General features: G+C 47.2%; 59 protein-coding genes (1 of these 59 running past the window's edge). 39 read left to right on the top strand and 20 right to left on the bottom strand.

Annotated features, from left to right (window positions below; genetic code table 11):
- From flhC to DCH402_RS13075, 13 genes are all read left to right on the top strand, one after another.
- A protein-coding gene (gene flhC / locus DCH402_RS13135) for a flagellar transcriptional regulator FlhC (RefSeq protein ID WP_023640182.1) crosses the window boundary here: on the top strand, positions 1-200 show its end. It extends 379 nt beyond the left edge of the window; 200 of the gene's 579 nt are visible here — the last part of the coding sequence; its start codon lies off the left edge, out of view; the stop codon is at positions 198-200.
- Positions 201-333: 133 nt separating this feature from the next.
- Positions 334-1,221 (top strand): flagellar motor stator protein MotA, encoded by an 888-nt coding sequence (gene motA / locus DCH402_RS13130; RefSeq protein WP_012769264.1) that lies wholly within the window; start codon positions 334-336, stop codon positions 1,219-1,221.
- The gene (gene motB / locus DCH402_RS13125) at positions 1,218-2,348 is read left to right on the top strand and encodes a flagellar motor protein MotB (RefSeq protein ID WP_040001515.1); all 1,131 of its coding nucleotides are present in this window, start codon (positions 1,218-1,220) and stop codon (positions 2,346-2,348) included. The genes motA and motB overlap by 4 nt, the downstream gene beginning before the upstream one ends.
- Positions 2,349-2,359: 11 nt before the next feature.
- The gene (gene cheA / locus DCH402_RS13120; protein WP_040001512.1) at positions 2,360-4,399 is read left to right on the top strand and encodes a chemotaxis protein CheA; all 2,040 of its coding nucleotides are present in this window, start codon (positions 2,360-2,362) and stop codon (positions 4,397-4,399) included.
- A gap of 35 nt (positions 4,400-4,434) precedes the next feature.
- Positions 4,435-4,932, top strand: a complete 498-nt coding sequence (cheW, locus tag DCH402_RS13115; protein ID WP_012769267.1) for a chemotaxis protein CheW — start codon at positions 4,435-4,437, stop codon at positions 4,930-4,932.
- Between the two features lie 124 nt (positions 4,933-5,056).
- Entirely contained in the window at positions 5,057-6,751 is a 1,695-nt protein-coding gene (locus tag DCH402_RS13110) for a methyl-accepting chemotaxis protein (RefSeq protein WP_040001510.1), read from the top strand.
- 705 nt (positions 6,752-7,456) lie between these two features.
- Entirely contained in the window at positions 7,457-8,329 is an 873-nt protein-coding gene (gene cheR, locus DCH402_RS13105) for a protein-glutamate O-methyltransferase CheR (RefSeq protein WP_040001508.1), read from the top strand.
- Positions 8,329-9,381, top strand: a complete 1,053-nt coding sequence (locus tag DCH402_RS13100) for a protein-glutamate methylesterase/protein-glutamine glutaminase (RefSeq protein WP_012769270.1) — start codon at positions 8,329-8,331, stop codon at positions 9,379-9,381. The genes cheR and DCH402_RS13100 overlap by 1 nt, the downstream gene beginning before the upstream one ends.
- A gap of 35 nt (positions 9,382-9,416) precedes the next feature.
- On the top strand, positions 9,417-9,806 hold the full coding sequence (gene cheY / locus DCH402_RS13095; protein ID WP_012769271.1) for a chemotaxis response regulator CheY: 390 nt from the start codon (positions 9,417-9,419) through the stop codon (positions 9,804-9,806).
- 9 nt (positions 9,807-9,815) lie between these two features.
- Positions 9,816-10,460 (top strand): protein phosphatase CheZ, encoded by a 645-nt coding sequence (gene cheZ, locus DCH402_RS13090; RefSeq protein ID WP_040001506.1) that lies wholly within the window; start codon positions 9,816-9,818, stop codon positions 10,458-10,460.
- Positions 10,461-10,690: 230 nt separating this feature from the next.
- Positions 10,691-11,842, top strand: coding sequence for a flagellar biosynthesis protein FlhB (gene flhB / locus DCH402_RS13085; RefSeq protein WP_040001505.1), 1,152 nt, complete (start codon positions 10,691-10,693; stop codon positions 11,840-11,842).
- Positions 11,835-13,931, top strand: a complete 2,097-nt coding sequence (flhA, locus tag DCH402_RS13080) for a flagellar biosynthesis protein FlhA (RefSeq protein ID WP_040001501.1) — start codon at positions 11,835-11,837, stop codon at positions 13,929-13,931. Before flhB ends, flhA begins: the two co-directional genes overlap by 8 nt.
- Positions 13,928-14,350, top strand: coding sequence for a flagellar protein FlhE (locus DCH402_RS13075; RefSeq protein ID WP_040001499.1), 423 nt, complete (start codon positions 13,928-13,930; stop codon positions 14,348-14,350). The genes flhA and DCH402_RS13075 overlap by 4 nt, the downstream gene beginning before the upstream one ends.
- A 62-nt stretch (positions 14,351-14,412) precedes the next feature.
- Here DCH402_RS13075 and DCH402_RS13070 read toward each other — a convergent pair whose 3' ends face one another.
- The 3 genes from DCH402_RS13070 to flgA all read right to left on the bottom strand — a co-directional run bounded on the left by DCH402_RS13070 (position 14,413) and on the right by flgA (position 15,968).
- Positions 14,413-14,850 (bottom strand): flagella synthesis protein FlgN, encoded by a 438-nt coding sequence (locus DCH402_RS13070; RefSeq protein WP_040001498.1) that lies wholly within the window; start codon positions 14,848-14,850, stop codon positions 14,413-14,415.
- Positions 14,851-14,854: 4 nt separating this feature from the next.
- Positions 14,855-15,154, bottom strand: a complete 300-nt coding sequence (flgM, locus tag DCH402_RS13065) for a flagellar biosynthesis anti-sigma factor FlgM (protein ID WP_012769277.1) — start codon at positions 15,152-15,154, stop codon at positions 14,855-14,857.
- Positions 15,155-15,299: 145 nt separating this feature from the next.
- Positions 15,300-15,968, bottom strand: coding sequence for a flagellar basal body P-ring formation chaperone FlgA (flgA, locus tag DCH402_RS13060; RefSeq protein WP_040001496.1), 669 nt, complete (start codon positions 15,966-15,968; stop codon positions 15,300-15,302).
- Between the two features lie 166 nt (positions 15,969-16,134).
- Between flgA and flgB the strand changes: the two genes are divergently transcribed.
- From flgB to flgL, 11 genes are all read left to right on the top strand, one after another.
- Positions 16,135-16,554, top strand: coding sequence for a flagellar basal body rod protein FlgB (flgB, locus tag DCH402_RS13055; RefSeq protein ID WP_040001490.1), 420 nt, complete (start codon positions 16,135-16,137; stop codon positions 16,552-16,554).
- 33 nt (positions 16,555-16,587) lie between these two features.
- Complete coding sequence (flgC, locus tag DCH402_RS13050) at positions 16,588-16,992, top strand: flagellar basal body rod protein FlgC (RefSeq protein ID WP_012769280.1); 405 nt, start codon at positions 16,588-16,590, stop codon at positions 16,990-16,992.
- Positions 16,993-17,004: 12 nt separating this feature from the next.
- Complete coding sequence (flgD, locus tag DCH402_RS13045) at positions 17,005-17,676, top strand: flagellar hook assembly protein FlgD (protein WP_027711656.1); 672 nt, start codon at positions 17,005-17,007, stop codon at positions 17,674-17,676.
- Positions 17,677-17,742: 66 nt separating this feature from the next.
- The gene (gene flgE / locus DCH402_RS13040; protein WP_040001486.1) at positions 17,743-18,942 is read left to right on the top strand and encodes a flagellar hook protein FlgE; all 1,200 of its coding nucleotides are present in this window, start codon (positions 17,743-17,745) and stop codon (positions 18,940-18,942) included.
- A gap of 21 nt (positions 18,943-18,963) precedes the next feature.
- Positions 18,964-19,719, top strand: a complete 756-nt coding sequence (locus DCH402_RS13035; RefSeq protein WP_040001485.1) for a flagellar basal body rod protein FlgF — start codon at positions 18,964-18,966, stop codon at positions 19,717-19,719.
- A 26-nt stretch (positions 19,720-19,745) separates the two neighbouring features.
- Entirely contained in the window at positions 19,746-20,528 is a 783-nt protein-coding gene (flgG, locus tag DCH402_RS13030) for a flagellar basal-body rod protein FlgG (RefSeq protein ID WP_012769284.1), read from the top strand.
- 133 nt (positions 20,529-20,661) lie between these two features.
- Positions 20,662-21,378, top strand: coding sequence for a flagellar basal body L-ring protein FlgH (locus DCH402_RS13025; RefSeq protein ID WP_040003588.1), 717 nt, complete (start codon positions 20,662-20,664; stop codon positions 21,376-21,378).
- A 16-nt stretch (positions 21,379-21,394) separates the two neighbouring features.
- Positions 21,395-22,504 (top strand): flagellar basal body P-ring protein FlgI, encoded by a 1,110-nt coding sequence (locus DCH402_RS13020; RefSeq protein WP_040001483.1) that lies wholly within the window; start codon positions 21,395-21,397, stop codon positions 22,502-22,504.
- On the top strand, positions 22,504-23,457 hold the full coding sequence (gene flgJ, locus DCH402_RS13015; RefSeq protein ID WP_040001482.1) for a flagellar assembly peptidoglycan hydrolase FlgJ: 954 nt from the start codon (positions 22,504-22,506) through the stop codon (positions 23,455-23,457). The genes DCH402_RS13020 and flgJ overlap by 1 nt, the downstream gene beginning before the upstream one ends.
- Positions 23,458-23,583: 126 nt before the next feature.
- Positions 23,584-25,506, top strand: coding sequence for a flagellar hook-associated protein FlgK (gene flgK, locus DCH402_RS13010; protein ID WP_040001481.1), 1,923 nt, complete (start codon positions 23,584-23,586; stop codon positions 25,504-25,506).
- Between the two features lie 32 nt (positions 25,507-25,538).
- Positions 25,539-26,468, top strand: a complete 930-nt coding sequence (gene flgL, locus DCH402_RS13005; RefSeq protein WP_040001480.1) for a flagellar hook-associated protein FlgL — start codon at positions 25,539-25,541, stop codon at positions 26,466-26,468.
- Between the two features lie 131 nt (positions 26,469-26,599).
- On the opposite strand, the gene fliR is transcribed toward flgL, so the two are convergent.
- From fliR to fliF, 13 genes are all read right to left on the bottom strand, one after another.
- A complete protein-coding gene (gene fliR / locus DCH402_RS13000) occupies positions 26,600-27,382 on the bottom strand; it encodes a flagellar biosynthetic protein FliR (protein ID WP_012769290.1) in 783 nt (260 codons plus the stop codon).
- A gap of 2 nt (positions 27,383-27,384) precedes the next feature.
- Positions 27,385-27,654, bottom strand: coding sequence for a flagellar biosynthesis protein FliQ (gene fliQ / locus DCH402_RS12995; protein ID WP_012769291.1), 270 nt, complete (start codon positions 27,652-27,654; stop codon positions 27,385-27,387).
- A 40-nt stretch (positions 27,655-27,694) separates the two neighbouring features.
- Positions 27,695-28,402: a flagellar type III secretion system pore protein FliP gene (gene fliP / locus DCH402_RS12990; protein WP_040003586.1), complete on the bottom strand. Its 708-nt coding sequence runs from the start codon at positions 28,400-28,402 to the stop codon at positions 27,695-27,697.
- Positions 28,403-28,467: 65 nt separating this feature from the next.
- Entirely contained in the window at positions 28,468-28,884 is a 417-nt protein-coding gene (gene fliO, locus DCH402_RS12985) for a flagellar biosynthetic protein FliO (protein WP_040001478.1), read from the bottom strand.
- The gene (fliN, locus tag DCH402_RS12980; RefSeq protein ID WP_012769294.1) at positions 28,884-29,300 is read right to left on the bottom strand and encodes a flagellar motor switch protein FliN; all 417 of its coding nucleotides are present in this window, start codon (positions 29,298-29,300) and stop codon (positions 28,884-28,886) included. Before fliN ends, fliO begins: the two co-directional genes overlap by 1 nt.
- Complete coding sequence (gene fliM / locus DCH402_RS12975; protein ID WP_027711664.1) at positions 29,293-30,309, bottom strand: flagellar motor switch protein FliM; 1,017 nt, start codon at positions 30,307-30,309, stop codon at positions 29,293-29,295. The genes fliN and fliM overlap by 8 nt, the downstream gene beginning before the upstream one ends.
- Before the next feature lie 5 nt (positions 30,310-30,314).
- Complete coding sequence (gene fliL, locus DCH402_RS12970) at positions 30,315-30,803, bottom strand: flagellar basal body-associated protein FliL (RefSeq protein ID WP_012769296.1); 489 nt, start codon at positions 30,801-30,803, stop codon at positions 30,315-30,317.
- 133 nt (positions 30,804-30,936) lie between these two features.
- Complete coding sequence (locus DCH402_RS12965; RefSeq protein ID WP_040001477.1) at positions 30,937-32,268, bottom strand: flagellar hook-length control protein FliK; 1,332 nt, start codon at positions 32,266-32,268, stop codon at positions 30,937-30,939.
- A 2-nt stretch (positions 32,269-32,270) separates the two neighbouring features.
- Positions 32,271-32,711 (bottom strand): flagellar export protein FliJ, encoded by a 441-nt coding sequence (gene fliJ, locus DCH402_RS12960; protein ID WP_040001476.1) that lies wholly within the window; start codon positions 32,709-32,711, stop codon positions 32,271-32,273.
- An 8-nt stretch (positions 32,712-32,719) separates the two neighbouring features.
- Positions 32,720-34,090: a flagellar protein export ATPase FliI gene (fliI, locus tag DCH402_RS12955; protein ID WP_040001475.1), complete on the bottom strand. Its 1,371-nt coding sequence runs from the start codon at positions 34,088-34,090 to the stop codon at positions 32,720-32,722.
- Complete coding sequence (gene fliH, locus DCH402_RS12950) at positions 34,090-34,851, bottom strand: flagellar assembly protein FliH (RefSeq protein ID WP_411431449.1); 762 nt, start codon at positions 34,849-34,851, stop codon at positions 34,090-34,092. The genes fliI and fliH overlap by 1 nt, the downstream gene beginning before the upstream one ends.
- Positions 34,826-35,818 carry a flagellar motor switch protein FliG gene (gene fliG / locus DCH402_RS12945; protein ID WP_040001472.1) on the bottom strand — a complete coding sequence of 331 codons (993 nt, stop codon included), beginning with the start codon at positions 35,816-35,818 and terminating at the stop codon, positions 34,826-34,828. Before fliG ends, fliH begins: the two co-directional genes overlap by 26 nt.
- Entirely contained in the window at positions 35,815-37,521 is a 1,707-nt protein-coding gene (fliF, locus tag DCH402_RS12940; RefSeq protein ID WP_040001471.1) for a flagellar basal-body MS-ring/collar protein FliF, read from the bottom strand. Before fliF ends, fliG begins: the two co-directional genes overlap by 4 nt.
- Positions 37,522-37,852: 331 nt before the next feature.
- On the opposite strand from fliF, the gene fliE reads away from it, so the two are divergent.
- Positions 37,853-38,167 (top strand): flagellar hook-basal body complex protein FliE, encoded by a 315-nt coding sequence (fliE, locus tag DCH402_RS12935; protein WP_012769303.1) that lies wholly within the window; start codon positions 37,853-37,855, stop codon positions 38,165-38,167.
- A 190-nt stretch (positions 38,168-38,357) separates the two neighbouring features.
- Here fliE and fliT read toward each other — a convergent pair whose 3' ends face one another.
- The 3 genes from fliT to fliD all read right to left on the bottom strand — a co-directional run bounded on the left by fliT (position 38,358) and on the right by fliD (position 40,645).
- Entirely contained in the window at positions 38,358-38,720 is a 363-nt protein-coding gene (fliT, locus tag DCH402_RS12930; protein ID WP_012769304.1) for a flagellar protein FliT, read from the bottom strand.
- Entirely contained in the window at positions 38,720-39,130 is a 411-nt protein-coding gene (fliS, locus tag DCH402_RS12925) for a flagellar export chaperone FliS (RefSeq protein ID WP_040003584.1), read from the bottom strand. Before fliS ends, fliT begins: the two co-directional genes overlap by 1 nt.
- Positions 39,131-39,223: 93 nt before the next feature.
- A complete protein-coding gene (gene fliD, locus DCH402_RS12920; RefSeq protein WP_040001470.1) occupies positions 39,224-40,645 on the bottom strand; it encodes a flagellar filament capping protein FliD in 1,422 nt (473 codons plus the stop codon).
- 310 nt (positions 40,646-40,955) lie between these two features.
- Between fliD and DCH402_RS12915 the strand changes: the two genes are divergently transcribed.
- From DCH402_RS12915 to phoH, 14 genes are all read left to right on the top strand, one after another.
- Complete coding sequence (locus tag DCH402_RS12915) at positions 40,956-41,792, top strand: flagellin N-terminal helical domain-containing protein (RefSeq protein ID WP_040001469.1); 837 nt, start codon at positions 40,956-40,958, stop codon at positions 41,790-41,792.
- 231 nt (positions 41,793-42,023) lie between these two features.
- Positions 42,024-43,955: a methyltransferase regulatory domain-containing protein gene (locus DCH402_RS23120; RefSeq protein ID WP_233276368.1), complete on the top strand. Its 1,932-nt coding sequence runs from the start codon at positions 42,024-42,026 to the stop codon at positions 43,953-43,955.
- Positions 43,946-45,472 carry an O-linked N-acetylglucosamine transferase, SPINDLY family protein gene (locus DCH402_RS23115; protein WP_233276281.1) on the top strand — a complete coding sequence of 509 codons (1,527 nt, stop codon included), beginning with the start codon at positions 43,946-43,948 and terminating at the stop codon, positions 45,470-45,472. Before DCH402_RS23120 ends, DCH402_RS23115 begins: the two co-directional genes overlap by 10 nt.
- Before the next feature lie 106 nt (positions 45,473-45,578).
- Positions 45,579-46,691: a DegT/DnrJ/EryC1/StrS family aminotransferase gene (locus tag DCH402_RS12905; protein ID WP_040001468.1), complete on the top strand. Its 1,113-nt coding sequence runs from the start codon at positions 45,579-45,581 to the stop codon at positions 46,689-46,691.
- A gap of 95 nt (positions 46,692-46,786) precedes the next feature.
- Positions 46,787-47,983, top strand: a complete 1,197-nt coding sequence (locus DCH402_RS12900; protein WP_233276280.1) for a hypothetical protein — start codon at positions 46,787-46,789, stop codon at positions 47,981-47,983.
- Positions 47,984-48,268: 285 nt separating this feature from the next.
- Positions 48,269-48,991 carry a WbqC family protein gene (locus DCH402_RS12895; protein WP_200864854.1) on the top strand — a complete coding sequence of 241 codons (723 nt, stop codon included), beginning with the start codon at positions 48,269-48,271 and terminating at the stop codon, positions 48,989-48,991.
- 3 nt (positions 48,992-48,994) lie between these two features.
- Positions 48,995-49,957 carry a glycoside hydrolase family protein gene (locus DCH402_RS12890; protein ID WP_040001466.1) on the top strand — a complete coding sequence of 321 codons (963 nt, stop codon included), beginning with the start codon at positions 48,995-48,997 and terminating at the stop codon, positions 49,955-49,957.
- Between the two features lie 12 nt (positions 49,958-49,969).
- Complete coding sequence (locus DCH402_RS12885) at positions 49,970-50,932, top strand: glycoside hydrolase family protein (RefSeq protein ID WP_040001465.1); 963 nt, start codon at positions 49,970-49,972, stop codon at positions 50,930-50,932.
- Entirely contained in the window at positions 50,929-51,162 is a 234-nt protein-coding gene (locus DCH402_RS22390) for a hypothetical protein (protein WP_152486923.1), read from the top strand. Before DCH402_RS12885 ends, DCH402_RS22390 begins: the two co-directional genes overlap by 4 nt.
- Complete coding sequence (locus DCH402_RS23390; RefSeq protein ID WP_081642161.1) at positions 51,159-51,377, top strand: GNAT family N-acetyltransferase; 219 nt, start codon at positions 51,159-51,161, stop codon at positions 51,375-51,377. The genes DCH402_RS22390 and DCH402_RS23390 overlap by 4 nt, the downstream gene beginning before the upstream one ends.
- Before the next feature lie 3 nt (positions 51,378-51,380).
- Positions 51,381-52,127 (top strand): class I SAM-dependent methyltransferase, encoded by a 747-nt coding sequence (locus DCH402_RS12880; RefSeq protein ID WP_040001464.1) that lies wholly within the window; start codon positions 51,381-51,383, stop codon positions 52,125-52,127.
- 445 nt (positions 52,128-52,572) lie between these two features.
- On the top strand, positions 52,573-53,295 hold the full coding sequence (locus DCH402_RS12875; RefSeq protein WP_040001463.1) for an RNA polymerase sigma factor FliA: 723 nt from the start codon (positions 52,573-52,575) through the stop codon (positions 53,293-53,295).
- Positions 53,296-53,348: 53 nt separating this feature from the next.
- Positions 53,349-53,861, top strand: a complete 513-nt coding sequence (fliZ, locus tag DCH402_RS12870; RefSeq protein WP_040001461.1) for a flagella biosynthesis regulatory protein FliZ — start codon at positions 53,349-53,351, stop codon at positions 53,859-53,861.
- Positions 53,862-54,486: 625 nt separating this feature from the next.
- A complete protein-coding gene (phoH, locus tag DCH402_RS12865; RefSeq protein WP_040001460.1) occupies positions 54,487-55,275 on the top strand; it encodes a phosphate starvation-inducible protein PhoH in 789 nt (262 codons plus the stop codon).
- Positions 55,276-55,335: 60 nt separating this feature from the next.
- On the opposite strand, the gene DCH402_RS12860 is transcribed toward phoH, so the two are convergent.
- Positions 55,336-56,940 (bottom strand): methyl-accepting chemotaxis protein, encoded by a 1,605-nt coding sequence (locus DCH402_RS12860; protein ID WP_040001459.1) that lies wholly within the window; start codon positions 56,938-56,940, stop codon positions 55,336-55,338.
- Positions 56,941-57,671: the final 731 nt, after the last annotated feature.

The following is a 57,671-nucleotide window of genomic DNA, read 5'->3' as shown; positions in this document are numbered from 1 at the left end:
TTGATAGCGGCATGTTGCAGTTATCTTCATGCAATTGCTGCAAGGGGATGTTCATCACCCACGCACACCAGCCTAAAAACAGTTTTGTCTGCAGTTTATGCCAGCCACCTTCCAGAGCAGTAAAAAGACGTAAACTTTCGCCGAGTGTTGCCGATATGATACCTCAACTGCTGGACGAACAGGTTAAGCATGCAGTCTGAGCCTGGTGGCGATTTTGTGGTTCTGTCATCGCGCGTTCATTGCTCGATGGCAGTATTCCCTTCAAATAAGTCGTTGGTAAGACTGCATTTATAACCCTCTCCGCTACCCTTTTACTATCTATAAGGAATTCTTGTGCTGGTTATATTGGGTTATCTTGTCACTATAGGCTCCATACTTGGCGGTTATCTTATCGTTGGTGGCGAGTTGGGGGCGTTGTATCAGCCTTCGGAACTGCTGATTATCGGTGGTGCGGCGGTAGGGGCATTTATTGTTGGTAACAATGCTAAAGCGATTAAAGCGACGCTGAAAGCGTTACCCGTGTTATTTCAAGGCTCCAAATATACCAAAGCCGTGTATATGGACCTAATGGCCGTTTTATTCCGGTTGATGGCCAAATCTCGCCAGCAAGGTATGCTTTCTTTAGAGTTCGATATCGACAACCCGAAAGAGAGTGAGATTTTTTCCAATTATCCTCGCATTCTTTCTGATGATTATATCGTAGAGTTCGTTACGGATTATTTACGCCTGATGGTCAGCGGAAACATGAATGCGTTTGAAATTGAAACGCTGATGGATGAAGAGATCGAAACTGTTGAGCATGAGGTTGAAGTTCCGGCTACCAGTTTGAATCTGATGGGCGATGGTTTACCTGCATTCGGTATCGTTGCCGCGGTCATGGGGGTGGTACATTCACTGGCGTTTGTTGATCGCCCGGCCGCAGAGTTGGGAATGATGATTGCCCATGCAATGGTCGGGACGTTCCTCGGTATTCTGTTGGCTTATGGCTTCGTTTCGCCTTTGGCATCGTTGTTACGCCAGAAAAATTCAGAGAAAATCAAAGTCCTACAGTGCATTAAGGTAACGCTGTTATCCAGTTTGAATGGTTATGCACCTCAGATTGCTGTTGAATTCGGACGTAAAACGCTTTACTCAACCGTGCGTCCTTCGTTTACTGAAATGGAAGAGCATATTCGTAATGTGAAGGCTCCGGCACAGCAGGCATCGGAAAATGACGCATGAAACATCAGCATCCGATAATCCGCAAAAAACGTAAATCAGGGCATGCCGCGCATCATGGCGGTTCATGGAAGATTGCTTATGCCGACTTCATGACCGCTATGATGGCGCTTTTTCTGGTCATGTGGCTGATTGCCATTTCCTCTCCTTCCCAGTTGGCGCAGATTGCCGAATATTTCCGCACACCACTGAAAATTGCCATTACATCCGGCCCAAAAATGAGTGATGCCTCTAATCCTATTCCAGGCGGTGGTTCAGACCCCACTCAACAGGAAGGTGATGTGAAGCGGCAGATTGATACTATGGATGGGCGCCTTGAAGAAATTAAACTCAATAAATTACGTGAGCGGCTTGATCAATTGATTGAGGCTGACCCACGTCTTAGAGCGTTGCGGCCGCATCTGTTGATAGAAATGGTCGATGAAGGGCTGCGAATTCAGATTATCGATAGTAACAATCGCCCGATGTTTAAAACGGGGAGTGCTCAGGTAGAGCCTTACATGAGTGATATTTTGCGAGCTATCGCCCCGATTTTGAATGATATTCCCAATAAGATCAGTTTATCGGGCCATACTGATGATGCGCAGTATGCGATGGGAGAACGCGGCTATAGTAACTGGGAACTATCGGCGGATCGTGCTAACGCTTCCCGGCGTGAGCTGATTGCGGGCGGGTTGGCCGATGGTAAAGTTTTACGCGTTGTTGGCATGGCCGACACGATGAATCTGAAGCAGGCAAAAGGGGGCAGTGATGCAATTAACCGGCGTATCAGTCTGGTTGTCCTTAATAAGCAGGCGCAGGAGAATATCGAGCGTGAAAATGCTGAAAGCAGTGCAGTAAACATTGATAAAATAGAGAATTTGCAGAACATGGGGATGGATAAAGCCAAACCGGTTACCGTACCTGTCGATAGCGGTAACAGCTCGGCTGTATCACAACCTGAAACCAATGGGACGCCTGCATCTGGCTCACCTGTGGCTCCTGTTCAGGCACCCGCAACAGCGGCGCCAGCGTCGGGGGTGAATGGCTCATCGGCGACAAGCCGCAGGCAGCCTACAACAGCTTTGCCAGCAGCACCTGATAGTCAGGCGACACCTTCTTCAACAAGCCGCGATTCACAGCAGAGGTGACCCACGTGAGCATGGACATGAGTGCTTTTTATCAAACATTTTTTGATGAAGCAGATGAATTGTTGGCGGACATGGAGCAGCATTTATTGCAACTTGATCCGTTAGCACCCGATGCGGAACAGATGAATGCCATATTTCGCGCTGCTCACTCGATTAAAGGGGGCGCGGGAACGTTCGGTTTCACTGTATTACAGGAAACTACACACATACTGGAAAACCTGTTGGACGGTGCCAGACGCGGTGAAATGCGCCTGAACACCGATATTATCAACCTGTTTTTGGAAACCAAAGATATCATGCAGGATCAGTTGGATGCTTACAAAACCGCGCAGGAGCCCAACGCCGAAAGCTTTGAGTATATCTGTCAGGCTCTGCGCCAGCTTGCTCTGGAGTCCAAAGAAAATGGTACTGCCGGAGCATCCGCCCCTGCCAAGGTAGGGGCTGAAAAAACGGTTTCCGCTTCCTCAGCGTCGGCTTCTGCCGGCAATCACTCAGGCTTGCGTATCGCTCTTACCGGCCTGAAAGAAGCTGATATTCCTCAGTTACTTGAAGAACTGGGAAATCTGGGGACGGTAAAAGACACGGTCCAAACCAGCAACAGCGTCGAACTGACGTTGGATACATCAGCCAGTGAGGACGATATCAGCGCTGTGTTGTGCTTTGTGTTGGAGCCGGATCAAATTAGCTTCAAATCTACCTCTGGCGATGCGCCGATGGAAGCGGCCCCCCCTGCAGCGGAGGTTGTCGCCGAACCGGTTGAGCCCACGCCTGCCCCGGCACAGGTGCAGCCTGCAGCCGCTGCACCTGTGGCTAAACCTGCCGGAGGTAATAATAATGATGCGGCGAAAGGTAGGCAGAAAACAGGCGATACCAGTATCCGCGTAGCAGTAGAGAAGGTTGACCAGCTTATTAATCTGGTCGGTGAGCTGGTTATTACCCAATCTATGTTAGCGCAGCGTTCCAGCGCTCTTGACCCCGTTGCACATGGCGATCTGCTGAATAGCATGGGGCAACTGGAGAGAAACGCACGTGACCTGCAAGAATCCGTGATGTCCATCCGTATGATGCCGATGGAATATGTCTTTAGCCGTTTCCCACGTCTGGTTCGTGACCTGGCTGCTAAATTGGGTAAAGAGGTTGAGCTGACCCAATTGGGGAGTTCAACCGAGCTGGATAAGAGCCTTATCGAACGCATTATTGACCCGTTGACGCATCTTGTGCGTAACAGCCTCGATCATGGCATTGAGTCACCGGAAAAACGTATTGAAGCGGGCAAGTCGGCCGTAGGCAACCTGACGTTATCTGCAGAACATCAGGGCGGCAATATCTGTATCGAAGTGATTGACGACGGCGCCGGTCTGAATCGCGAACGTATCCTGGCCAAAGCCCTGTCTCAGGGGATGGCGGTAAGCGATAGCATGACTGATGAAGAAGTCGGCATGCTGATTTTTGCTCCCGGCTTTTCTACTGCTGAGAAAGTGACCGATGTGTCGGGTCGTGGCGTTGGCATGGATGTGGTGAAACGGAATATTCAGGAGATGGGTGGGCATGTTGAAATTCATTTCGTGAAAGGGAAAGGAACCACCATCCGCATTCTTCTGCCGTTGACGCTGGCGATCTTGGATGGGATGTCGGTCAAGGTCAATAATGAAGTATTTATCCTGCCGCTTAACGCGGTCATGGAGTCCTCGCAGCCGCAGGCCGAGGATTTGTATCCTCTGGCGGGTGGGGAGCGTGTGCTGCAGGTTCGTGGTGAATATCTGCCACTGGTTGAGCTGTATCAGGTATTCGATGTCGCCGGAGCAAAAACGGATGCCACTCAAGGTATCGTCGTTATTCTGCAGAGTGCTGGCCGTCGCTATGCTTTGCTGGTTGACCAGCTGATTGGTCAGCATCAGGTCGTTGTGAAAAACCTGGAAAGCAACTACCGCAAGGTGCCAGGCGTTTCAGCCGCAACTATTTTGGGTGATGGTAGCGTAGCGCTGATTGTGGATGTTTCTGCGCTGCAGGCGCTTTATCGGGAAAAGCGTGTGGTTGAGACCGCAGCTTAACAGCAAATTACAGCTATAGATTAAAGGTGAGAAACATGACTGGACTTGCAAATGTCACAAAACTAGCAGGCGAGACAGTAGGTCAGGAGTTTTTGATTTTCACGCTGGGTGATGAAGAGTACGGCGTGGATATTTTGAAGGTTCAGGAAATTCGTGGTTACGATCAGGTTACCCGTATTGCCAATACCCCTGGGTTTATTAAAGGTGTCACCAATCTGCGTGGTGTTATTGTACCGATCGTCGATCTGCGCATTAAATTTATGCAGCAGGAAGTCGACTATGATGATAATACGGTTGTTATCGTATTGAATCTTGGTCAGCGTGTGGTCGGCATTGTGGTAGACGGCGTGTCTGATGTGTTGTCTTTGACTGCCGATCAAATTCGTCCTGCACCGGAGTTTGCGGTTACCCTGTCAACTGAATATCTTACAGGACTGGGTTCTCTCGGTGAGCGCATGTTGATTCTGGTTGATATTGAGAAGCTACTCAGCAGCGAAGAAATGGCGCTAGTTGATAGCGTCATGAAGGTTTGATAACACAACCCTATTGGGCCACTTCGGTGGCCCATATCATTTCGTACCCTTATTCTCTGGAATTTAATAAGTTTAAGTTATAGAGATGCTAAAGCATCGGTGATCGTTGTAATTAAGGCTTAATATGCTGAATCGTGTAAAAGTTGTTACTGGACTCGTTATTATTCTTGGGCTATTCATTGCTCTTCAAGTTATTTCCGGCGGGCTATTTTTTAATGCACTAAAGTCAGATAGAGATATCTTCACGACGACAAGAATTATTAATCAGCAAAAATCGGAACTGGAATCGACCTGGTCTTATTTATTGCAAACGCGTAACACGTTGAACCGTGCGGGAACACGTTATGCGTTGGACGCATCCGGTGGCGTCACTGGGGGCGTATCTGCTAAGGACCTGATTGAGCTGGCGAAAAAGCAACTGGTTATTGCTAATACCCATTTTGCCAACTATGAAAAAATCCCATATACCGATCAGCAAGATCCAGCCATCGCTCAAGTGGTAAAAGATAATTATACAGCGTTGAACAGTGCGTTAAGTGAGCTGATTGTTTTTATCTCTACCGGTAAATTGAAAGAGTTTTTTGATCAGCCAACCCAAGGTTTCCAGGACAGATTTGAGAAGGCCTATTATTCTTACAAAGACTCCTACGACAAAGTTTATGCCAATGCTGTGGAAGAGAATAATTCAGCTTATTCGACGGCGTTATGGTTGCTGATATCGGTAGCTATATTGGTTGTGGTTATGGCGCTGGTCGTTTGGTTGGGTATTAATCGTTCCCTGGTTCAGCCATTGCATAATCTTATTGAACATATTCGTCATATGGCAAAAGGGGATTTGTCGACGCGAATTGATTTTCATGGCACCAACGAAATGGGGATTCTGGCCGATAGCTTGCGGCATATGCAGACCGAATTTGTTACGACGGTCAGTGCGGTGAGACAGAGTTCTGAGGCCATTTATACCGGAGCGTCGGAAATCAGCGCAGGCAATAGTGACTTGTCATCACGAACTGAGCAGCAGGCTGCGGCGCTTGAAGAAACTGCGGCCAGCATGGAACAACTGACATCGACAGTGAAGCAGAACGCCGAAAATGCCCGGCAGGCTAGCCAGCTGGCGCTGAGCGCTTCCGAAACTGCACAAAAAGGCGGCAAAGTAGTCGATAACGTGGTGAAAACCATGCATAACATTGCCGGAAGTTCGCAGAAAATTGCGGATATCACCAGTGTGATTGACGGTATTGCGTTCCAGACAAATATTCTGGCGCTAAATGCTGCCGTTGAAGCCGCCAGGGCAGGTGAGCAGGGACGAGGTTTTGCTGTTGTCGCGGGAGAGGTGCGTAATCTGGCTCAGCGTAGTGCGCAGGCGGCGAAAGAAATCAAATCCTTGATTGAGGATTCTGTAAATCGAGTTCAAGAGGGTTCGGTGCTGGTTGAGAGTGCCGGTGAAACTATGGGTGAAATCGTGGGTGCTGTGACACGTGTTACCGACATCATGGGAGAAATCGCCTCAGCATCCGAGGAGCAAAGTCGAGGCATCGATCAGGTCGGTCAGGCCGTCACCGAGATGGATCGCGTTACTCAGCAAAACTCTGCGCTGGTTGAAGAATCAGCGTCTGCAGCGAATGCGCTTGAAGAACAAGTCCGTGTATTGAATCAGGCAGTAGCCGTATTTCGTTTATCAGAGAGCGCAATGATCTCGCGTCCTGTCGCTGCGCCGGTACGTACAGCAAAGCCAGCGTTGCTTGCAACTTCGGTTGCTATCGATAAAGAGAAAAAGGCCAGAACCAGCAAAACCACGGATAACTGGGAAACCTTTTAATCGCTGAATCGGATGGGTCAGATCATCGACCCATCCGATTGATATTAAATAACAATGAAAATTTATCCTGAGCAACAATGTTGAGTATAAATTTTCGCCTGGTGGATTTTTCGTCTTGCATTCGTGTTTCTAATAAAAATCCTGTCACATAACGGAAAAAACAGCAGAGAAGATCTATATTTAATGTTGTTTACTTAAGATATATTTAATTGATTATGTGCATTAATAGTATCGGAGAGGTATCAAGGATGTGGCTGTTTTGAGACAAAGGTTGCAGTTTTAATTTTTGTTACCGTTATAGCGCCTCTTCAGTTAAAGAAAGGTTTAATGCGGCCGATTTATATAACTAATGCCAATTGCATAGGCGTCTTTTCACGATCCTCTGAGGATGATTGTCACAATCAACCGGTTTTGCTGGTAACGATGGTAATGCTCAAGGGGATGTGGTGATGAGGAGTGGATTATTTTTTTGTGAACAATCCTCATTGTGAACGATGCTGAATGCACCAATTTAAACCATCGCGTGATTACCGCCATTGATCCGTTGGAGAACGGCTGATAAGGGCATGTTTCCCAGTGGTATGTTGTGGGGGTACCGGTTCATGTGATAGAGCCGGAGATAAAGGCATGAGACCTGTAATAGTCATAATGGGAAGTCTGATTGAAAAACAATAAAATCATCTATCCATTTTCGGGCGGTCAGATATGAAGAATACACCATCGCCAAATCGTTCAGGTTCTACATCTATTTTGAGTCAGATGGTTGAACGGTTACCGCTGTCTGATGTGCATTTCCGGCGAATCAGTCAGCTCATCTATCAACGTGCCGGCATCGTACTGGCCGATCATAAGCGTGAAATGGTCTACAACCGTTTGGTCAGACGGTTGCGTTTGCTCGGAATCAACGATTTTGGTCAGTACCTTGCGTTGTTGGAGTCAGATCCGAACAGTGCTGAATGGCAGGCATTTATTAATGCGTTAACGACGAATCTAACGGCATTTTTTCGCGAGGCGCACCATTTCCCTATCCTCGCCGACCATGCCCGTAAGCGGCCGGGTGGGTACAGTATTTGGTGTACCGCCGCTTCCACTGGGGAGGAGCCTTATTCTCTGGCTATGACCCTCGCGGAAGTTTATGGGGATCGTGCCAGTAATTGCCAAATTGTAGCCAGTGATATTGATACACAGGTTTTAGAGAAAGCATCTGCGGGTATTTACCGGCAGGAAGATCTGCGTTCGCTTTCTCCACAACAGATGCAGCGTTTCTTTTTACGCGGAACCGGACCACACAGTGGTTTGGTGCGGGTACGCCCGGATCTGGCAAGTATGATTCATTTTCAACAAGTGAATTTGTTGGCGCCGGAATGGTCCTTACCTGCACCGTTTGATGCGATTTTTTGTCGTAATGTAATGATTTACTTTGATAAAGAAACCCAGGAGCGCATTTTACGCCGTTTTGTTCCGCTGCTTAAACCAGGCGGATTATTGTTTGCCGGACATTCAGAGAACTTCAGTCAGATCAGTCGGGAATTCTACCTGCGCGGGCAGACTGTTTATGGGCTGGCTAAGGAAAGATAATGAGTAAAATAAAAGTATTATGTGTTGATGATTCTGCGTTAATGCGGCAGATCATGACCGAAATCATTAATAGTCATCCCGATATGGAAGTGGTTGCAACGGCACCGGATCCATTGGTGGCACGTGATTTAATCAAGAAGTTCAACCCGCAGGTGTTGACGCTTGATGTCGAAATGCCTCGTATGGATGGCCTTGATTTTCTTGAAAAGTTGATGCGCCTTCGCCCAATGCCTGTGGTGATGGTGTCTTCATTGACGGGGAAAGGTTCGGAAATCACTTTACGGGCGCTTGAGCTTGGGGCGATCGATTTTGTTACTAAGCCTCAGTTGGGTATTCGTGAAGGTATGTTGGCATACAGTGAGCTGATTGCGGAAAAAATCCGCATGGCTGCCAAGGCGCGTTTGCCTCAGCGCAGTTCAGGACCGGCACCTACAGTGCTGATTCCCAGTATGCCGTTGCTGAGTAGTGAAAAGCTGATCGCGATTGGTGCGTCGACAGGCGGAACCGAGGCGATCAGACATGTCTTGCAGCCATTGCCGCCGACAAGTCCGGCATTGCTGATTACTCAGCATATGCCACCGGGATTCACTAAGTCTTTTGCTGAGCGTTTGAATAAACTGTGTCAAATTACAGTGAAAGAAGCCGAAGATGGCGAGCGTGTTCTGCCTGGTCATGCCTATATTGCACCGGGTGCCCGTCATCTTGAACTTGCGCGTAGTGGTGCGAACTATCAGGTTAAATTACATGATGGTCCGCCGGTAAATCGGCATCGTCCTTCTGTTGACGTACTGTTCCACTCTGTTGCACAGTACGCCGGACGAAATGCAGTAGGAGTAATCCTAACTGGCATGGGGAATGATGGTGCAGCGGGAATGCTGGAGCTTCATAAAGCGGGAGCGTATACGATCGCGCAAAATGAAGCCAGCTGTGTTGTATTCGGTATGCCTCGAGAGGCTATAGCACTCGGTGGTGTCGATGAGGTGGTGGATTTGCACCAGGTGAGTCAGCGGATGCTGGCACAAGTTTCTGCCGGACAGGCATTACGTATATAGCAGCTCCGGGGTGAGCAATAATATTAGGAGTAGGTATGGCTGATAAAGAACTCAGATTTTTAGTAGTGGATGACTTTTCGACAATGCGCCGTATTGTTCGAAATCTACTAAAAGAGCTGGGCTTCAACAATGTGGAAGAAGCGGAAGATGGTGCAGATGCCCTGAACAAGCTTCGTTCCGGCGGTTTCGATTTCGTCATTTCTGACTGGAACATGCCGAATATGGACGGACTGGAACTGTTACAGGCTATCCGCGCCGACGGCTCGCTTTCCAAGCTCCCAGTACTGATGGTAACCGCTGAAGCAAAGAAAGAGAATATTATTGCTGCAGCACAGGCTGGTGCCAGTGGTTATGTTGTTAAACCGTTTACTGCCGCTACGCTTGAAGAAAAGCTGAGTAAGATTTTCGAAAAGCTTGGTATGTAAGGAGATGCCATGAATCCACATCCGATGCCCATTAACGATCATGCGTCTGCCACAGAGATTATTTCTCGTATCGGGCAATTGACACGCATGCTGCGTGACAGCCTGAAAGAGCTTGGTTTAGATCAGGCGATCACTGAAGCAGCCGAAGCGATTCCTGATGCTCGTGATCGTCTTGATTATGTTGTTCAGATGACTGCACAGGCGGCAGAGCGTGCATTGAGTTGTGTTGAAGCTGCCCAACCTCGTCAGAACCAACTGGAAGAAGAGTCCAAAGCACTGAAAACCCGTTGGGATCAGTGGTTTGAGAATCCGATAGAACTTTCGGAGGCCCGCGAGCTAGTTACTGATACACGTAGCTATCTTGAGTCAGTCCCGGATCATACCGCGTTTACTAATGCTCAGTTACTGGAAATCATGATGGCTCAGGACTTCCAGGATTTAACCGGGCAAGTAATCAAACGCATGATGGATGTTGTTCAGGAAATCGAGAAACAGTTGCTGATGGTCTTGTTGGAAAATATTCCAGAGAAACCATCGGAAACGCGTCGTGCGAATGAAGGTCTGCTCAACGGGCCTCAGGTTGATAAAACCGCTGCAGGTATTGTTTCCAACCAGGATCAAGTTGATGATCTGTTGGATAGCCTGGGTTTTTGATTTCACCTCGACACCCATTACATCCTCGGTATGAGTGGGCATTGTGGCGTAAAGTATGTGGATGTTTACGATCGGGCATGTCCCGATCGTAAATTCCTGTCTCTTGTCTTATCCAATAAAATAAATAGCCGCTTATTTTCTTCTCTGTTCTCCCCATAGTGCTTTGCCGGATTTTGTCATGCTAGCGTTGTATAACTTTATGTCAGCGAGCATTAACAGGAGCGGCTCTAGTGGCAGATGATAGCGATCTGGAGAAAACAGAAGCTCCCACCCCCCAACGAACAGAAAAAGCCCGAGAAGAAGGTCAGATACCCCGATCGAGGGAGTTGACATCGGTATTCATGCTGATTGCCGGTCTGGCTATTTTATGGGGTTACGGTTCCAGCATGGCTGGAAAACTGACTGATATGATGGCCAAAGGACTGATCTTTGACCATAACCTCATCAGTGATGAGCGATTGATCATTTCTCATGTCGGTGCATTGCTTAAGCAAGCAATGCTGGCGATTGTGCCTATCTTATTCGGATTGGTGCTGGTTGCTCTGGCCGCGCCGGTACTGCTGGGCGGTCTGATTTTTAGCACTAAAGCGATTAGCTTCGATTTTGGCAAGTTGAATCCGTTATCTGGCCTGAAGCGCATGTTTTCGACCCATGTACTGGCCGAATTATTTAAAGCGATCCTAAAGGCCGTCATCGTTGGTTGTATTACGTATTGGTTTCTTTTGCATAACTGGAATAGCATGCTGCATCTTGTCTCTGAGCCCATGGGGATCGCGATAAAGGATGCGTTAAATATTGCTTTTCTGTGTTGTTTTTGGGTAATCATGGGGCTTTTCCCCATGGTCGCTTTCGACGTGGCATGGCAAATATGGAGCCATATTAAACGGCTACGCATGAGCAAACAGGAAATCCGTGACGAATACAAAGAGCACGAAGGCGATCCTCACATTAAAGGTCGTATACGGCAGCAACAGCGGGCAATTGCCCAACGCCGAATGATGGCTGACGTGCCGAAAGCCGACGTTATCGTCACCAACCCGACTCATTATGCCGTTGCGTTGAAGTATGATGAAAAGAAAATGAATGCACCCAAGGTATTGGCTAAAGGTGCAGATAGGATTGCTCAGCGTATTCGTGAATTGGGTGCAGAGAACCGTGTCCCAATTTTGGAGGCGCCGCCTCTGGCTCGAGCGTTGTATCGCCATACTGAAATTGGGCAGCAGATTCCTGCCGGATTATATGCTGCTGTTGCTGAAGTGCTTTCGTGGGTCTATCAGCTCAAACGCTGGAAACGTGAAGGCGGATTGATTCCGCGTAAACCTAAAAACTTACCTGTGCCGGATGCACTGGATTTTGCTAAAGAGAAAACAACCGATGGCTAACCTAGCCTCTTTGCTTCGCCTACCCGGCAATATGAAAGGTTCACAATGGCAGATTCTGGCGGGACCTGTTCTTATATTACTCATCTTGTCGATGATGGTTCTGCCTCTGCCGCCGTTTATTCTGGACTTGCTGTTCACATTTAATATTGCGTTGTCGATTATGGTACTGCTGGTCGCCATGTTTACCCAGCGCACACTCGATTTTGCCGCATTTCCTACCATTCTGTTGTTTTCTACGCTGTTGCGTTTGTCACTCAACGTAGCATCGACACGTATCATTCTGATGGAAGGGCATACTGGCGCAGGCGCTGCCGGGCGAGTGGTTGAAGCGTTCGGGCACTTCCTGGTGGGCGGTAACTTTGCCATCGGTATCGTCGTATTCATTATCCTGGTACTGATCAACTTCATGGTTATCACGAAGGGGGCCGGTCGTATTGCTGAGGTTGGAGCACGCTTTACACTGGATGGTATGCCAGGCAAACAAATGGCAATTGATGCCGACCTGAACGCCGGGTTAATTGGTGAGGATGAAGCCAAGAAACGGCGTTCGGAAGTGACTCAGGAAGCGGATTTCTATGGGTCGATGGATGGTGCGAGTAAGTTTGTTCGTGGTGATGCTATCGCCGGCCTGATGATCATGGCCATTAATATCATCGGTGGCTTGCTGGTCGGTGTGGTTCAGCATGACATGGTGTTAGGGCAGGCCGTCGAAAACTATACGCTGTTGACCATCGGTGATGGTCTGGTGGCGCAAATTCCGGCGTTGGTGATTTCGACTGCTGCTGGTGTGATTGTGACCCGAGTCAGCACGGATCAAGACGTTGGTCAGCAGATGGTCACCCAGCTGTTTAATAATCCGCGAGTCATGATTTTAAGTGCGGGAGTCTTGGGGCTTATCGGCCTGGTGCCTGGTATGCCTAACTTTGTTTTCCTCCTTTTTACTGCTGCCCTGTTAGGGTTGGCGTGGTGGACGAGGAAAGGAGAGGAAAACAAAGCTGCATTCGCTGCGACTGAGGCTGCAACCGCTACCCCGACAGCGCCACAGGTGATCGAGGCCAGTTGGTCTGATGTGCAACTGGAAGATCCGCTTGGGATGGAAGTAGGGTATCGCCTGATTCCTATGGTTGATTTTCAGCAAAATGGCGAGTTGCTCGGGCGTATTCGTAGTATTCGAAAGAAATTTGCCCAGGAAATGGGGTTCCTGCCGCCTGTCGTCCATATTCGGGATAACCTGGATTTACAGCCGGCCAGTTATCGTATTTTGATGAAAGGTGTTGAGATTGGTAACGGTGAGGCTCATCCAGGACGCTGGATGGCGATTAATCCGGGGAACGCGGTAGGTACTCTGCCAGGTGATTTAACTAAAGATCCCGCTTTTGGTCTACCAGCAATCTGGATAGAAAGTGCGCTTAAAGAACAGGCGCAAACGCAAGGATATACTGTAGTCGAGGCCAGTACAGTTGTGGCGACCCATCTGAATCATTTGCTCAGCTTGCATGCCAGTGAGTTATTTGGGCGGCAGGAAGCACAGCAACTGATGGATCGCGTATCTCAGGAAATGCCGAAGCTGACCGAGGATTTCATTCCGGGTGTGGTGACGTTAACAACGTTACACAAGGTTCTGCAGAATTTGTTAAGCGAACAAGTTTCGATTCGGGATATGCGTACAGTTATCGAGACATTGGCCGAACATGCGGCAGTACAGACGGACCCAAATGAATTGACGACAGCCGTGCGTATTGCTCTGGGCCGTGCTATTACCCAGCAATGGTTCCCAGGGGATACTGAGCTTCAGGTGATCGGACTTGATGGTGCGCTGGAGCGCCTACTGTTGCAAGCACTTCAGGGTGGTGGTGGTTTGGAGCCGGGATTAAGCGACAGATTGTTGGATCAGGCTCGGCAGGCATTGCAACATCAGGAAGCATTGGGTGCGCCGCCAGTGTTGCTGGTTAACCATGCATTGCGCGGGTTGTTGTCACGTTTCCTGCGTCGTAGCCTTCCTCAAATTGCCGTATTGTCTAACCTTGAGATTAGCGACAGCCGTCAAATCAGAATGACGTCGATGATTGGTGGTGAACTGCCTCGATGAATAAAATGATGATGGTCGTGCTTTGTGGGGCGGCAGTAGCAATGCTGTCGCCCAGGCTCTATGCCCAACAAGGGGGATGGAATGCCAATCTCTCTGGGCCATCATTTGAGTACAAAGGGATGCTGGCATCTTCTCCCGCTCTGCTTCCCCCTTCTGGATTCGGCATCACGACGGCTCAATCCGTTACCGTCATCTACTGGCGATATCAACTGAAATCGCCAGCACCGGTTGATTTAGCCGTCAAACTCTGTGCAGCTAACCGCTGTGTCAATCTGGACGGTGCCAGCGGGCAAACCTATGGATTGCAAGGCGTCCCTGCTAACAGTGAGTTTAGAATGGTATTTTACGTACCCGGCTCTGGGCGGATGGCTACCTCGGTAGAGGTCGTATCTAACGAAATTGCTGTAAACTATAAGTAGTTAAATAGAAACAACCCATGTGAGTCTTGATGACATCAAGCTTGAGTGAGTCAAAAGAAGAGTCAGATGCTGATTCGGCGAGCGGAAATCGAGTTGCTCCGTGACTGGCCATCAGGCCCGTACAGTGATTGCGCATGGCGAGGCTTCAGTACCGCGAGTGCTTTTTCGTTATGCTCGAGGTGATAACCAAGTAACAGGCCGTTATGTTGATTTTTATCACGTAGCGCTTCGCTTAATTTTGTAACCTGTTGCCAGATTTGAGCAGCAGCAGGATGAACAGCATAAGGTGCCTGTACTCGTAACGCTGACTCGCCCTGAAGCCGAATCTTATCCAAATGTTGGATAGTGGCGAGCAGAGAGCTCTTTTTATCGGTAATAGCTTGTAGCGCTGGCCCATCAACATGACCGGCACAGAGCAATGATTGCTCATCCGACAATACAGCTTCAAGCTCACGCATGTTGAGCAAAAGTTGTTCCAGCAGCTTTACAAGTCTTTCCATTGTGTTACTCGTCTGCAATTAAGTCCTGAGCATTTTTGATTAATGCATCAGCAATTTTACCGACGTTCATTTTTAATGAACCGTCACGAATAGCCTGTTTCAGCGTCTCTACACGCTGCATATCAATATCTTGCGAAGATGGCTGCATCAGCTTGGACTGCGCGTCGCTCAGCTTAACCTGAGTACCCGTTACAGAGCTCTGCTGGCCGGTTTCTTCTTTGCGCTTTAATTTTGCTACGTCGCCGGTATCCCGGGGTTGAACCTGGCTTACCGGTTTGACTGACTGGGTCCGATCAATGCTCATGGTAGTGTGCTCATGTCATAAGGGTATATAACGATGATAATTAATGAGATAGCCGTTTGTTCTCTCAGCTGGTACTTGTTTGACCAATATTATCATCAGCGGCGATGTATATCATATCGGCAGCAATGAGCGTTACTTTAGCAAATTATTGTGAGATCAGAATAATCCCATCACCGCTGGCAATACCGGATACAACCTGTCCAGAAGCCGTGCGAGCTCTCGCCGGCTGTCCTGAGGCCGCATTATTCATGGCCTTACCTTCGCTACGAACGCTAAACCCGTCTCCCTGCGCGAGAATCTGTACATTTTGGCCGGCACGAATAACCCAGGGTTTTCTTATCATAACCTGTGTAATCGCCTGTCCCGGTGCGATATCCCGCAAAGCTATGGCGCCCTGCGCTTCTTCCAGTGTGAAAAGCGCTCTAGGAGGAAGTTGGTCTATTCTACCGCGTACGGTGCGAATGTCCCCGGCTGCCAGTTCTGATCCCCGGCTCAGCGGCGCTGCCGCAACGACATAACTTCCTGTGACCTGCACCTCAACTTGAATAAAACGCCGATCCTGATTGCAACTAACGGAAACCGAAAGATTGCCCCACATCCTTGCATTTCCCGGTAGTGAAATCAGCGGGTTATCGCAACCAGGCCATTGGGCTTCAGGCGTTTTTACTACGACGTTGACTGTATTCGATGAGCCTTTGAAATTATTCGCAAAGAAACGGGATAATTGTGATGCGAGATCGGCAGCATTCACCAGTACCGGTGCAAACAGCATGCATAAAACCGATAACTGTATGTATTTTCTGATATCTGGCATCCGTCCTGTGCTCTCTTAAACTCAATTAATTTTACGCTACCAGTGTAGCGGCACTTGCTTACAGTTAAGGCAATAAATAGCGCTTCATTCTATGCCTATTCTTTCGATGATTTTAGCAGGATGAGAATTATCCTACGCAGACTAAAGTTTAAATTGCGGAGGGAGCATGCTCGACAAATTAGATGCTGCGCTACGGTTTCAGCAAGAGGCGTTGAATCTCCGTGCTCAGCGTCAGGAGATTCTGGCTGCAAATATCGCCAACGCGGATACTCCAGGGTATCAAGCGCGTGATATTGATTTTGCCAGCGAACTGAACAAGGTCATGGAGAAAGGGCGCGTCAGCGGTCAATCTGTCTCGTTGAGTTTGACCTCTTCACGCCATATTCCGGCACAGACGGCACAGCCGCCAGCGCTCGATCTGCTCTACCGCGTCCCTACTCAACCCGCTCTTGATGGCAATACTGTCGACATGGATCGCGAACGCACCAACTTTGCGGATAATAGCCTCAAGTATCAGGGTAGCCTTACGCTCATCAGCGGGCAGATAAAAGGGATGATGTCGGTACTTCAGTCTGGATCATCATAACAGGATTGGCGGCGGATATAAGGTTGATGTCTCATGTCGTTACTTAATATTTTCGATATTTCCGGTTCGGCGCTTTCAGCTCAGTCTCAGCGCCTTAACGTCAGCGCCAGTAATTTGGCTAACGCAGATAGCGTCACTGGTCCAGATGGTCAGCCCTATCGCGCTAAACAGGTAGTTTTTGAGGTCGATGCCGCTCCAGGGCAGGCGACGGGGGGAGTGAAAGTTGCGAAGGTCGTCGAAGATCCTTCTCCCGAAAAACTGGTCTATCAGCCGGGTAACCCTCTGGCCGATGCCAAAGGCTATGTCCGCATGCCAAATGTGGATCCTGTCAATGAGATGGTCAACACCATTTCGGCGTCCAGAAGCTATCAGGCGAACGTGGAAGTATTGAATACCACAAAATCGATGATGCTGAAGACGTTAACTATCGGTCAGTAATCTGGAGGATTCATGGCTACCACTTCTTCTGTCAGTAACGTCCAAGGCACATCGTCTACATCGGCATCCTCATCTATCAGCGGTAATAGCAGTGCTGATCTACAGAATAGCTTTCTGACGCTGCTGGTTGCTCAGTTGAAAAATCAGGATCCGACCAATCCTATGGATAACAACCAACTGGTTTCGCAGTTGGCGCAGCTAAATACGGTGAGCGGTATTGAGAAGCTGAATACGACTCTCGGTTCTATCTCTACTCAAATCAACAGTAATCAGTCCGTTCAGGCGGCCTCATTAATCGGTCATGGTGTGCTGGTGCCCGGTTCAACCGTGCTGGTGGGTAAAGGAACGACGACACCGTTCGGCGTTGAACTGGAGAATTCTGCTGAGAATGTCACCGTCAATATTACCGACAGTTCCGGCAAAGTTGTTAACACAATGGATCTGGGTTCGCTTAAAGCAGGGGTACATGCATTCTCCTGGGATGGGAAAGCGACCGATGGTACGACTGCGCCGGATGGCTCCTATACAATTTCAGTTTCCGCTACCTCGAACGGCACTCAGCAGGTGGTTCAGGCTCTGAACTATGCGTATGTAAACGGTGTGGTCACCAACAGCAGCGGAGCATTGCTGGATCTGGGACTGAGTGGGCAGTCCACGCTGGATAACGTACGCCAGATTTTGTAGCAGTTACGGATATAACGCGCGTCACTTTTTAGTGAATAACAGTTCATCAATATTCAGGAGAGCACTATGAGCTTTTCTCAGGCGGTCAGTGGGTTAAACGCTGCCTCTAACAATCTGGACGTGATTGGTAACAACATTGCCAACTCCGCTACCGTTGGTTTCAAGGCCAGCAATATCTCTTTTGCTGATATGTATGCCGGCTCCAACGTAGGCATGGGGACCCGGGTTGCATCCGTATTGCAGGATTTCACTAACGGTTCAATTAACAGTACATCTCGTGCATTGGATGTCGCCATCAACGGCAGCGGTTTTTACCGCCTGCTTGATACCAATGGTAGTATTGTGTATAGCCGTAACGGTCAATTCACTCTGGATAGCAGCCGTAATATCGTTAATGCGCAGGGCTTGCAACTGACTGGCTTCCCAGCTACTGGGACGCCACCAGCGATTCAACAGGGCGCGGATCCGGTGGGTTTGAGCATTCCGGAAACCACTATGTCAGCCCAGGCTACGACGACGGCATCTATCATTGCCAGCCTGAACTCATCGGACAGCACAAATACCTGGAACGCTACCGATCCGTCTAATACCTCAAACTATAAAGGTTCTATCACGACTTACGATAGTTTGGGTAATGCGCATAACTTCGCACTGTATTTTGTAAAAACCGCAGCTAACAGCTGGGATGTTTATGCTCAGGACACCAGCATTACCGGTGCAGGTTTCCAGGGGCCGACTACATTGGCTTTCAATACTAGCGGTGCATTGACGACCACCACGCCGGCAACGATCAATATGGCGTCTCTGAACGGTTCTGCTGCCAGCGCTTTTAATCTTGCCTTTACCGGCACGGTGCAGCAGAACAGCGGTTCGAACAGTACCAAGACACCAACGCAGGATGGTTATCAGCCGGGCGAACTGACGGGTTATAGCATCAGCGATGATGGCAGTGTTGTTGGTTCCTATTCCAACAATAGAACCCAGCTTCTGGGGCAGATTGTGTTGGCTAACTTTGCAAACCCGGAAGGGCTTTCTCCGCAAGGCGATAATGTGTGGGCCGCAACCAACAACTCTGGTCAGGCGGTGGTGGGATCGGCCGGTACCGGTAACCTCGGGAGTTTGGTGGGCAAGGCAACGGAAAGTTCCAACGTCGATATGAGTAAGGAACTGGTTAACATGATCGTTGCTCAGCGTAACTATCAGTCGAACGCTCAGACCATCAAAACACAGGATCAGATCCTTAATACCTTGGTTAACCTGCGTTAATTATCATAACGAGGATATTGCATGGATCACGCTATCTATACAGCGATGGGCGCGGCAAGTCAGACGCTGGAACAACAGGCCGTTACGTCGCATAACATGGCTAACGCCTCTACGCCGGGCTTCCGTGCGCAACTGGCTGCGATGCGTGCTGTGCCAATCCAGGGCGTCACTAATGAGACGCGCACGCTGGTTATTTCGTCGACGCCGGGGGTGGATACCACCCCTGGTTCAATGGATTACACCGGTCGCTCGATGGATGTTGCGTTTTCTCAGGATGGCTGGCTGGCTGTTCGAGCAGCGGATGGTAGTGAGGCTTATACCCGTAACGGTAATATGGAAATCAATTCCAACGGGCAATTGACCGTTCAGGGGCGTCTGGTGATGGGCGATGGTGGCCCGATAGAGGTTCCGCCTCAGACGCAGCTCACCATCGGTCCTGATGGTACTATTAATGCGTTAAATCCCAGTGATGCAGCAAATACTGTGACCCAAATAGGGCGTTTAAAACTGGTCAAGGCTACGGCGAACGAAGTAACTCGTGGTGACGACGGTTTTTTCCGGGTTTCCCCTGCGGTGCAGCAGCAACGTGGTGCGGTATTGCAGAATGATGCCACGGTCAGGGTAATGCCGGGTGTGTTGGAAGGCAGTAACGTCAATACGGTTGAGTCGATGGTGGAGATGATTTCCAACTCGCGCCGTTTTGAGATGCAGATGAAAGTGATTAGCAACGTTGATGACAACACGCAGCGCGCTAATCAGATACTTGCAATGAATTAAGTGCCTTTGCGCACAGGAGTGACTCGATGATCCGTTCTTTATGGATTGCCAAAACCGGTTTGAATGCCCAGCAAACCAATATGGATGTGATATCCAACAACCTGGCAAACGTCAGTACCAATGGTTTTAAACGTCAGCGTGCTGTATTTGAAGATCTGATGTATCAAACCGTGCGTCAGCCGGGAGCACAATCATCAGAACAGACGACGTTACCGTCAGGTTTGCAATTAGGCACAGGGGTACGCCCGGTGGCAACCGAGCGCATTCATACGCAAGGCTCTTTTTCCGAAACCGGTAACGTCAAGGATTTGGCGATAAAAGGTGCTGGTTTCTTCCAGGTATTGATGCCTGATGGTACGACCGCTTATACCCGCGATGGTTCTTTCCAGCAGGATTCCAACGGTCAGTTGGTAACATCAAGCGGTTTTCAGGTACAGCCGGTTATCACTATCCCCGCGAACTCCAGTAATCTGACGGTAGGACGTGACGGGGTAGTAACCGTTACTCAGCAAGGTCAGGCAGCGCCGGTTCAGATCGGTCAGCTTAACCTGGCGATGTTTATCAACGAGGCTGGGCTTGAGAATCTCGGGGAAAACCTGTACGCGGAGACGGCCAGTTCTGGTGCGCCGACCCAAAGTACGCCAGGTCTGAATGGCGCCGGGCTGATTTATCAGAAATTCGTTGAAACGTCGAATGTGAACGTTGCTGAAGAGCTGGTCTCGATGATTCAGACTCAGCGTGCGTATGAAATCAACAGTAAGGCTATCTCGTCTACGGACCAGATGCTGCAAAAACTGACCCAGTTGTAATCTCTTCTGGGCGCGCTTGTTAAGCGAGGGTGGCGTTTTACTGATTTGCGGTTTTTATGCAAATAGGTGAAATCGCCACCTTGATTCAATGTGTAGATAGGTTACTGAAAGTAAGGCGATATCCGTAGTGATGATGAATACGAAGTCGGTTGCAGCATTGCAGCCATGTCGGCTCCGGTTGCTGGCATACGTGATGATGTTAACACTGTCCGGTTGCGCCTATGTACCTCATGACAAGGTGGTGACGGGACCAACGACAGCCCAGCCTGCTTCGCCTTTACAGGCCATTCCCAACGGTTCCATTTTCCAGACCGGGCAAGCGATGAACTACGGATATCAGCCGATGTTTGAGGATCGTCGTCCAAGGAACGTAGGGGATACGCTGACTATCGTGCTGCAGGAAAACGTCAGTGCCAGCAAAAGTTCGTCGGCCAATGCCAGTCGTGACGCTTCAGCTTCCTTTGGGATGACCACAACGCCGCGCTTGTTGGAAGGCCCATTAGGTAACAACCGTGCTGCATTTGACGCTACCGGAAAAGGCGATTTTACCGGAAATGGTGGTGCCAATGCGAATAACACGTTCACCGGTACAATTACGGTTACGGTGGACCAAGTGCTGACAAACGGTAATTTGCACGTTGTGGGTGAAAAACAAATTGCAGTGAATCAGGGAACTGAGTTTATTCGCTTCTCTGGGGTGGTAAACCCAAGAACTATCAGCGGCAGCAATACCGTGCCGTCAACGCAAGTGGCGGACGCGCGTATGGAATATGTGGGTAATGGCTACATTAACGAGGCACAGACCATGGGTTGGCTACAGCGCTTCTTCCTTAATGTTTCGCCGTTCTAAATTGATGAGGCACATAATGCGGATCACTTCAGTTTTTATCGTTTTTCTTGCTCTGCTGGTTATGGCGGTTCCGCCGGCATCAGCCGAGCGTATCCGCGATCTGGTGACTATTCAGGGCGTGCGTGATAACGCGCTTATTGGCTATGGTCTGGTTGTAGGACTGGATGGTACGGGCGACCAGACCACGCAGACCCCGTTCACCACTCAAAGTTTGAATAACATGCTGTCCCAATTGGGGATTACCGTTCCTGCCGGCACCAATATGCAGTTGAAAAACGTAGCCGCGGTTATGGTGACGGCTAAATTGCCGCCATTTGCCCGTTCCGGACAGGCGGTAGATGTGGTCGTGTCCTCTATGGGGAACGCTAAAAGCCTGAGGGGCGGTACCTTGTTGATGACGCCGCTGAAAGGCGTGGATAATCAGATCTATGCTATCGCACAGGGAAACGTCCTGATTGGCGGGGCTGGTGCCTCTGCCGGCGGTAGCAGCGTGCAGGTCAACCAAGTATCGGGTGGTCGTATTAGCGGCGGTGCGATTGTTGAACGTGAGCTGCCGAATACTTTTGGGACCGGCAATACGATTATGCTGCAGTTGAATCAAGACGATTTCACGATGGCGCAAAGCATTAGCGATGCGATTAACCGTTTCGGTCGCGGTGGTTCTGCCGCGCCGCTGGATTCCCGGACCATCCGGGTTGTTGTGCCGGCGGGTAATAGTTCTCAGGTCCGGTTTCTGGCGGATATGCAGAATATTGAAGTCAATGTCGGCACTTTGGATGCCAAAGTCATCATTAACTCGCGCACAGGTTCTGTCGTGATGAACCGCAATGTCCAGTTGGAAAACTGCGCTGTTGCACAAGGTAACCTGTCCGTTACGATTAATCAGCAGAACGTGGTTAGCCAACCGAATACACCGTTGGCGGGTGGACAAACCGTGGTCACGCCGCAAACGGAAATTTCCATGCGCCAGGAAGGAGGCGCGTTGCAGCGTGTAAATTCAAGCGCCAACCTCAACAGCGTAGTCAGAGCGTTGAACTCACTTGGGGCCACGCCGATGGATTTGATGTCGATTCTTCAGGCGATGGAAAGTGCTGGTTGCTTGCGAGCGAAGCTGGAAATTATCTAATGAGCGAGATGAAGGCGTTTAACAACCCGGCTTATGAAACACAGTCGCTTAACTCACTGAAGCGCGATGTGTCGAATCATCCCCAGGGCCGGGAAGGGATTCGTGCTGTGGCTAAACAGCTGGAAGGCGTCTTCGTACAAATGATGATGAAAAGTATGCGTGATACGCTGCCAAAGGATGGCATTTTCAGCAGTGATCAAACACGTATGCTTACATCAATGTATGACCAGCAGCTTGCGCAGCAAATGTCGTCGGGCAAGGGAGTCGGTCTGGCTTCCTTGATTGAAAAACAGATGATGGGGCAGGGGATTGCGGGAACTGAACAACCTGCGTCGACAACACCTTTCAAGCCCGATAGCCAATTAGCTCGCGAGATGCCTTCATTGGTAATGGAACAGATGGTGCGCAAGGCAATGCCTAAGCTACCAGAAAAATCATCCCCGTTGCCGATGAGTAGCTCCGACTTTATCTCCCGCTTGTCCACACCGGCTATGTTGGTTAGCCAGCAAAGTGGTATTCCTCATCATCTGATAATGGCGCAAGCCGCCCTGGAATCGGGTTGGGGACAGCATGAGATCCCGACCTCTGATGGTCGGCGCAGCCATAATATTTTTGGTATTAAAGCCGGCAGTAGCTGGGATGGCCCGGTAACGGAAATTACCACGACAGAGTATGAGCAAGGCGTGGCCAAAAAAGTGACTGCGGCTTTCCGGGTATATGGCTCCTATCTGGAAGCGCTGAACGATTACGCTAAATTGTTAACGCAGAATCCCCGTTATGCCGCCGTATCCTCAGCAGCAACAGCAGAACAAGCGGCAGTAGCATTACAGCAAGCTGGATATGCGACGGACCCAGCTTATGCGAAGAAACTGGTCAGTATGATTCAGCAGATGAAAAATTCAGGTGAAAAAGCCGTTCAGGCTTATACACATGATCTGAGCGGGATTTTCTAATTTTTCTCAAGTTTTCAGCCCGCCTGCCGATAGTCATACAAGTTAATTTATAACGACGATATCTTTTTGTGCCCGGCAATAGAATTGTGCCCTGTCTGCGCATGAGTAAGAGTAAAGGAACCCAGCATGTCCAATTTGATTAATACCGGAATGAGTGGTTTGAGTGCTGCACAAGCAGCGCTGAGCACTGTCAGTAACAATATCAGTAATCAGGCTGTTGCAGGGTATAGCCGTCAAAATGCATTGTTGGCACAGAACAACGGTACCAATGTTTCCGCTGGTTATATTGGTAATGGTGTTACCGTTGTCAGCATCAATCGTGATTACAACGATTTTATTTCCAAGCAATTACGTTCGGCGCAGACGACCAGCAGTTCTACTACTGCCTATTACGAGCAGATTTCCAAGATCGATAACCTGTTGTCGAGCAGCTCATCCAGCTTGTCTACCAACATTCAGGATTTCTTCAAAAATTTACAGAACCTGACCAGTAACTCTAGCGATTCTTCAGTACGCCAGACCGTACTGGGCAAGGCTAGCGCTTTGGTTAACCAGTTCAAGATTACCGATCAGTATCTGCGTGATATGGATACTAATATTAACGGTGAGATTTCCGTCACCGTTTCGCAAATCAACACCTACGCCAAGCAGATTGCCGATATCAACGATCAAATCGTCCGTCTGAAAGGCGCTAATAATGGTGCTTCGCCCAATGACTTGCTGGATCAGCGCGATAACCTGGTCAATGACTTGAACAAGTTGGTCGGTATCGATGTTGCGGTTCAGGACGGTGACGTTTACAACATCTCGCTGAAGAACGGCCTGACGCTGGTACAGGGAAAAAGTTTCAATACACTTGCCGCTACGCCATCCAGCACTGATCCTACCCGCACAACCGTTTCTTATAATGATGCGATTGCTGGCTTAAGCGAAGTGAAAGAGAGCGCAATCACAGGCGGCTCTCTTGGCGGTTTATTAAATTTCCGCACCAGTACGCTGGATAGCGCTCGTAACCAGTTAGGTCAGATGGCGCTGTCGTTTGCTGATGCTTTCAATCAGCAGCATAAACTCGGGTTCGACTTAAACAATGCCCAGGGAGGAGACTTCTTTGGTGTCGGTTCTTCTGTCACATTGAAAAGCGCCAATAATACTTCTGCTGCCGAATTGACTTCTGCATATTTGAACGACACTTACTCGTTGCAGTACAACGGGACATCCTGGAGCGTTACCCGCTCGGATGGTACCTCGGCAAGTTCAACCCTCTCCGGCTCCGCTTTGACCTTTGATGGTTTCACTATCGATATCTCTGGTTCGGCCGCTTCGGGTGATACTTTTAGCTTCAAAGTCTCGCCAGGACAATCGTCAATTTCGCAGACTGCACCTACAGGGTCTACATCTGCCGCTTCGCTGACGCGAAATGATAGCAATTACATCAAGGCGAGTGATTACAACGTCAAATTTGCTGGTCCGTCAGCTAGTGACTGGTCTATCACCCGTTTGTCGGATGGCGCTAACCTGTCTTCCTCTGCGACGTATACTGCAGCCAGCGGGTCGACGCCGGCCAGCCTGATTTTTGATGGGATGAAACTCGATATCACAGGAACGCCGGCAGCTAAAGACCTATTTATGGTCAAGGGCGTTCGCGATGTTATCGTAGATATGTCGGTGAAAGTGACGGACTCATCCAAGATTGCAGCGGCTGGCGTTCCATTGACATCCGCAGGTGGCGGTGTCAGTGATAACACCAACGCTAAAGCGTTGTTGAATCTGCAAACGACTAAAGTCGTCGAAAACAAATCTAGCGTTAGCCAGGCGTATGCCAGTTTGGTTGGGGATATCGGCAATAAAACCAGTACGGCTAAGGTTACCGATACATCCCAGAAGAATGTGGTGAAGCAACTGACTACCGAACAGCAGTCCGTGTCCGGCGTTAACCTAGACGAAGAGTATGGCGATTTGGTTCGTTTTCAGCAGTATTACATGGCAAATGCCAAGGTAATCCAGACTGCTTCGACCATCTTTGATGCCCTGTTGGCGATTCGCGGCTAATTTTGTGACGGCAAAACAGTAAGGAACAAGTTATGCGACTGAGTACCAGTATTATTTTTCAGCAGGGTATGCAAGGCGTCACAGATGGCTTATCCGCTTTCAGTAAAACGGGCCAGCAATTAGCCAGCAACACCCGTGTGCTTACCCCTTCTGATGATCCGATTGCTGCATCCAAAGCGGTTATGGTTAATCAGGCGCAGAATCAGAACGAGCAATATACGCTGGCCAGAACTTTTGCTAAAAATGGCATGAATAGTGAATTGTCCGTGCTGACTAATGTAGTGACTGCATTGACCACTGGCAGTACGACCCTTATCAGTGCTGACGGTACCAAAAACGATAATTCTCGCCAGATGATTGCAACATCATTGCGTGGTCTGAAGTCTCAATTGCTTAATCTGGCAAACAGTACCGATGGTAACGGCAATTACATTTTTGGTGGTTACAAGACTAATGTCCAACCATTTACTGCCGATGCTTCCGGCACCGTCAGCTATGTAGGCGGTACCCAGGCGATTTCCCAGCAGGTAGATGCTAATCGAATTATGACCATCGGGCATATTGGTTCAGATGTATTCAACAATGCAAGTGGTACTGCCGATATTTTCAGCGCGCTGGATAGTGCTATCAGCGCGCTTGAAACCCCGCTGGAAGGTGCTACCGACGCAGTGAAAAGCGCTAATACTGCATCACTCAACGGCGCCATCCAGAGTATCAGGAGCGCGTTGACTAATGTATCTTCTGCACAAGCAACGTTGGGTGTTCAACTGCAAGAGATCGACACACTGGATAGTATTGGCACTGATCGCACTATGGCAAACAAAGAGACGTTGAGTGACCTGGTTGATATTGATCTGGTTGCGACCATCTCGTCTTACATGATGCAACAACAGTCTCTGCAGGCTTCATATAAGGCATTTAGCGATATGCAAGGTCTCTCGCTATTCCAACTTAATAAATAATAAAACGGAATAGCGATCCAGTATTTGGATACGCTTAAACCGGGCGTATTCTTTTTGGCATGTCATCCTTCATAAGATGACATGCTTTTTTTTACTGTGCGTTTTAATGACTGAATAAGTGAGCGGAATGATTACCCGGCAAGATGGTTCAGTAAATCAGCCAGCAGATCGTAAGTCTCGCCGAATAATTTTTCGGCGTAGGGTGAGATAAGGAATATCAGAAAGCCGACGGTGATAATTCCGGTGAAAAGGGTGATAGGAAAACCGATAGCGAAGATGGTTAGCTGTGGCGCTAGTCGGCTTAATAATCCCAGCGCCATGTTAATTGTTAATAATAAAGTGATGAGCGGAAGAGCAAGCATCAGACCATTAGAAAATATCCTTCCTCCTGCTTCGGCCAGACTCATGAATACATTACCGCTGACAGGCCCGGCACCGATGGGAATAGTGTGGAAACTATCAGCGAGTAGTGATATCAGCCATAAGTGCCCATTCATGGTCAGGAAAAGTAATAATGCCAGTAAATTCATGAATCGAGCAATCACCGGCATGTTGGGACCACCACTAGGGTCAAAGAACGTGGCGAATGAAAGCCCCATCTGAAGACCAATAATCTCGCCGGCCAGCCGAATCGCGGTAAACGCCAATTGCATGGTAAACCCCAGCATGACCCCGATCACGACTTGCTGAAACAGCATCCAGATACCAGCTGCAGAGAAAATAGGGATTGAGGTATGGGGAATGGCTGGCATGATGGCGATGGTAATTAATACCCCGAGCCCGAGTTTTACCCGGCGTGTAATAGCCCGTTCGCTAAAAATGGGAGCAGTGCTAATCAACGCCAGGATTCTGACCAGCGGCCAAAAGAACTGGTTGAACCAACCGATCATATCGATGCTGCTGAGGGTGACCATATCTATCCAATCATATTAGGGAATTGGCTAAACATTGTACGCATATAGTCCAGAATAACACTGAGCATCCACGGGCCGGCGACGACCAACGTGAAAAATACCGTTAGAACTTTAGGGATGAATGACAAAGTCATTTCGTTGATTTGTGTGGCTGCCTGAAGCAGGCTAATAATCAAACCACTTACCAATGCAGCGATAAGAGGAGGGCCTGCCAACATGAGTGCTATTTTCATCGCTTCATAGCCTAAAGCCATGACGGATTCAGGAGTCATACAGACATTCCTCTGATGTGATAAACAGTATCCGCATCAACTAAGTATAGAAACTTTGGGCCAGTGACCCCAGCAACAACTGCCATCCGTCAACCAGTACGAAAAGCATCAGCTTGAATGGTAATGCAATAGTTGCCGGAGGAACCATCATCATACCCAATGCCATCAGCACGCTGGCCACGACCAGGTCAATCAGCAGGAAAGGAATAAAAATCGTAAAACCGATCTGGAATGCGGTTTTCAGTTCACTGGTGACATAAGCCGGCACCAGTACTCGCATCGGAACGGCTTCCGGACCTTGTAATGAAGGAATCTGCGCCAGACGAGTGAACAGGGCTAAATCTGCTTCCCGGGTTTGCCGCAACATAAATTCACGCAATGGCTGCGACCCTTTATCGATAGCGACTTCCATACTGATTTTATCCTCACTGAACGGGCGATAGGCCTCATCGTAAATACGATTCAGTACAGGAGACATAACAAAAAAAGTCAGAAACAGGCTTAGCCCCAGCAATACCTGGTTGGGGGGAGCCGTGGGCGTTCCCAGCGCGTTACGCAGCAAGCTCAGGACGATGATGATACGAGTAAAACAGGTCATCATCAGTAGTACCGCTGGGATAAAGCTCAGCGCGGTGATGAAAACCAGTGTCTGAATAGGTAATGACCAGCTTTGCCCACCGTTGGCCAGAGGTTGGCTAATAATGCCGGGTAATTGAGCCAGCGCGTGAGGTGCTATCAATAACAGCATTGAGGCTGCGGGATAACGAAGCAGGCGGAACCATACAGAAAAAGAAGTTAGCTGCAGAGGGGTACTCATTCGGTTTTTTCCGGACGCTTGGTCGCTTTCTTGAGAAACTGAAGAAAATCAGCCGGCGCAATTTTTTCTGGCGATAAAACATCATTGACAGGACGTGCGGGCAGGGTATGCAAATGAGTAATTTGCTGTGCCGTTACGCCTAACACAAGCCAGGTATCATCAACTTCAACGATGACAATACGTTCGCGTTGTCCAACCGGATAACTTGACACCATTTTCATGGCATTATTGTGTTTAGTCTGTGGGGAAAAACCTAGTTTTCGCAATAGCCAGGCTACCAACAGTATCAGTAACAAAACACCACACAAGGCAGTACCTACTTGTGACAGGAGCGTACTACCAGAAATAACGGATTCAGCAGCCATTGGCGGCTGCTGAATTGTAGAAGTGGTTTGTTGTACGGCTCCAGCCATTAGCGGCCTAGCCTGCGCATACGTTCTGACGGCGTAATAATATCAGTGATACGCACACCATATTTGTCAGAAACGACCACGACTTCGCCCTGAGCAATCAGATACCCGTTAATCATGATATCCAACGGTTCACCGGCCAAGCCATCTAATGCGACTACAGAGCCTTGCGATAAACGCAGCAGCTCTTTGATCGTCATTTTGGTCCGACCTAGTTCTACCGTCAGTTTTACCGGGATATCTAAAATGAGATCGATATCCTGCATTGAGCCCTGGGTGTCTTGCACATCAAAGTTCTTAAAAATACCTTCCGTGCTGCTCGAGGCACTTTTTTCTGCCGACTGCTGCTCGTTAAATGCATCAGCCCACAGATCGTCCACGGAATCCGTTTCTTCGGACGGTTTCTTGATGTCACTCATTGAGCGGTTCCTCGTCATTCAGCGAATTTAAAATGGGGTTAATCAAGTGTTCAACACGCAAGGCATACTGACCATCTAGCGTACCATATTGACAGGTCAATACGGGAACGCCGTCCACATGAGCCACCAGGCGTTCAGGTTTATCAATCGGCAAAATATCTCCGGGTTTGAGTTTCAAAACCTTTGACAGTCGAACCGGAATATCAACGAAATTGGCAACCAGCTCCAGTTCTGAATGCTGAACCTGCTTGGCCAGTGTTTCACGCCAATGCTGGTCTTCCTGCTGCGAGTTTTCAAGCGGAGGGTTGGCCAGCAATTCGCGTAAAGGTTCAATCATCGAAAAAGGAATACAAATGCTGAACTCACCCGTCAGCGTCCCAATTTCGAGATGGAAAGGGGTTGTTACTACAATATCGTTTGGTGATGTCGTGATGTTGGTGAATTTTACCTGCATTTCTGAACGCACATATTCAACATCCAGTTTATAAATGGCGTTCCAGGCATCGCTGTAGGCATCAAGCGCCAGTTTCAGCATTCGACGTACAACTCGTTGTTCGGTGTGCGTAAATTCACGACCTTCAACTTTGGTAGGGAAACGGCCGTCACCGCCGAACAGGTTATCGACGGCAATAAAAACCAGGCTAGGTGAAAACACGAACAAGGCGGTGCCGCGCAGTGGCTTCAAGTGTATCAGGTTGAGGTTGGTTGGAACCGGTAAGTTACGTGCAAACTCATGATATGGCTGAATCTTGATAGCACCAACGGTGATATCCGGGCTACGACGGAGCAGGTTAAACAGCCCCATACGGAACTGACGCGCAAAACGCTCGTTGATGATCTCCAGCGCCTGCAGACGTTCACGAATGACACGTCGCTGTGTATTGGGATCATAGGGCTTAACACCCCCGTCTTTCTGCGAAGCAGCGTTGCTGGCATCAGCGCTACTATCGCCACTGTCACCGTTTAGCAGAGCATCAATCTCTGCCTGTGATAGAATGCTGTCACCCATAGTGATTACCGCAAAATGAAAGCAGTGAACAGGACATCGCTGACTACCTGATTAGGTTGTCCAGGAACCAGCGGTGGGCTTAATACCTGCTTGATATCTTCAACCAGCTTTTGTTTGCCTTGTTCCGTTGCCAGAAACGACGAGCTCTGACGAGAAAACAGCATAATCAAACGACTGCGAATTTCTGGCAGATAATTGGTCAGGCGTGCGCGGGTTGCTTCATCCGGCAGTCGTAGAGTAATCCCTACATACAGTACCCGATCCGGGTTGTTATCCGGAGATAACAGATTAACGGTAAACGTATCCAAAGGCATAAATACCGGCGCGGGCGGCGGCGGCGGCTCGCTGGACACCATTTCAGTTTTTTTATGATTCAAGAACCACCAGCCAGCACCTGCAGCAGCCGTGGCTGCCAGGGCGATAACAATCAAGAGTATCAGCCAGAGCGAGCGCTTCTTATCGCCTGACTGGGCTTTCTTATTAGACGTAGCCAATGATATATCCTGTTATTTATCAGTATCTAATGGCAAGGTCGGCCATGAGATAAATGCGTGATATCATGATTATCCCGCCTATTCATCGCTTCAATACAATGAATAAACAATAAAAAAAGCGTTAACTTCTTCATTAGGCAAAGATATCGACGCCATTAAGTCCCGAGGCCATCGACTGCAGCGGTGCAGGAACTGCCAGTGTTTCAGCTTCGGCACCCGAACGTTCAGATTGACCAAACTGCTGTTGATAAGATGAGGTATTACCACCGCCATTGCTGTTGGCATTGGTTGCTACCTGCTGTTGTGACTGCTGCCAACTGCTGGCGTCTGATCCTACGCTGCTTTGTCCCAGATTAATGCCATTTTCCGCCATGGCGTTGCGCAGGTGGGGCAGAGCAGACTCCAGTGCGGAACGCACTTGGCTATTGCCGGAAACCAGGTGGATTTGCGCCTGATTATCTTCGATTTTCAACATAATATGCAGAGCGCCAAGCTCTTCCGGATGAAGCTTAAGCTCGGCGGTTTGTTGTCCATTACGGCTAAACATCACTACCTGTTGCCCTAATGCATCATTCCATTGCTGTGTGCCTAGCGGTGCATTGATTTGACTGGTCACATGCTGAGCCGCCGGCTGAGTTGGCGTCGCATTACTGGAAAACAGTGATGACAATGTCTGTAATGATGAATTAGCGTTTGCGTCAGCCGGTGCGGATGCCACAATTGGATTACTGGCGCTATCTTCCTTGCGGGAGGCCAGCAATGGATTATCTTGGAACTGGTCGTTGCCATGTTCGGAAGGCGTCAGCCCGGCATTTTTAACTGCCGCTGATGCACTCCCCGCATTCAGTGGCGATGATGTAACCGCGCTATTTGCGGTTGAGGCGGTATTCAGCGCAAAATTGCCTTGTGCTGATGAGTCACCGGTTTTGCTTGCGTTCAGGAGCGAAGCTAAAACGCTATTGCTGCTTTTGTCATTTGACAGTGTACTCAACGCATCAGATACAGTCTGAGTCCCTGTATCTCCAACGGATAGTTTTGCCTGACCTGTGGTTTGCATTGGAATCATGGCAAACAATGCCTGCATAGCCAACGCATCGTTATTGGATGTTTTCTCGTCTTTTACACTGTCTTTTTGCTGCGCTTTCACCAGCAGCGATTCAAGGGAATTGCCTGATTGCAGGTCAGCCAATGTCAGCGTCCCTTTAGTCAGAGCACTTAAGATAGTATTTAATTCATCACTGTTTGCATCAATACCATTTTTTGCCAGCGCATCCTTAAACTCTGCGCTCTCTTGAGCGCTAAGCACCGTCTTCTTGGATGCATGTATTGTCGACAGTTTCTGGGTAAGCAATTGCAAAAAATTTTCAGGCAGTTGATCTTTGCCTATCAGCGCAAGTAAGGAGTTTCCCTGAGGCGCGGTGGTGCTTGCATCAGTCGTCGTGATTGTCATTGCTGGCAAGTTCATAGTTATGTTTTCCTCATTGATGCGCGTTGGGCAAATTCATCCATCCGCTTTTGTTCCAGACGATTTTCGTGCGCCAGCATTTTGGTCTGTTCACGCTGTTGCAGCGTACTGAATGCGTTGAGTCGCTGCTGTTTTTCTTGCCAGGCTTTCATCGCCTGGTTCAGGCGAGAAGACCAATTTAATAACTGATGCTGATGCTGCTCAATCGCTTTTTCCAGAGTCAAAATAAATTGTTGATAATTTTGCCACGAGGTATTGGCCATACCTTCAGTCATAGACTCATTAAGTCGTTGACGATAATCGTCATGATAACCTAACAACATATTGAGTTGCTGTTCAGCCTGCAAATAAGCTTTTTGTACCTGCCCTAAATGCGTTGTTGCGGTATCGACCTCTTTTTGGGCCAAATCGCGCAGCATACCGAAGGTTGATTGAGTGCTCATTCACCCTCCTATCGATTATACGGGAAAATGTTATTCAGTGCCTGACAGGCTTCGTCAAATGAGCTTCGCTCAAACATTCCCTGCTGCAAAAAGTGCTGCATATGCGGATACAGTTGTATGGCTCGATCAAGCATTGGGTCGCTACCGGCTGCATAGGCGCCAACATTAATCAGGTCGCGATTGCGCTGGTAACTGGACAGTGATTGTTTAAACTGCCTTACCGCCGAATAATGATTTTCATCAATCAACGCCGTCATGGCACGGCTAATCGATGCTTCAATATCGATCGCCGGATAATGCCCGGATTCGGCTAGCTGGCGCGACAACACAATATGTCCGTCCAGAATAGCTCGGGCAGAGTCTGCTATCGGATCTTGTTGGTCGTCGCCTTCGGTCAACACCGTATAAAATGCTGTGATTGAGCCGCCGCCTGAAATGCCATTGCCTGCGCGTTCTACTAATGCCGGCAGTTTGGCGAAAACGGACGGTGGATAACCTTTGGTTGCCGGCGGTTCGCCAATTGCCAGCGCTATTTCACGCTGCGCCATCGCGTAGCGCGTTAGCGAGTCCATAATCAACAAGACATGATGTCCACGATCGCGAAAATCTTCTGCGATGCGAGTAGCATAAGCGGCGCCTTGCATACGCAGCAAGGGAGAGACATCCGCTGGAGCGGCAATAACCACTGAGCGGGCAAGCCCCTCGGTGCCGAGAATGTTTTCAATGAAGTCTTTTACTTCACGACCACGTTCACCGATCAGACCGACAACGATGACATCAGCTTGAGTATAGCGCGCCATCATACCGAGTAGCACACTTTTACCCACGCCAGAACCGGCGAAAAGGCCCATACGCTGGCCGCGGCCAACGGTCAGCAACGCATTAATGGCACGTACGCCGACATCCAGCACATGCTCAATCGGCGTACGCTGGAGAGGGTTAAACGGCGCTGTCGCCAAAGACGCTCTATAGCCGGTCTCCGGTGCCGGCAGCCCATCCAGCGGTTTTGCACTGCCATCTAATACGCGCCCTAACAATGCCGGGCCTAGTGGTAGCTGCTTGCCTTGACTGCTGCCGGAAAGACCAACACGTTCATAAACACGTGCGCCAGGGATAATTCCTTCCACTTCTTCAAGTGGCATCAGAAACAATTTCTGGCCATTAAACCCGACAACTTCGCTTTCGACCTCGTCAATCTGGTTACCTGTCTGCCGTTCAATCAGGCACGTTGAGCCTAATGGCATATGCAGACCTGTTGCTTCAAGCACCAATCCCGTTGCCCGCGTCAGTCGGCCATAACGACGTATCGTAGGCGTATTGGTAATACGTTTTTCAAATGTATCGATAGAAGAAAGCCAACGGGAGAGACGCACTGTCATCAGAGTTCTCCCGGCGCGGCCAGCCGACAAAGTTCATGCCAGCGCGTAGCGATGCTGGCGTCCAGATCACCTTCTTCGGCGCTAACTTTGCATCCGCCAGGGTGCAACTGGTTATCCGCCAGCAGCCGCCAACCGTGAAGGCTGAGAGTGGGGCCCAGGTGTTGCTCCACCATCTCCAGATCCGATGGGTGAACGCGCAACTGTGGTTTGCCGCTGAACATAGGCTCTTGTTGGATGAGTTGCTGTATCTGCCCCATCAGCGCCGTACCATCACAGACCGGTGACTGACCGATAACCTGCCTGGCCGCCGTTAAGGCGAGTTGCATGAGTCGTGAAACAATGACGCTGTCGAGTGCGTCAAGTGTTTGCTGGAACTCATTGACCATCTGTTGCATCTGGGCAATAACTGGTTGTTGCTGTAGAACCGCATTCTGGAGCCCTTGCTGTGTACCGGCCTGGAGCCCATCCTGATAACCAGCCGCGTAGCCTTGCTGTTTGCCTTCAGCAAACCCGGTTTCCCGCGCCTGCTGCAGCACTTGTTCCCGCAATGTCGCCAGATCGTCCTGCGGCGGCTGAAAATCCGACATGGCGAAGAAACCGTTATCGTCTTCCTGCTGCATTGGCGACAAGGCAGAAGAAACCGACGTCGACGGGGCTACGTCTTTCGTTACCGGTTTAGTCGGTGCAGAAAGGTCATCCAGTTTCCACGGCTGCCAGTCAAGATCACTGGAAGAATTAGACGAACGCGTCATCGCCACCACCGATAATCATTTCGCCGCTGTCTGCCAGTCGACGTACGATGAGCAAAATGGCTTTCTGTTCGCTTTCTACCTGAGACATACGTACCGGGCCACGGGTAGCCAAGTCATCGCGCAGGATTTCCGCCGCACGCTGCGACATATTGCGCAGGAACTTCTCGCGCAGCGGCTGCTCGGCACCCTTCAGGGCGATCAGCAGAGACTCGGATTCCACTTCCTGCAGCAGACGCTGGATACTGCGGTCGTCCACTTCCACCAGGTTCTCGAACAGGAACATTTCGTCGATAATTTTTTGTGCCAGTTCGCCATCGAATTCGCGAACGGCATCGATAACCGCTTCCTCGTGCTGCGTTTTCATCAGGTTAATGATTTCCGCCGCAGTACGAACACCACCCATCTTGCTGCGTTTGAGGTTCTGACCATCCAATAGGCCGTTAAGCACTTCAGTCAATTCCGCCAATGCTGATGGTTGCACACCACCGAAAGTAGCGATACGCAGCATTACGTCATTACGCATACGTTCATCGAAATGAGCCAGAATATCGGCTGCTTGCGCACGCTTCAGGTGTACAAGGATGGTCGCGATAATCTGCGGATGTTCGTCGCGGATAAGATCAGCTGCACTTTGTGGTTCCATGAAGTTAAGCGTTTCCATACCGGAAGACGTTTCCTTACTTTCAAGAATGTCTTCCAGCAGGCTGGAGGCGCGCTCTTCACCTAATGCTTTAACCAGTACAGAACGGAGATATTCACCCGCATTTACGCCCAGAGCTGCATATTGCTCGGCTTCAAGATCAAATTCACGCAGCACTTCCAGCAATTCTGACTGGGAGACCTGTTTCATATTGGCCATTGCAGTACTGAGATGCTGAACCTCACGCGTTGAGAGGTGCGTAAACACTTCTGCCGCACGGTCTTCGCCGATAGTCATCAATAAGACGGCGCTTTTTTCTGTACCTGTCAGACTCATAGTTCGTTACTCATCCAATGGCGGATTACCAGTGCGACAACGCGAGGATCGTTTTCGGCCAGCTCACGAATACGCTGACTGTGCATTTCTGTATGGGCCCGTTGTTCGGATTTTTTCTGCAGTTCCTCTTCCATTGAACTGATCGTGACGGAAACATCCGGATCCTGCCCGCGTAGCGCAGCGGCGGCGGCGGCGGCCTCTTGTATCTGAATCCGTCTCTGCAACTGCGGACGCACCAATTTGCGATACAGAATCCAGCCGACAATCAGTACCAGCAGCCAGCGGCCTGCTGCGGTCAGCAAATCGAAGAAGACTTGTTTCTGCCAGAAGGGCAGCTCACCGCCAGTGGTATCCGTTATCGTAAATGGTGTATTAACCACATTCAGCGAGTCGCCGCGTTCAGTGGAGAACCCCATTGACTCACGCACCAGCGCTTCGATTTTTTTCAACTGCTCATCGCTGAGCGCTGCCGGTTTGCCATCCTCGCCCTGAGTGTAGTTAACCACGACAGCGACGGACAGACGCTGGATGTTTCCGGTACTTTGTTTGGTATGACGGATTGTGCGGTCAACTTCATAGTTGATCGTCTGATCATGACGGCTATTGTAAGTCTGATTAGCTGCGTTATTGCCGGAGGTCTGAGTATTCGTCCCCGTCGTATTGGTATTGTTAGTATTGTTGGTGTTATTGGCATTATTTGCCGGTGGAGTAGAAATCGGTGCTGTAGGAGCAGGCGAGGGCGTATTAGACAATGCGCCTGGTACTCCACCTACGTTAGAACCGCCGCGTTGATCGCTCTGGCTGGATTGCTGAGATCTTACTGCCGCCTGATTCGGCGACTGATTAGGCTGGTATTGCTCGTCAGTCTGTTCACGATTAGCAAAATCGATTTGTGCAGTGACTTGCGCATGTATGTTGCCTGCACCGACTACCGGCGCCAGAATAGCTTCAATCCTGCGCTGGTAATTGCCTTCGATTTCGTTAGCATATTTCAGCTGTGCTGCATTCAGGTCACGCCCTGAACCATCATTCTGTGTCAGCAATTTTCCGGTCTGATCAACAACCGTGACTTTATCGGCAGGAAGGCCGGCCACGCTGCTGGAAACCAGATACGTAATAGCGTTGATCTGGCTGTCATCCAACGCGCGCCCTGGTTGTAGGGTTACAGTGACTGCTGCTGAAGGAGATTTTTGTTCACGAACAAACAGCGATGGCTTGGGAATAGCCAGATGAACACGTGCATTCTGGATTGGTCCCAGGGTTTCCATGGTTCTCGCCAGTTCGCCTTCCAATGCACGCTGGTAATTAATCTGCTCGCTAAACTGGCTGATGCCGAATTTTTCCTGATCGAGCAGTTCGAAACCGACTGCACCACCTTTCGGCAATCCTTGTTGAGCCAGTTTCAGTCGGGTTTCATAAACTTTATCCGCCGGGATCATGATAGCCGCACCGCTTTCCGTAAAGCGGTAGGGAATATTCATTTTACCCAGTTCAGAAACAATGCTGCCGCCATCGCGTTCATTCAGATTAGTGTAAAGAACGCGATAGTCAGGGCCGCGCGCCCACAAGGACAGTGCAACGACGATAGCTATCGTGGCGGCGGCGGCAATCAACAAAGGGATTCTAGGGTTGGCACGCAAACGGTCGAGTATCTCGCCAAAGCTTTTCCCACCGGTTGCGGCGCCGGATGTTAAGGCGTTCATACTCTATCTCTGCCTGGTTGCTGAACGATATGGATAACGTTGTAACGTAACAAAACAGAACTCCCTGATTGCGCAATCATAAAAACTCATCACTGACATTTACCGGCATGCCATTATTTTCCGTTACGCAAAATTTGATGGGTCGATAAGCTGGCATTTTTAATGTCATTTATACGATTTACTACATTGTGGATATGGTAGGGTATTTACCCTGTAGAGAGATGTATGTGGAATAAACGGCAATGGTAGTGGTTTGTGTTTGTTCATTATGTGTATCCCCATGATTTAATTTTATTTTTTTAGTTCTCAATCTTTAGTTGAGGGATCGGGCATGTCTATTCAGGGTATTGATGCGGTATTGCAACAAATGCAGGTTACTGCAACTAAAGCAGCCGGCGGGCTGGACTCTAATGTAGCATCTCAGTCTGGCTTTGCCAGTGAGCTGAAAGCCGCACTTGAGAAAATCAACGAAACACGGGTACAGGCTCAGACACAGGCTGAAGCGTTTACGTTGGGAAAACCAGGCGTGGCCTTGAATGATGTCATGGTTGATAACCAGAAAGCATCCATTGCTTTGCAGATGGGTGTTCAGGTGCGCAATAAACTGGTGTCTGCTTACCAGGAAGTCATGAATATGACAGTATAATCGCAAGCAGGGCGCTGTGTGATTATCTATATGATTTTTATCTGGTAATTTCTTGATGTTTTCAGAGTCAGGGTGAATGACTATGGTTATTCACCCTGATTTTTTTGAAGAAAGTGAGTGTTAGTATCATAGTAATATTGATGAGCCCGTCCTGAGAGGCTGGGGCCCATGAGCGGTAAAACCGTGTTAATCAGGGCTGCGGTTTTCCAGTGAGTATATCGTTGGAAAACTCGGCGTACGCATTGTTGACGGATTTTTGGTTTTGAGACTGCTGGATTAAGACTGCCAGCTCTTGCATTCTGTTTTGTAGCAGCTCTTTCACCTGTGCTTCCGTATCCAGTATATCCTGAAGAAGTTGCCGAAACTGTAATTGCACCGTACTAGGAATATTAGCCGGAGCGTTAGCCTGACTGATTCTCTCTATTGACTGAATATAAATAATTTCCTGTTCAACAACATCATCCCATAATCCATTGATTGCCATGGTTTTGATATTACGGATGAGTGTAAGTAGCCCCTGATACTCAGTTAGTAATGGAGAGAGGTTGTCCATTAGCGCGTTTCCGTCGTTGGTTGATAACCAGGCCCAATTTGTTTCCAAGCATCCGCAATATTTTCAAGGAGAGCTTCCACTTCCATAATTGCCTGCAAATCGTTATTAATATTGGCATGTAATAATCGACGCACCATGTAGTCGTAAAGGTCGGCAAGATTCTCTGCCAGCTCGCCACCGTTTTCCATATCCAATCCGAGTTTCAAGCCGTTGCTGATAAGGTCAATGGCTTTAGATAAGGCGTTCCCTTTGCCGGCGATGTCATTCTGCTCGATGAGAATCCTTGCCCGGATAAGTGCGCTCTTGGTGCCGTCAAACAGCATGACAATCAGTTGGTGTGGACTAGCGCTCATTACTGCGCTTTCCACACCCACCTGAGCGTAAGCCTGACTGGCATTCTTTCTATACATGACCATATGTTGAATAACCGATTAACAATAAAAAAGACAGTAATGCCCATCGTGAGTGAAGTGCCGTTGGTACGGCACTTTGCGCTGTACTAATTAACTGGATTTATTACTGCTATCAAACTGTTTTGTCAGGTAACTACTGGTTGATGTCATTTGGGCCAGCAAAGTGTTGAGTTGAGAAAACTGTGTTTTATAACGTTTCATCGTCGCATCAATACTGTCCTGGATGCTGGTGATCTGCCTTTCTAAACTTTTCTGGCTGGTCTCAATGCCTGCCTTGGCCGATTTGATCAAACCATCCGACGAGTCTACTGTTCTGGCAAGGTAATTTCCTGCCTGGGTAGCGAATCCTGTAGTGGTTCCGTCGCCAGTGAAGAATGTGGTTACGCTACTGGCGCTGACTTTCAGCGTACTTTCCAGTTTGGTGTTATCAATAGTCAGTTTGCCATTGTTCGTTGGATCTTGGGTAATGCCCATATCGGCCATGATGCGCAGTGAACCGCTACCGCTCTGAACATTCGTCATCAGACTTTGTAGCTGCTGTTGGATAGCACGAACCGTCCCGTCACCGTTCAGTGCGCCCTTGCTGCTGGCATCAGTCTGGGTTCTGATCACGTCCAGCACGTTGTTGTAGGCAGTGACCCAATCCTGAACGGCTTTTTTGGTGCTGGTTATATCGGATGTAATCGTCAGGTTTTCCGCCGTTGAGCCTACAGTGGATGCCGATTTGAGGTTCAGTGTTACACCACTGATAGCCGTAGTGACGGTATTGCTCTGGCTGGTTATCTGCATGCCGTTAAGCGTAAATGAGGCATCTTTAGCGGCAACTTGCTCGCTAAAGCTGCCGCTGCTCAGCGAACTGGAAAGTGAACCGCTGACTGAAAGGGTCATCGTCGATTGTGTGCCGGTATCTTTTGCCGTTAGCATCAAATAGTTGCTGGTGCCGTTGTTAATAATACTGGCACTAACGCTACCACCAGCATTATTGATAGCATCGCGGATATCATTTAATGATGTTTTGTCATCAGTCAGCGTAATCGTCAGTGGGGTAGACCGGCTGGGCTGTGAGATCGTGATCGTGCTGCTGGTGCTGGATGTGCCGCCTGCTACCAGTGCGGTCGATGCGCTGCTAAAGGCACCGGATATTTGTGACTGGGCTTGCGCGAGATTATTGACGAAAACACTGTAGGAACCCACCACTGCAGTGTTATCCGTGGTAGCACTGAATGCGGTATTGGTGCTTGTGACTGCAGTCGACGTGATGTTTTTCATGTTCTGCAGCGTGGTGGTAGCGCTCTGCAGGCCTTTCATCGCTGTTTCGATTGTGCTGTAGGCCGTTGCCTGTGCGCTCAGCGAAGTTTGTTTGTTTGTATAAGGTGTTAATCGTTGTTCTTCGACAGATTGCAGTTTGGTGACAAGGTTACTTAAGTCAAGTGATTGCCCCTGAATTGTCGACCCCAGGTTCAAACCGATTGATGAGATAATATCTGAGTTAGAGCTAACTGAAGTCGCCATAGAGATACCTTTCCGTTTAAATTGTGGACTGACAGTCTTATCGGCACTGTATACCAAAAATTTATAGACGTAATGTAAATTTCAGCGTAATCGGTATTCGTCCTGATTTCCATCATGCATATGGGGTACGAAGGGGGAGGGGGGACAGCTTACTTGGGTATAACTCTGCAAACGGGCGGTTTATCCGGGGGAGACAAAAATTTCAAAAAAAAGCTAAAGGTTGTTTTACCCCGGCCGATACAGTTAGTGACGGTGATGACACCGGGGGCAACAGCCCATCCCCATTAATAGAGATGAAAGGAATATAATTATGGCAGTCATTAATACTAACAGTATGTCGCTGTTGGCCCAGACCAACCTGAACAAATCTCAATCTTCCCTGCAGACTGCTATCGAGCGTCTGTCCTCCGGTCTGGCCATCAACAGCGCCAAAGATAACGCTGCCGGTGCCGGTATCTCCAATGATATGACTGCTCAGATCCGTGGTCTGACTCAGGCATCTAAAAACGCCAACGACGGTATCTCTCTGGTTCAGACCGCTGAAGGTAACCTGAACACCATCAACGACAACTTGCAGCGTATCCGTGAGCTGGCCGTACAGGCAGCGAACGATACCAACAACACCATCAACCGTAGCTCTATCCAGACTGAAATTAACCGTCGTGTTGATGAAATCAACCGTGTTGCTGCCAGCGCGAACTTTAACGGCCAGGCTCTGCTGAACGGTACCGTTAACGCCACTGGTTTCAACATTCAGGTTGGTGCCGGCACCACTGCCAACGACGCGATCTCCGTAGGTAGCGCCGCATTGATCAACGCCACTACTGGTGGTCTGGGCGTATCAACTACCGACGTATCTACCGCTGCTAGTGCGACCGCGGTCGTTGCTGCGATTGATACCGCGTTGCAGAATATTAACAACGCTAAGGCAAACATTGGTGCTACGCTGAACCGCTTCCAGTCTACCATTGACAACCTGAGTAACACCATCAATAACCTGACTACCGCACGTAGTCGTATTCAGGATGCTGACTACGCGACTGAAGTATCCAACATGAGCCGTGCGCAGATTCTGCAGCAGGCTGGTACTTCTGTACTGGCTCAGGCTAACCAGGTACCGCAGACTGTTCTGAAACTGCTGCAGTAATCCCTGTTTACGCAGTTGCCGATTGAAAAGCCAACCCTCCGGGGTTGGTTTTTTTATTTATTCTGCGATGTTACTGGGGTAAATAAAATTATCAGAATAAAAATCGGCTCCTTAAGCGATGAAATAGAGAAGTTATAATTTGATGCTCAGGGGATTGGTAAAAAAGGTTTTCTTGTATACTGCAGGCAATTTCATCTCCGCATAAAGTATTGAAGGAAATGCCTTGTGACCATGCCAGATGCACAACCTTTAGCGAATAATGCCGACATGGCTGAAGATAGTGATAAAACGCCATTGAGTTCGATGTCTCCTCCCATTCCATATATTGCGCCTTTCCATTTACAAGCTACCGCACATCTTTACGGCATTAAATCCGCTATTCCGGAAAAGGCTCGAGTACTTGAGGTTGGGTGTAAGGATGGTGGTAATTTGCTACCTTTTGCACTAGCAAACCCACAAGCACAGGCTGTTGGTGTTGATCTTGATGCGGAGCAAATCGAGAAAGGTAATGCACTGATAAAACAGCTTGAACTGGAGAACATTGCTTTATTTGCATTGGACCTTGAGTCTCTGCTGGCCTGCGATCCTGGCACATTCGATTACATCATTATCCACGGTTTATTCAGCCTCATCGGTGGTGAGACACGTGATGCATTGCTGCGCTTCTGCCGTGACCATCTGACCGCAGAAGGCATTGTCTGTTATAGTTATAATACCTATCCAGGGTGGAAGACTGGCGAAATTCTGCGAGACGCCATCCAGCTTCATAGCAGCCTTGCTAACGATGATAAAACAGCGCAAGCCAGCGCCCGTGCAATGTTAACCTATCTATCTCTGGGAACCTCGCCGGATAATCCCCAGAATGCAGCCCTGAAAGCCTTTATTGAGCAAGCCGAAAAACAGTCCGATGTGGATTTTGCATTGCACTATCTACAGGGGCTGAATCAGCCTTGTTACTTCGTCGATTTCTATGCGCAGATTAGCCAGGTCGGCTTTTCCTATGTGGGGGATGTTCGGGCATACACTGAGCTGGCTGGGCATTATGGCGATCAGGTTTCTCACTTACATGAGACAATTTGTCCTGAAAATACCACTTATTTGCGCCAGCAATATCTGGATTTTGCAGTTAATCGTTCTCAGCGATTCAGTATACTGGTTCCTCAGGAAAGGGCTGGGAGTGTATTGCCGGAGCCGGATCTTGCAAAACTGGCGGATTTCAACTGGGCTGGGAATTTCCAGCGTGTTACGGCAAGTAATGGCGGCACGCTGAATGTCCACACTTCCGGTACAGGTGAAACTATTGGGACGGAAAATCGGGTGGTATTGAGTGTTCTGGATGCGCTAGGAGAAGCCTGGCCTGCCAGTTTAAGTTTGGATCAACTTATTTTTAATACCCGATTGCCAGAAAAAGAAACAGAAAATCATCGGCAAGATATACTGGATGCATTAAAAAACCTGTTTGTAAAAGGCATCGGTGGTCTCTACGCACGGATAGGGAACTGTACTTATCGTAACAGCCCACATAAAACGTTGACTGGGTTGACTGGTCTTGCAGAGACTGATTTGGCATTCAATTTCTGGCACGAACCGGTTTCACTTGATAGTGACGAGCGACGGTTCTTGCAACAGCTGTCTTCACCGCTCCAGAATAAAGATAATACGTTTTATAGCAAGCTCTGGGCGTTGCGTAATAAAGGTGTGGTATGGGGAACGCTGCGTGCATGGCGGGACTATTTGCAAGAAGCAATCATAAAGGCGAATACTGCTCAGGTTGCGGTTTATATCCAATCATTGGTCGTTTATATCAGTGAGCCCCGTGCGGGCGGCCCTGTTGAGACGGAAAAATCGTCAGTAAATAAAAAGAATAAGCCGCATAACAGGGGGCCGTTAAACCGGAAGGTATACGAAGATATTGAGCGATTAACTGCATTAGGGCATTTCGCCGAGGTCAGAGAAAAGGCCGAAGAGATTATCAGCACCTATCCCGATAATCTGGATGCTTGGTATCCTTTCGTGAGAACACATGTCCTTACCGGTGATTTCGATGGTGCGTTGAGTATTATTACCAGAGCAATTGCACTAGTACCTTTCAACTGGGATTTTTATATTGATTTGGCGGTGTGCCTCTGGAAAAAAATGAATTGCACCATGGTATGGCGCTGACCAGAAAAGTATTGCGTTGTGATAAGCAAAAAGGACTGGCGTGGGACACTCTGGCGGTATTGCTGAATATCACTCATGACCTTGATTCAGCGTTTAAGTGTATGGAGAAAGCACTGCAGATTGAACCAGAAAACCCCAATTTTATCAGTCATATGGGAATGGTCTGTCATAATCTGGGGCGAAAGGATGCCGTCTTATATCACCGCAAGACTATTGAACTGATGCCTCATGCGTTCCATTTATACAGTAATTTACTGCTGGGGCTATCGCATGATATCAGTATCACGCCGCAGGCGTTATTTCAGGAGCACCTCATATTTGGTCAACGTGTGGAAGCAGCTGCTGTGCGCCATAACTGTCATTTTGCCTATTCTCTTAACAAGGATATCCACCGTCCGTTGCGCATCGGTTTTATCTCCGGTGATTTTGGTAACCATCCTGTGACAAACTTTTTGGAGCCTATCTGGAATTCTCTTGATCGACGCGAATTCTCGCTTTATGCCTATTCAAGTTTTCAGCGTTTTGAGGAAAAAGCAGAGAGTTTAAAACAGACTGCCGCCGGCTGGTATGATATTGACAAGATGGGTGATCTGGAAGTGGCAACGCTCATCAATAAGGATGAAATTGATATCCTGATCGATTTGTCCGGCCACACGGCTTATAACCGACTGCCCGTATTTGCCTTAAAACCTGCACCGATCCAAATAACCTGGTTAGGATATCCTGGCACCACAGGTATGCGTTCTATGGATTACATTTTGATGGATCGAAACTTTTTAGAGCGGGGAGCTCTTGATGATCAACTGACAGAAAGCGCTATTTACATGCCTTCTGTCAAATTTTTTGAACCGCATAATGATTGTCCCGACGTTAATGAACTCCCTGCATTAAAAAATGGATACCTGACATTTGCGAGTTTTAATCGGCCTCAAAAAATCACAGATGAAACTTTGGCGTTATGGGCCAAAGTATTGACAGCTTTACCAGATTCACATTTGGTGATGGGGTACATGACGGGCCAGGAGTGTATCGATTATTTTCGTTCCAAATTGATTGATTTTGGTGTCCTAGAGTCTCAATTATCATTTCGCATGAGAACAGGATTGAAAGAGTACCTGGGGATGCACCAAGAAGTTGATATGTTATTAGATGCCTATCCTTATTCTGGTGGAACAACGGTTGGGCATGCGGCATGGATGGGGGTTCCTGTATTAACATTGGAAGGAGTGACAATGGCATCCCGACAAGGTGGAGTGATAATGCGGATATATGGACTCTCAGATTTTGTTGCTGGAAATAATGATGAGTTTATTAGTAAGGCACTCTATTGGAGCAAATCATTTAAAGAGCTCAGTGAAATCAGGATCGGATTACGAGAACGTATGAGTAATAAAAATAAGGTGGGTGTATCACCTTCTTTTTATTTTGAAAAAGCTCTTCATCAAGTATGGAAAAATTATTGTGAAGGGAATCAGCCAAGAAGCTTTAGAATTGAGTCTGATGGTGTGATTCTATAATTAATTATTTCTAATATTTGACTGAGATAATTAATCTGTCTGGTTCGGAGATGTTATTTTAGTCATAAATATTTATGATGATTTAAAGTGAAAGGGCAGGTGAATGATGAGTAAGAATATTTACGTGACGAGTCCTTTATTACCTCCTTTGGAAAATTTTGTTCCTTATTTAGAGGCTATATGGTCAAATAAACATTTAACAAACGGTGGCCCTTTCCATCAACAGTTAGAGCAATCGTTGTCTGAATATTTGGGGGTAGAACACCTATGTTTATTTACCAATGGTACATTGGCCTTATTGACTGCGTTGCAAGCTTTACGGATTACTGGTGAGGTTATTACCACGCCTTACTCATTTGTCGCGACGTCTCATTCATTGTTGTGGAATAACTTAAAGCCTGTTTTTGTTGATATTGATCCTGTAACCTGCAACCTTGATCCTAGTAAGATAGAAGAGGCTATAACGCCTAATACGTCAGCTATTTTACCCGTACATTGTTATGGTATTCCTTGTGATGTGGATCGTATTCAGGAAATTGCAGATATCTATGGTCTCAAAGTGATTTATGATGCTGCCCATGCTTTTGGCGTTAAGAAAAACAACACCAGTATTCTACGCCATGGGGATCTTTCTATACTGAGTTTTCACGCAACTAAGGTGTTTAATACAATAGAAGGTGGTGCAATTATATGCCCTGATTTGAAAATGAAGAAGCGTATAGACCATCTGAAAAACTTTGGTTTCGTTGATGAAACAATTGTTGTTGCACCCGGTATCAATGGGAAAATGAATGAAGTTCAGGCCGCATTTGGTCTATTACAATTAAATTATATTGACCAGGCTATTAGGGATAGATGTGATATTTATCATTACTATCGTAGACAATTGGGCGGAGTTCATGGTATCCGAACTCTTAGTGTGCCTGAATCAGTTGATTGGAATTATGCTTACTTTCCTGTCTTTGTTAATGAAGATGTATTCGAAAAACGTGAGAAGCTTTATCTTGCATTAAAAGAAAAAGGTGTGATGTCACGTCGTTATTTTTATCCGCTTATCAGTAGTTTTCCTATGTATCGAGGGCTTAGCAGCGCAAGCGTCAATAATTTGCCTACTGCTACTCGTATTGCTGATTCTGTCCTTTGTTTACCTATATACCCAGGATTAAAAGTTGATGAGCAAGATGAAATTGTTAATATCATCATGGAAACAATGATGTGATCATATTAGCAAGCTATTTGACTGATTTTTATAGAGAATGAGAGTGTGGTTAATATTATATTCTCATTTTTTAATTTTTAGGAGAGTGCTTCACTATGAGTAACTATATTCGGATGAAATCTGCAAATCAATACTACCGTGATATATTCAGCCGAGAATTGAGACTAGGTAGCATTGGTGAGCTTGATCATGAAATATTAATTGATTTGATAGTACGAAAAAGTTGTGATACGTACTCTCTGACTAAAAAATTGGCTGAAGTATCAAGTAATTTTCCGGAGCAGCAGGACAAAGCATTAAAGATAATGCTCAATGCGATTGCATTGGCTAATCTGGCATCAAATGAAAAATGGGAAGGATTGCAGGTTAAATTACCATCTGATTATATTCAAGGTGTAATCAATGCTGTATCTGATGTTCTGGATATCTCTCCAAATCTTGAGTATTTGGTTGCATCAATACAGCTTCTTTTTAAAGTCGGGGCTATAGATGAAGCAATTTCTCTTATTGAGAGTAACTTCTCTATATTGAATGATATCCCTGTAATATATAAAATCCTGCTATTAACTTGTATGTTCGAAGATAATTATGAATATGCATTGATGCTTGTAAAATTGATGGTCGCGGATTCCAATCTTATTGGCGAGGATCCCCTGGCCATGCTGATGATTGTGACGACAATCTTTAAGAACGGTGGCTACCCTGATGATTATATAGACTTCAGTTCATTAATATCAAAGACAGAAGATATTGATTATTCTGGATATCAGTGGGTGAAAAATGTAGATGTTGACAGTGTTAAGCCTACTGTTCTTATTGCGTGTGATTTAAAATACTATTATGAGCATGCAATAGGATTGATTTATTCTATTTATGAGACTAACAAAAATAATCTTAATGTTCATCTTCATATTTATAATATAGATGATAAAACGGTTGATGATGTCATTGATAAATCAAAAAGATTACCAGAGATAAATATTTCTTGCACTACGGAATCTATAGGTTTTGAACAAGGGATTAATGTCCATTATGCTTGCAGACGATTTATCTCTGCGAACTATTTGCAAAAATTCTTGAATAGACCATTAATTATTGTTGATGCCGATTGTTTGATTAGGAAAAATTGGAATACTATAAAATTTGATGTGTCAAAATATAGCGTTGTTTTAGCTCAAAGCGAGAATACCCCATTTTGGGAAAAAGCAATTGCTGGTTTTGTTTACTTAGATGGAAGTGAGTATTCTCGTAGATTTATAAAAAAAGTTTCTTTTTTATTTGGAATAATTTAAAAAAAGGCAATGCAGTATGGTTTTTAGATCAGGTTGCTTTATCTGCTGTCATGGAAAAGACGAATGACCAGTCTGAAATGGGTAAGATCGATGCATCATTTATTTGTGATGTGAACCATAGAGATAATTCATTTTCTTGGGTTGTGACAACAATTAAAGATGCCAAAAATAGATATTCTGAATATAAAGACTATCTATTAAGTAAGTATGGCTATTGATGATAGAATGTAAGATAAATAATTTCATTTATAATGTGTTCTATGAAAAGTAGTATAGGTCTAAAAAATGGGAAAAGCAGAGCAAGTAAGAGATATACGGTTGGCGATAATGCAGCCTTACTTTTTTCCTTATATTGGCTATTTTCAACTGATATCATCGGTAGATAAAATTGTTATCTATGATAATGTTAAATATACAAAAAAAGGATGGATAAATCGTAATCGTATATTAGTAAATAACAAAGATGTTGTTTTCTCACTGCCATTAAAAAAAGCATCAGACTATCTTACTATTAGTGAGCGAAGTCTTGCTGATACTTTTCACCCTAACGAATTGTTAAGTAAAATTCATGGTGCATATGGAAAAGCACCTTGTTTCCAAAGTTTCTTCCCTGTCCTTGAGAGTATTATCTCTAGCAAGGAAGAAAACTTATTTTTATATATCTATAATTCTATTGTTGAATTGTGTAAGTACTTGGGCATAAAAACTGAATTCATAATATCTTCTCATGTGTCAATTGATCACGCCTTGAAGGGACAAGAAAAGGTGTTAGCACTATGCGAGGCTTTACAGGCAAGAAAATATATTAATGCAATTGGTGGGGTCGAGTTGTATTCAAAAGAGGCGTTTCGTGAAAAAAATATTGAGTTGAAATTTATCAAAACGATTCCTTTTGAATACAGACAGTATAATAATTTTATACCATGGCTATCTATTATAGATGTGATGATGTTTAATCCTTGCGATGCTGTTCGTGAATTAATAGAAACCAACTACGAGTTGATATAAACCATGTTTAAATGGATAAAGTTAGGTAAGGTATTTACACCACAAGAAATAAAAGATCGTCCCTGGTTGAAAGAGTTTGCTCAAGCACCAGCGACACTGGTTTTTGATGACTTTGTTCGTGTCTATTTTTCTTGTCGTCCACCAGCAGATAGTAATGGTCAGTATGTAAGCTATTCGGCTTATGTTGATTTGGCACGGCATGATCTCTTTCAGATTTTACGTATTAGCGAGCAACCTATTTTAAAGTTAGGTAATCTGGGAGAGTTTGATGAGTTTGGTACTTATCCTGTATCGGTAATTCGCCATGCGAACAAAGTGTATGCTTATTATGCAGGATGGACTCGATGCGAATCTGTTCCTTTCAATGTGGCCATTGGGGCTGCAGTGAGTCACGATGGTGGTAATAGTTTCGAAAAATTAGGGAATGGACCAATTATATCCTATACACCTGATGAGCCTTTTGTATTAAGTGGCCCGAAAGTTCGTCGATTTAATAATAGCTGGTATTTATGGTATATCGCAGGCCGTAAGTGGAAAATGGTTAATGGTCGTGCCGAACCTGTATATAAAATTCGTATGGCAACCTCAGATGATGGTATACATTGGGTTAAACAGAATAAAGATTTGATTGAGAGTCGTATAGAGGAAGATGAGGCACAGGCTAGCCCCGATGTCTTTTATGCTAACGGTAAATATCACATGTTTTTCTGCTATCGTTACAGTAGTGACTATCGGGGAAAAGCAAATGGATATCGGATAGGGTATGCATATAGTGAAAATTTGACTGATTGGGTCAGGGACGATAAAAAAGCTGGAATTAATGTATCGGACGATGGCTGGGATTCTGAAATGATTAGCTATCCTCATGTTTTTGAGTTGGATAATAAGATTTACTTAGCTTATCTTGGTAATCAGGTTGGCCGAGAAGGGTTTGGGTTGGCTGTCTTAGATGGTGCGTTAGAATAATTGGGCAATAATATGAAATGGGAAAAAGTCGGTAAAATATTTGATCCAACAGAACATTCTCTACCTAACGATTGTGTTGAGTTCGCTCAATCACCACAAGCACTTGTTTTTCATGGCTTTATCCGTATTTATTTCTCTACTCGCGCTTTAGATAAGAGTAATGGGAAATATCTCAGTCATATCGCTTTTGTTGATATGCAAAAAGATTTAAAAACGATTATCCGTGTATCAGACAAAACAGTTATTCCTTTAGGTAATCTTGGTTGTTTCGATGAGCATGGAATATTTCCAATGAATGTCGTTCGCCACAATAGTGATATATATGGATATACCTGTGGTTGGAATCGCCGTGTTTCTGTATCAGTGGACACAGCAATAGGATTGGCTATTAGTCAAGATGACGGCCTAACTTTTCAACGAATTGGTGATGGTCCGGTGCTTGCCTCATCTCTTCATGAACCTTGTCTGGTCGGTGATGGTTTTGTAAAGGTCATCGATGGTACTTTTCATATGTGGTATATATTTGGTACACATTGGAAAAAATCTTCGCCAAATGGAGCCCCGGAACGTACCTATAAGATTGGTCATTCAATTTCTGATGACGGTATTAATTGGCTTAAAGATCACGAGGCTGGTCAAATCATTTCAGATAAACTTGGCCCTGATGAAAGCCAAGCTTTGCCTTCAGTTATCGCTATAAATGAACGATATCATATGTTCTTTTGTTACCGGGAGTCTTTTGATTTCAGAACAAGTAAAGGCAGAGGGTATCGTATTGGTCATGCCTGGTCTGATGATTTGAAAAATTGGACTCGCGATGATGAATCTTTCCTCTTGCAAGGAACACCCGGTGAATGGGATAGCGATATGCAATGTTATCCACATGTCTTTGAATGTGATAATAAAGTCTTCTTACTGTATAATGGCAACGAGTTCGGTCGTAATGGGTTTGGTTTGGCGGTGTTGAAAACGTGACACATACTCTTGAGTTTAGTATCAACCAGTCTGATGAAGAGAATGTCGCTCAGTTATTGCAGCTTTGCGATGGTCACTTCATTCCTCCTTTGAGTGAACGTGTGCATATTGCGATGTATGCCGAAAAAATAACCAAGCATGCTGAGCGAGTGGAAGCATGGTCTGATAATAACTTGATTGGGTTGGTTGCTATATATTGCAATGATAAAAAAATTTTGTCGCGTTTATAACTAATGTATGTGTATCACCATATTGGCAAGGTCTGGGTGTTGCTTCAAAATTACTATCCTTAACGATAGATTTTTTGCATGGTCAGAAATTTAAAAGCATTGAGTTAGAGGTGAGTCGACATAATTTTTCGGCAATATCGCTCTATGAAAGAAAAGGTTTTTCCATACTGAACCGTACTGATGATTCAATTTTTATGTATAAAAATATGGAGTGACACATGGAAAATAAACGCGACTATAACGCCGAAATAAATGATACATCAGAACACAAATATGCATATAGCTTTGATTTTGATGTAATGCATCCGTTTATGATTAAATCGTTTGAGCCATTTTTCAAGTCTGGAAATTTATTGGAGCTGGGTAGTTTTAAAGGAGATTTTACTCGTCGGCTTCAATCTTATTTTGATGATATTACATGCGTTGAAGTATCGGATGTCGCTATTTCAGAAGCAAAAAAGCGCTTACAGGGAAATGTTCGATTCGTTAGTGATCGCTTTGAAAGCGTAAAGTTAGATAATCAGTACGATAACATCGTTTTAACACATGTTTTAGAGCATCTCGATGATCCTGTCTTTGTCTTAAAGCGAATTAATGATGAATGGCTTTCTAAAAGCGGACGACTATTTTTAGTTTGCCCTAATGCTAATGCACCATCCCGACAAATTGCAGTAAAGATGGGGCTGATTCCATATAATTCAGCAGTGACAGAGGCAGAGAAGGAGCATGGGCATCGATGTACTTATACCTTGGATACATTAGAACGAGATGCCGTGAGTGCTGGATTAAAGGTTATACAACGATCTGGCATTTTCTTCAAAGCACTTGCTAATTTTCAGTGGGATAGGCTGCTGCAAACTGACATTATCAGTCAAGATTATTTAGAGGGTTGCTATAAGCTAGGGCAACAATATCCTGACCTGTGCGCTAGTATTTTTTTACTATGTGAGCGAGGCGACAGATAATAATTATTTCTACCAGAATATGGCACCATTTCAACGGGTGTCATATTTTTAGCCATAGGTGCTGCGTATAGGATACTTCGTACATTTATGGTTTTCTCTATTAGTTACCTCATCATGCAATTATAAAAATAATGTCTTTAAATTCATTGAGTTACTTTATGTTTTTATATGAAGTGGGATGTCTGTGGTTATAGATGTGGTGAATGTTTGATAATTTTTTTGTGAATCATTTTCTTTTTATCAGTTATCTGAAACCAAGATTGAATTTATAGACAAGGTAGGCTGGGTATGTACCATATCTTTGCTATAGACGCTATAGTATGAAGATGAGAATCTGGCGACGTATCTGAAAAAAGCCTTTTTTCTACATCTGTTCTTCCGATTGTCATAGTATGCTAAACGCATAATGATGTTGAGCACCTTAATTTTATAGGTATTTATCACTGTGAGCGAACTGTATACCGCTGAAGGCACAATGGATAAAAATTCATTATGGAAGCGCTATGTTCCGTTGGTGCGCCATGAAGCCTTACGCTTACAGGTTCGTCTCCCGGCGAGCGTTGAGCTTGATGACCTCCTGCAGGCGGGGGGCATTGGGCTACTCAGTGCCGTAGAGCGCTATGATTCGTTGCAAGGTACGGCATTCACAACCTATGCCGTGCAGCGTATTCGTGGCGCAATGCTGGATGAGTTACGTAGTCGGGATTGGGCGCCACGCAGTGTCAGGCGTAACGCCCGGGAAGTAGCGCAGGCGATGCAGCAGGCTGAACAGTCACTCGGCAGGGCTCCTTCCGAACAGGAAGTCGCCCAAACTCTGAACATCTCGCTGGAAGAATATCGTCAGATTTTGCTGGATACCAACAATAGCCAGCTGTTTTCTTACGATGAATGGCGGGAAGAACATGGGGACAGTGCCGAGGCGTTGCTGGAAGGAAACGAAGACGCTAATCCACTGAATCAGTTGATGGATGTCAACCTACGTCAACGAGTAATGGATGCGATTGAAAACCTGCCAGAACGCGAAAAAATGGTGTTGACTCTCTACTATCAGGAAGAGCTGAACCTGAAGGAAATTGGTGCAGTGCTGGAAGTAGGGGAGTCGCGCGTTAGTCAGTTGCATAGCCAGGCGATTAAGCGTCTGCGTGCGAAATTAATGAGTGACGTTTAATTTTGGAGCACACAGACATGTAGTTGTACCAACCTACAGTCAGGAATGGACTCATGCCCCAAGCAACCAGGAAGAAGCAACTTCTTAGCCGTTATTTGAAAGACTTCAAGCACAGGCAAACACACTGCGCCAATTGTGGCAAGGAATTAGATCGTGTTTCACTGGTATTCCGCGATCAACTTATCAACAAAAAGTCGATTGCTATGATGGATCGGCTGATTGACAACGCGATCTGGGAATCTGTGCAGGAAGAACTTGTCCCGCTGTGCCGTTTTTGTAGTGAGGTTTCTTGCAATACGCACGCCAATTATTTCGATATCAAAGCATTTACGCAGTATCTAATCGAACAGACCGAGGTGCGTCACAGCACCATGCGTGAATATGTCATTCGTTTACGACGTTTGGATGAGCTGCTGCTGGCGAAGAATTATCCGCAGGAGAGTTTTACATCGGATGACAGTATTCAGCAGCGTGTTTGCGATTACCTGCCTGATATTGAGCAGAATACCTACCGCAGTGCCTTACGAAAGTATGATCAGTATCTGCATTGGCAAAAACATTACTAGCCTTCGAATTCCTCCGCTGCCTGGGCGGAGGAAAACCATTCTCATCGTTCTGATGTCTGGTTAACTCAATACCTCACCCGCCTCAAGACAGTGAATTCAATATATAGCCGGCAAGTGCGCAGCTTATGCAATATATAGTTTTATGTTATGGTAATGTAAAAACACTTGCTATGCAGAGGCAAAATAGAGCACTGTCATCTTAATGACATCTTTGGGCGGTAATTTCCTCCAGAGATGTTAGATGCCTGATGCGATCAATCATTATTCATTTGAATAGTCATTGTCACAGTGAGGAGCGCGAATGGTAGAGTCCTTCCCTGGACGGAACAGTCAGCAAATTCGCTCATTTCTGCCGCCTTGTCGAGGCGGAGGTTCTCTCTCCCGCTTCACTTTTTCACTGTCCCCCTGTTTTTTCAATACGTTCTACAGCGTGATTTCCGCTTCATTTTCTCACACCAATGCTAAACACATTGCTATCACGACAAGGGTGACGGCGGTGTTTACCCATTGGTTTTCGTCATCTCACTTGAATTACGGCTTAATAAGGAAGCCAAACCTCATTTGTGAACAAAACACCGTCGATCTCAGGTCGTTCGGTCAGTGAAACAAACTGTAAGGTGCCACTATGGGAAGACAAAAAGCAGTGATCAAAGCGCGTCGTGAAGCTAAACGCGTCATCAGACGCGAATCGCGCAGTCATCGTCAGCGTGAAGAAGATTCGGTCACTTCTCTGGTTCAGTTGGGTGGTATTGAAGCTATCGGTATGGCGCGTGAGAGTCGCGACACCTCAATTATCGAAGCCAGAACCCCAGCCCAGGAACAGTACTTGTCTGCAATAGAAAATAAACAGTTAATCTTTGCCACCGGCGAGGCGGGTTGTGGCAAAACGTTTCTCAGTGCGGCTAAAGCAGCCGAAGCACTGCTTCATAAAGAGGTTGACCGCATTATCGTTACCCGGCCGGTATTGCAGGCTGAGGAAGATCTTGGCTTCCTGCCGGGCGACATGGCGGAAAAATTTGCACCTTATTTCCGACCGGTGTACGACGTGTTGCAGCGTCGGCTCGGTTCATCCTTCTTACAGTATTGCCTGCGGCCGGAAATCGCTAAAGTGGAAATTGCGCCGTTTGCCTATATGCGTGGGCGAACGTTCGAAAATGCCGTCGTGATTTTAGACGAGGCGCAAAATGTTACCGTCAATCAGATGAAGATGTTCCTGACGCGTTTGGGTGAAAGCGTTACGGTGATCGTTAATGGAGATATCACGCAATGTGACTTGCCGGCTGGTGTTAAATCCGGCTTGCAGGATGCGCTTGAGCGGTTTGCCGAGGATGCGATGATCAGTATTGTCACGTTCGGTAAAGGGGATTGCGTTCGTTCTGAACTGTGCCAGCGTACGCTGGTGGCGTACTCCTGATTCAGGGGTAACGTAAAAGTAAAAAGGGTTGCGCAGGCAACCCTTTTTTATCATAACGAATCAGTGATGACCGAGACGCAAGGACGTGGTCCCACTCATCGCATGTGCATCGCCGAACGCGTGGTTTGCTTGCAGTTTGAACACTTCAACCGATTGACGCAATTGCGTTGCTTGTTCGTTGAGTGAGTCTGCCGCGGAGGAAGCCTGTTCCACCATCGCGGCGTTCTGTTGGGTAACCGCCTCCATCTGGTTGATGGCGGTATTAATCTGAGAGATGCCGCGGCTTTGTTCTTCTGAAGCCAGCGATACCTCATTGACCAGATTGGATACGTTTTGAATCACATTTTTCACATTGCTGATGGCGTCACGGACTTCGTCTGCTTGCACCGCGCCATGTTTTACGGCGGAAATTGCGCTATCGATCAGGGTCTTGATCTCTTTCGCTGCCGATGAAGAGCGCTGTGACAACGTACGGACTTCACCGGCTACGACCGCAAATCCCCGGCCATGTTCACCGGCTCGTGCGGCTTCTACCGCAGCATTCAGGGCCAGAATATTTGTCTGGAAGGCGATGCCTTCAATCAGGTTGGTGATATCCGCGACTTTGGCAGACCCGTTGGCAATCTCCTCCATCGCAAGCGCCATGCGCTGCACCGCTTCGTCGCCATGCTGAACAGCAACGCTGGCTTGTTGACCCAACTTATTAGCCTGCGCGGTGTTATCGACATTACTTTCGATCGTCGATGAAATTTCATGCATGCTGGCAGCCGTTTGTGCCAGAGAGGAAGCCTGTTCTTCTGTTCTGGCAGAGAGATCTTCATTAGCGGCAGCAATTTCTCCGGATGCAGTCGATACATTTTCACTGGCGGAGCGTACATTGATCAGCACAGCGGCGAAACGTTGAATCAGGTTATTAAAGGCGTTAGCAGTTTGACCTATCTCGTCGTTCTTGCTGGAGTCTGCCCGTAACGTCAAATCCAGATTTTCACTAACATTCGTCAATGTCTGGCGCAGAGCGTTCAGGCTGGCACGAACATAGTTAATAATCATTGTGGACAATGTACCAGCTACAAGCAGTGCCGCCACAATCAGCCCGACCAGCCCAAAAAACGCCAACCTGAAACTGGTGTTGTTCTGTTCCTGCAAGTCGCCGGCCAACGCCACATTATAGTCGTACTGATCCTGGAATCCTTTTACCAGTTTGTCCTGTGCCAGCGTTACGTATCCCTGGCTGGAAAAGGCTTTTTCTGCTATTTGAGCATCCGTCAGAGATTGCTGGAAGAGCTTATCTTTGGCTGCGCGAAAATCGTTCAGATATTGCAGATTGTCATTGGTCATCTGCAAATCTTTGCTGTCAGAAACCAATTCTTTTTTATAAACAGCATTCAGTTTTTCGACGTTGGCGAGAGCGTTGTCCAGCGTACGCTTTAAAGCATTACGCTGTTGCTCGTCACGGCTAAGAAAAAAGAGCCCCAAGGCACCTCGTGCGTCGTTCAGCGCATTGGTCGATCTCACCAGATTATCGAGGCTGGGTAATGTGTTAGTCATCACATATTCCAGACGGTCTTTTGACTGGCTCAGTGAATGCAGCCCAAAACCACCTACGCAAATCAATGCCAGAGAAAAAATACTGATTGCGATAGCTAATTTTTTTACGATGGTCATGATCGAATACTCCACCAAAAAGGAAGAATTGGGTAGCGGTATAATTATCTTACAGTGGCCAATTTATTTTATTTAGATTAAGTGAACATTAATGAAAAGGAAAAATCGCTTTATTTGCTTTTCTGGGTAAGTATAACCTAAGTAACTAATGGGTCATTTAATTTTATTGTTCTGCATCAATGTATTGCCTGTTTTATTCAATGCTCGATATCTCTTTGGTAAGGAAGGTAGTGCTGAAACTATCTGTATGGAATCCGTTGTTATATGAAGAAAAAATTAATTTTTATTATTTATTAGATAAGAATAAAGATAGTACATTATCTCAGATAGTTATGCCTGCCATATTTCATGTATTTCGATATGCCGTTTTTATTTGTTAGCTTGTGCTCAGTCTTACTCTGCTTCGGCTGACTTTTTCTCTGGTTAGCAATGAGCGGTTAGATTGAGCTCCAGGGGATGGCAGCGGTCCAAAACGGCATACCGTTTTGTCGAACCCTGTCGTGGGTTCTCATCCGTCCCGGCACCGGTTAAAAATAAAAACCCCAGACTTGCGTCTGGAAAATGGCGAGTAAGGCTGAACCTGCCCGGTCGGGATTGACTCGCGCGGAGCGCTCGCCCTGCGGGCCGCCTGTGGCGGTCCAAAACGGCATACCGTTTTGTCGAACCCTGCTGTGGGTTCTCGTTCGTCCCGGCACCGGTTAAAAAATAAAAACCCCAGACGTAAGTCTGGG

It is taken from the genome of Dickeya chrysanthemi NCPPB 402 (assembly GCF_000406105.1).
Lineage (GTDB): Bacteria > Pseudomonadota > Gammaproteobacteria > Enterobacterales > Enterobacteriaceae > Dickeya > Dickeya chrysanthemi.
The sequence above is the reverse complement of the archived record's forward strand: the minus strand, read 5'-3'. Positions and strand labels throughout refer to the sequence as shown.

Bases quoted from the DNA above. Each gene is read 5' to 3' on its own strand.
- fliI (WP_040001475.1), bottom strand. From the start codon at position 34,090: ATGACAGTGCGTCTCTCCCGTTGGCTTTCTTCTATCGATACATTTGAA.
- fliD (WP_040001470.1), bottom strand. From the start codon at position 40,645: ATGGCGACTTCAGTTAGCTCTAACTCAGATATTATCTCATCAATCGGT.
- cheY (WP_012769271.1), top strand. From the start codon at position 9,417: ATGGCTGATAAAGAACTCAGATTTTTAGTAGTGGATGACTTTTCGACA.
- DCH402_RS12900 (WP_233276280.1), top strand. From the start codon at position 46,787: ATGAGTAACTATATTCGGATGAAATCTGCAAATCAATACTACCGTGAT.
- DCH402_RS13110 (WP_040001510.1), top strand. From the start codon at position 5,057: ATGCTGAATCGTGTAAAAGTTGTTACTGGACTCGTTATTATTCTTGGG.
- DCH402_RS13075 (WP_040001499.1), top strand. From the start codon at position 13,928: ATGAATAAAATGATGATGGTCGTGCTTTGTGGGGCGGCAGTAGCAATG.
- fliG (WP_040001472.1), bottom strand. From the start codon at position 35,818: ATGAGTCTGACAGGTACAGAAAAAAGCGCCGTCTTATTGATGACTATC.
- fliJ (WP_040001476.1), bottom strand. From the start codon at position 32,711: ATGAGCACTCAATCAACCTTCGGTATGCTGCGCGATTTGGCCCAAAAA.
- DCH402_RS12885 (WP_040001465.1), top strand. From the start codon at position 49,970: ATGAAATGGGAAAAAGTCGGTAAAATATTTGATCCAACAGAACATTCT.
- DCH402_RS12915 (WP_040001469.1), top strand. From the start codon at position 40,956: ATGGCAGTCATTAATACTAACAGTATGTCGCTGTTGGCCCAGACCAAC.
- DCH402_RS12965 (WP_040001477.1), bottom strand. From the start codon at position 32,268: ATGAACTTGCCAGCAATGACAATCACGACGACTGATGCAAGCACCACC.
- DCH402_RS13025 (WP_040003588.1), top strand. From the start codon at position 20,662: ATGAATACGAAGTCGGTTGCAGCATTGCAGCCATGTCGGCTCCGGTTG.
- flgE (WP_040001486.1), top strand. From the start codon at position 17,743: ATGAGCTTTTCTCAGGCGGTCAGTGGGTTAAACGCTGCCTCTAACAAT.
- motB (WP_040001515.1), top strand. From the start codon at position 1,218: ATGAAACATCAGCATCCGATAATCCGCAAAAAACGTAAATCAGGGCAT.
- DCH402_RS12905 (WP_040001468.1), top strand. From the start codon at position 45,579: ATGAGTAAGAATATTTACGTGACGAGTCCTTTATTACCTCCTTTGGAA.
- flgM (WP_012769277.1), bottom strand. From the start codon at position 15,154: ATGAGCATTGATCGGACCCAGTCAGTCAAACCGGTAAGCCAGGTTCAA.
- cheA (WP_040001512.1), top strand. From the start codon at position 2,360: ATGGACATGAGTGCTTTTTATCAAACATTTTTTGATGAAGCAGATGAA.
- fliZ (WP_040001461.1), top strand. From the start codon at position 53,349: ATGCCCCAAGCAACCAGGAAGAAGCAACTTCTTAGCCGTTATTTGAAA.
- fliS (WP_040003584.1), bottom strand. From the start codon at position 39,130: ATGTATAGAAAGAATGCCAGTCAGGCTTACGCTCAGGTGGGTGTGGAA.
- phoH (WP_040001460.1), top strand. From the start codon at position 54,487: ATGGGAAGACAAAAAGCAGTGATCAAAGCGCGTCGTGAAGCTAAACGC.
- fliQ (WP_012769291.1), bottom strand. From the start codon at position 27,654: ATGACTCCTGAATCCGTCATGGCTTTAGGCTATGAAGCGATGAAAATA.
- fliF (WP_040001471.1), bottom strand. From the start codon at position 37,521: ATGAACGCCTTAACATCCGGCGCCGCAACCGGTGGGAAAAGCTTTGGC.
- DCH402_RS23120 (WP_233276368.1), top strand. From the start codon at position 42,024: ATGCCAGATGCACAACCTTTAGCGAATAATGCCGACATGGCTGAAGAT.
- fliE (WP_012769303.1), top strand. From the start codon at position 37,853: ATGTCTATTCAGGGTATTGATGCGGTATTGCAACAAATGCAGGTTACT.
- fliN (WP_012769294.1), bottom strand. From the start codon at position 29,300: ATGAGTGACATCAAGAAACCGTCCGAAGAAACGGATTCCGTGGACGAT.
- flgB (WP_040001490.1), top strand. From the start codon at position 16,135: ATGCTCGACAAATTAGATGCTGCGCTACGGTTTCAGCAAGAGGCGTTG.
- DCH402_RS13020 (WP_040001483.1), top strand. From the start codon at position 21,395: ATGCGGATCACTTCAGTTTTTATCGTTTTTCTTGCTCTGCTGGTTATG.
- DCH402_RS13035 (WP_040001485.1), top strand. From the start codon at position 18,964: ATGGATCACGCTATCTATACAGCGATGGGCGCGGCAAGTCAGACGCTG.
- DCH402_RS13070 (WP_040001498.1), bottom strand. From the start codon at position 14,850: ATGGAAAGACTTGTAAAGCTGCTGGAACAACTTTTGCTCAACATGCGT.
- fliP (WP_040003586.1), bottom strand. From the start codon at position 28,402: ATGCTGTTATTGATAGCACCTCACGCGCTGGCTCAATTACCCGGCATT.
- fliT (WP_012769304.1), bottom strand. From the start codon at position 38,720: ATGGACAACCTCTCTCCATTACTAACTGAGTATCAGGGGCTACTTACA.
- DCH402_RS23115 (WP_233276281.1), top strand. From the start codon at position 43,946: ATGGCGCTGACCAGAAAAGTATTGCGTTGTGATAAGCAAAAAGGACTG.
- flgC (WP_012769280.1), top strand. From the start codon at position 16,588: ATGTCGTTACTTAATATTTTCGATATTTCCGGTTCGGCGCTTTCAGCT.
- DCH402_RS12895 (WP_200864854.1), top strand. From the start codon at position 48,269: ATGGGAAAAGCAGAGCAAGTAAGAGATATACGGTTGGCGATAATGCAG.
- DCH402_RS13100 (WP_012769270.1), top strand. From the start codon at position 8,329: ATGAGTAAAATAAAAGTATTATGTGTTGATGATTCTGCGTTAATGCGG.
- flgJ (WP_040001482.1), top strand. From the start codon at position 22,504: ATGAGCGAGATGAAGGCGTTTAACAACCCGGCTTATGAAACACAGTCG.
- flgK (WP_040001481.1), top strand. From the start codon at position 23,584: ATGTCCAATTTGATTAATACCGGAATGAGTGGTTTGAGTGCTGCACAA.
- fliM (WP_027711664.1), bottom strand. From the start codon at position 30,309: ATGGGTGACAGCATTCTATCACAGGCAGAGATTGATGCTCTGCTAAAC.
- fliR (WP_012769290.1), bottom strand. From the start codon at position 27,382: ATGGTCACCCTCAGCAGCATCGATATGATCGGTTGGTTCAACCAGTTC.
- DCH402_RS12880 (WP_040001464.1), top strand. From the start codon at position 51,381: ATGGAAAATAAACGCGACTATAACGCCGAAATAAATGATACATCAGAA.
- fliO (WP_040001478.1), bottom strand. From the start codon at position 28,884: ATGGCTGGAGCCGTACAACAAACCACTTCTACAATTCAGCAGCCGCCA.
- DCH402_RS12860 (WP_040001459.1), bottom strand. From the start codon at position 56,940: ATGACCATCGTAAAAAAATTAGCTATCGCAATCAGTATTTTTTCTCTG.
- flgD (WP_027711656.1), top strand. From the start codon at position 17,005: ATGGCTACCACTTCTTCTGTCAGTAACGTCCAAGGCACATCGTCTACA.
- flgL (WP_040001480.1), top strand. From the start codon at position 25,539: ATGCGACTGAGTACCAGTATTATTTTTCAGCAGGGTATGCAAGGCGTC.
- flgG (WP_012769284.1), top strand. From the start codon at position 19,746: ATGATCCGTTCTTTATGGATTGCCAAAACCGGTTTGAATGCCCAGCAA.
- cheW (WP_012769267.1), top strand. From the start codon at position 4,435: ATGACTGGACTTGCAAATGTCACAAAACTAGCAGGCGAGACAGTAGGT.
- cheR (WP_040001508.1), top strand. From the start codon at position 7,457: ATGAAGAATACACCATCGCCAAATCGTTCAGGTTCTACATCTATTTTG.
- cheZ (WP_040001506.1), top strand. From the start codon at position 9,816: ATGAATCCACATCCGATGCCCATTAACGATCATGCGTCTGCCACAGAG.
- DCH402_RS12890 (WP_040001466.1), top strand. From the start codon at position 48,995: ATGTTTAAATGGATAAAGTTAGGTAAGGTATTTACACCACAAGAAATA.
- flgA (WP_040001496.1), bottom strand. From the start codon at position 15,968: ATGCCAGATATCAGAAAATACATACAGTTATCGGTTTTATGCATGCTG.
- flhA (WP_040001501.1), top strand. From the start codon at position 11,835: ATGGCTAACCTAGCCTCTTTGCTTCGCCTACCCGGCAATATGAAAGGT.